The sequence below is a fragment of the Flavobacterium sp. CF136 genome (genome assembly GCF_000282055.1).
Classification (GTDB): Bacteria; Bacteroidota; Bacteroidia; order Flavobacteriales; family Flavobacteriaceae; genus Flavobacterium.
In genome coordinates, this window is sequence record NZ_AKJZ01000102.1 from 57,672 (window position 1) to 115,342 (window position 57,671).

General features: G+C 34.0%; 50 protein-coding genes (2 of these 50 cut by a window edge). 17 read left to right on the top strand and 33 right to left on the bottom strand.

All coding sequences use genetic code 11. The features are described from left to right. From rsgA to PMI10_RS20115, 12 genes are all read right to left on the bottom strand, one after another. A protein-coding gene (rsgA, locus tag PMI10_RS20060; RefSeq protein WP_007811171.1) for a ribosome small subunit-dependent GTPase A crosses the window boundary here: on the bottom strand, nucleotides 1–709 show its 5' portion. It extends 275 nt beyond the left edge of the window; the window shows 709 of its 984 coding nt (coding positions 1–709); it begins with the start codon at nucleotides 707–709; the stop codon falls past the left edge of the window. Between the two features lie 138 nt (nucleotides 710–847). After that, a complete protein-coding gene (locus tag PMI10_RS20065; protein WP_238539492.1) occupies nucleotides 848–4,132 on the bottom strand; it encodes a VIT domain-containing protein in 3,285 nt (1,094 codons plus the stop codon). Nucleotides 4,133–4,395: 263 nt separating this feature from the next. Beyond that, nucleotides 4,396–5,478: a bifunctional 3-deoxy-7-phosphoheptulonate synthase/chorismate mutase type II gene (locus PMI10_RS20070; protein ID WP_007811176.1), complete on the bottom strand. Its 1,083-nt coding sequence runs from the start codon at nucleotides 5,476–5,478 to the stop codon at nucleotides 4,396–4,398. Between the two features lie 11 nt (nucleotides 5,479–5,489). Continuing rightward, a complete protein-coding gene (locus PMI10_RS20075; protein WP_007811178.1) occupies nucleotides 5,490–6,347 on the bottom strand; it encodes a prephenate dehydrogenase in 858 nt (285 codons plus the stop codon). A 196-nt stretch (nucleotides 6,348–6,543) separates the two neighbouring features. Beyond that, nucleotides 6,544–7,689 (bottom strand): pyridoxal phosphate-dependent aminotransferase, encoded by a 1,146-nt coding sequence (locus PMI10_RS20080; protein WP_007811181.1) that lies wholly within the window; start codon nucleotides 7,687–7,689, stop codon nucleotides 6,544–6,546. A gap of 192 nt (nucleotides 7,690–7,881) precedes the next feature. Next, nucleotides 7,882–8,721 carry a prephenate dehydratase gene (locus PMI10_RS20085; protein ID WP_007811183.1) on the bottom strand — a complete coding sequence of 280 codons (840 nt, stop codon included), beginning with the start codon at nucleotides 8,719–8,721 and terminating at the stop codon, nucleotides 7,882–7,884. A gap of 662 nt (nucleotides 8,722–9,383) precedes the next feature. Beyond that, entirely contained in the window at nucleotides 9,384–10,550 is a 1,167-nt protein-coding gene (locus PMI10_RS20090) for a DUF1501 domain-containing protein (RefSeq protein ID WP_007811185.1), read from the bottom strand. Nucleotides 10,551–10,562: 12 nt separating this feature from the next. Then, nucleotides 10,563–11,963: a DUF1800 domain-containing protein gene (locus tag PMI10_RS20095; protein WP_007811187.1), complete on the bottom strand. Its 1,401-nt coding sequence runs from the start codon at nucleotides 11,961–11,963 to the stop codon at nucleotides 10,563–10,565. Nucleotides 11,964–12,148: 185 nt separating this feature from the next. After that, nucleotides 12,149–12,415, bottom strand: coding sequence for a hypothetical protein (locus PMI10_RS20100; RefSeq protein ID WP_007811189.1), 267 nt, complete (start codon nucleotides 12,413–12,415; stop codon nucleotides 12,149–12,151). 209 nt (nucleotides 12,416–12,624) lie between these two features. Then, nucleotides 12,625–15,015 (bottom strand): ribonucleoside-diphosphate reductase subunit alpha, encoded by a 2,391-nt coding sequence (locus tag PMI10_RS20105; RefSeq protein WP_007811191.1) that lies wholly within the window; start codon nucleotides 15,013–15,015, stop codon nucleotides 12,625–12,627. 285 nt (nucleotides 15,016–15,300) lie between these two features. Continuing rightward, nucleotides 15,301–16,278, bottom strand: coding sequence for a ribonucleotide-diphosphate reductase subunit beta (locus tag PMI10_RS20110; protein ID WP_007811193.1), 978 nt, complete (start codon nucleotides 16,276–16,278; stop codon nucleotides 15,301–15,303). A 332-nt stretch (nucleotides 16,279–16,610) separates the two neighbouring features. Further along, entirely contained in the window at nucleotides 16,611–17,180 is a 570-nt protein-coding gene (locus PMI10_RS20115) for a DUF3109 family protein (protein WP_007811195.1), read from the bottom strand. A gap of 257 nt (nucleotides 17,181–17,437) precedes the next feature. On the opposite strand from PMI10_RS20115, the gene PMI10_RS20120 reads away from it, so the two are divergent. The 3 genes from PMI10_RS20120 (at nucleotide 17,438) to PMI10_RS20130 (ending at nucleotide 18,932) form a co-directional block, all read left to right on the top strand. Next, nucleotides 17,438–18,016 (top strand): MarC family protein, encoded by a 579-nt coding sequence (locus PMI10_RS20120; RefSeq protein WP_007811197.1) that lies wholly within the window; start codon nucleotides 17,438–17,440, stop codon nucleotides 18,014–18,016. A 106-nt stretch (nucleotides 18,017–18,122) separates the two neighbouring features. Beyond that, nucleotides 18,123–18,323, top strand: a complete 201-nt coding sequence (locus PMI10_RS20125) for a hypothetical protein (protein WP_007811199.1) — start codon at nucleotides 18,123–18,125, stop codon at nucleotides 18,321–18,323. A 3-nt stretch (nucleotides 18,324–18,326) separates the two neighbouring features. After that, the gene (locus PMI10_RS20130; RefSeq protein WP_007811201.1) at nucleotides 18,327–18,932 is read left to right on the top strand and encodes an FAD-dependent oxidoreductase; all 606 of its coding nucleotides are present in this window, start codon (nucleotides 18,327–18,329) and stop codon (nucleotides 18,930–18,932) included. A gap of 4 nt (nucleotides 18,933–18,936) precedes the next feature. Here the strand turns inward: PMI10_RS20130 and PMI10_RS20135 are convergent, their stop codons facing one another. The 6 genes from PMI10_RS20135 to PMI10_RS20160 are packed head-to-tail and all read right to left on the bottom strand — an operon-like array spanning nucleotide 18,937 to nucleotide 22,616. Next, the gene (locus tag PMI10_RS20135; protein WP_007811203.1) at nucleotides 18,937–19,251 is read right to left on the bottom strand and encodes a hypothetical protein; all 315 of its coding nucleotides are present in this window, start codon (nucleotides 19,249–19,251) and stop codon (nucleotides 18,937–18,939) included. Nucleotides 19,252–19,261: 10 nt separating this feature from the next. Then, nucleotides 19,262–19,573 carry a hypothetical protein gene (locus PMI10_RS20140; RefSeq protein WP_007811206.1) on the bottom strand — a complete coding sequence of 104 codons (312 nt, stop codon included), beginning with the start codon at nucleotides 19,571–19,573 and terminating at the stop codon, nucleotides 19,262–19,264. A 55-nt stretch (nucleotides 19,574–19,628) separates the two neighbouring features. Further along, the gene (locus PMI10_RS20145) at nucleotides 19,629–19,994 is read right to left on the bottom strand and encodes a nuclear transport factor 2 family protein (RefSeq protein WP_007811208.1); all 366 of its coding nucleotides are present in this window, start codon (nucleotides 19,992–19,994) and stop codon (nucleotides 19,629–19,631) included. A gap of 12 nt (nucleotides 19,995–20,006) precedes the next feature. Then, nucleotides 20,007–21,584, bottom strand: a complete 1,578-nt coding sequence (locus PMI10_RS20150; protein WP_007811211.1) for a S41 family peptidase — start codon at nucleotides 21,582–21,584, stop codon at nucleotides 20,007–20,009. Then, nucleotides 21,574–22,017 (bottom strand): deoxycytidylate deaminase, encoded by a 444-nt coding sequence (locus PMI10_RS20155; RefSeq protein WP_007811213.1) that lies wholly within the window; start codon nucleotides 22,015–22,017, stop codon nucleotides 21,574–21,576. Before PMI10_RS20155 ends, PMI10_RS20150 begins: the two co-directional genes overlap by 11 nt. A gap of 5 nt (nucleotides 22,018–22,022) precedes the next feature. Beyond that, entirely contained in the window at nucleotides 22,023–22,616 is a 594-nt protein-coding gene (locus PMI10_RS20160) for a HupE/UreJ family protein (protein WP_007811215.1), read from the bottom strand. Between the two features lie 171 nt (nucleotides 22,617–22,787). Between PMI10_RS20160 and PMI10_RS20165 the strand changes: the two genes are divergently transcribed. After that, nucleotides 22,788–23,219 carry a tellurite resistance TerB family protein gene (locus PMI10_RS20165; RefSeq protein ID WP_007811217.1) on the top strand — a complete coding sequence of 144 codons (432 nt, stop codon included), beginning with the start codon at nucleotides 22,788–22,790 and terminating at the stop codon, nucleotides 23,217–23,219. Between the two features lie 105 nt (nucleotides 23,220–23,324). On the opposite strand, the gene fbp is transcribed toward PMI10_RS20165, so the two are convergent. Beyond that, entirely contained in the window at nucleotides 23,325–24,332 is a 1,008-nt protein-coding gene (gene fbp, locus PMI10_RS20170) for a class 1 fructose-bisphosphatase (protein ID WP_007811219.1), read from the bottom strand. Nucleotides 24,333–24,504: 172 nt separating this feature from the next. On the opposite strand from fbp, the gene PMI10_RS20175 reads away from it, so the two are divergent. Continuing rightward, complete coding sequence (locus PMI10_RS20175) at nucleotides 24,505–24,981, top strand: GNAT family N-acetyltransferase (protein WP_007811221.1); 477 nt, start codon at nucleotides 24,505–24,507, stop codon at nucleotides 24,979–24,981. Between the two features lie 110 nt (nucleotides 24,982–25,091). After that, nucleotides 25,092–26,351, top strand: coding sequence for an aspartate kinase (locus tag PMI10_RS20180; RefSeq protein WP_007811223.1), 1,260 nt, complete (start codon nucleotides 25,092–25,094; stop codon nucleotides 26,349–26,351). 97 nt (nucleotides 26,352–26,448) lie between these two features. Here the strand turns inward: PMI10_RS20180 and PMI10_RS20185 are convergent, their stop codons facing one another. Next, nucleotides 26,449–28,872, bottom strand: coding sequence for a T9SS type A sorting domain-containing protein (locus PMI10_RS20185; protein ID WP_007811225.1), 2,424 nt, complete (start codon nucleotides 28,870–28,872; stop codon nucleotides 26,449–26,451). Between the two features lie 278 nt (nucleotides 28,873–29,150). On the opposite strand from PMI10_RS20185, the gene PMI10_RS20190 reads away from it, so the two are divergent. From PMI10_RS20190 to PMI10_RS20200, 3 genes are all read left to right on the top strand, one after another. After that, the gene (locus tag PMI10_RS20190) at nucleotides 29,151–32,582 is read left to right on the top strand and encodes a hypothetical protein (protein ID WP_007811227.1); all 3,432 of its coding nucleotides are present in this window, start codon (nucleotides 29,151–29,153) and stop codon (nucleotides 32,580–32,582) included. A gap of 64 nt (nucleotides 32,583–32,646) precedes the next feature. Then, a complete protein-coding gene (locus tag PMI10_RS20195; RefSeq protein WP_007811229.1) occupies nucleotides 32,647–33,204 on the top strand; it encodes a hypothetical protein in 558 nt (185 codons plus the stop codon). A 216-nt stretch (nucleotides 33,205–33,420) separates the two neighbouring features. After that, nucleotides 33,421–34,494: a glycosyltransferase gene (locus tag PMI10_RS20200; RefSeq protein WP_007811232.1), complete on the top strand. Its 1,074-nt coding sequence runs from the start codon at nucleotides 33,421–33,423 to the stop codon at nucleotides 34,492–34,494. 2 nt (nucleotides 34,495–34,496) lie between these two features. Here the strand turns inward: PMI10_RS20200 and PMI10_RS20205 are convergent, their stop codons facing one another. The 3 genes from PMI10_RS20205 to PMI10_RS20215 form a co-directional block, all read right to left on the bottom strand. After that, on the bottom strand, nucleotides 34,497–35,792 hold the full coding sequence (locus tag PMI10_RS20205) for a porin (protein WP_007811233.1): 1,296 nt from the start codon (nucleotides 35,790–35,792) through the stop codon (nucleotides 34,497–34,499). Between the two features lie 167 nt (nucleotides 35,793–35,959). Further along, nucleotides 35,960–37,039: a sensor histidine kinase gene (locus PMI10_RS20210; protein WP_007811235.1), complete on the bottom strand. Its 1,080-nt coding sequence runs from the start codon at nucleotides 37,037–37,039 to the stop codon at nucleotides 35,960–35,962. A gap of 187 nt (nucleotides 37,040–37,226) precedes the next feature. Continuing rightward, complete coding sequence (locus PMI10_RS20215) at nucleotides 37,227–37,910, bottom strand: response regulator transcription factor (RefSeq protein WP_007811237.1); 684 nt, start codon at nucleotides 37,908–37,910, stop codon at nucleotides 37,227–37,229. A 233-nt stretch (nucleotides 37,911–38,143) separates the two neighbouring features. Between PMI10_RS20215 and PMI10_RS20220 the strand changes: the two genes are divergently transcribed. The 4 genes from PMI10_RS20220 to PMI10_RS20235 all read left to right on the top strand — a co-directional run bounded on the left by PMI10_RS20220 (nucleotide 38,144) and on the right by PMI10_RS20235 (nucleotide 44,003). Then, nucleotides 38,144–40,954 (top strand): TonB-dependent receptor, encoded by a 2,811-nt coding sequence (locus PMI10_RS20220; protein ID WP_007811239.1) that lies wholly within the window; start codon nucleotides 38,144–38,146, stop codon nucleotides 40,952–40,954. 198 nt (nucleotides 40,955–41,152) lie between these two features. Continuing rightward, nucleotides 41,153–42,337 carry a hypothetical protein gene (locus tag PMI10_RS20225; RefSeq protein WP_007811241.1) on the top strand — a complete coding sequence of 395 codons (1,185 nt, stop codon included), beginning with the start codon at nucleotides 41,153–41,155 and terminating at the stop codon, nucleotides 42,335–42,337. A gap of 110 nt (nucleotides 42,338–42,447) precedes the next feature. Continuing rightward, complete coding sequence (locus PMI10_RS20230; protein WP_007811243.1) at nucleotides 42,448–42,786, top strand: T9SS type A sorting domain-containing protein; 339 nt, start codon at nucleotides 42,448–42,450, stop codon at nucleotides 42,784–42,786. A gap of 152 nt (nucleotides 42,787–42,938) precedes the next feature. Next, entirely contained in the window at nucleotides 42,939–44,003 is a 1,065-nt protein-coding gene (locus tag PMI10_RS20235) for a LuxE/PaaK family acyltransferase (protein WP_007811245.1), read from the top strand. On the opposite strand, the gene PMI10_RS20240 is transcribed toward PMI10_RS20235, so the two are convergent. Then, on the bottom strand, nucleotides 44,000–44,344 hold the full coding sequence (locus PMI10_RS20240) for a hypothetical protein (RefSeq protein WP_007811247.1): 345 nt from the start codon (nucleotides 44,342–44,344) through the stop codon (nucleotides 44,000–44,002). The genes PMI10_RS20235 and PMI10_RS20240 overlap by 4 nt on opposite strands. Before the next feature lie 40 nt (nucleotides 44,345–44,384). Further along, a complete protein-coding gene (tyrS, locus tag PMI10_RS20245; protein WP_007811249.1) occupies nucleotides 44,385–45,680 on the bottom strand; it encodes a tyrosine--tRNA ligase in 1,296 nt (431 codons plus the stop codon). A gap of 211 nt (nucleotides 45,681–45,891) precedes the next feature. Between tyrS and PMI10_RS20250 the strand changes: the two genes are divergently transcribed. Continuing rightward, a complete protein-coding gene (locus tag PMI10_RS20250; RefSeq protein WP_035632459.1) occupies nucleotides 45,892–46,893 on the top strand; it encodes an NAD-dependent epimerase/dehydratase family protein in 1,002 nt (333 codons plus the stop codon). 1 nt (nucleotide 46,894) lies between these two features. On the opposite strand, the gene PMI10_RS20255 is transcribed toward PMI10_RS20250, so the two are convergent. Genes PMI10_RS20255 through PMI10_RS20265 form a run of 3 tightly spaced genes read right to left on the bottom strand, consistent with a single transcriptional unit; the run spans nucleotide 46,895 to nucleotide 49,465 of the window. Next, nucleotides 46,895–47,353 carry a DUF4296 domain-containing protein gene (locus PMI10_RS20255; RefSeq protein WP_238539493.1) on the bottom strand — a complete coding sequence of 153 codons (459 nt, stop codon included), beginning with the start codon at nucleotides 47,351–47,353 and terminating at the stop codon, nucleotides 46,895–46,897. 36 nt (nucleotides 47,354–47,389) lie between these two features. Continuing rightward, nucleotides 47,390–48,730, bottom strand: a complete 1,341-nt coding sequence (locus PMI10_RS20260) for a dihydroorotase (RefSeq protein ID WP_007811256.1) — start codon at nucleotides 48,728–48,730, stop codon at nucleotides 47,390–47,392. Nucleotides 48,731–48,739: 9 nt separating this feature from the next. Further along, nucleotides 48,740–49,465 carry a polyprenol monophosphomannose synthase gene (locus tag PMI10_RS20265; RefSeq protein WP_007811258.1) on the bottom strand — a complete coding sequence of 242 codons (726 nt, stop codon included), beginning with the start codon at nucleotides 49,463–49,465 and terminating at the stop codon, nucleotides 48,740–48,742. A gap of 106 nt (nucleotides 49,466–49,571) precedes the next feature. Between PMI10_RS20265 and PMI10_RS20270 the strand changes: the two genes are divergently transcribed. From PMI10_RS20270 to PMI10_RS20280, 3 genes are all read left to right on the top strand, one after another. Beyond that, a complete protein-coding gene (locus PMI10_RS20270) occupies nucleotides 49,572–50,282 on the top strand; it encodes a DUF4271 domain-containing protein (protein ID WP_007811260.1) in 711 nt (236 codons plus the stop codon). Nucleotides 50,283–50,296: 14 nt separating this feature from the next. Continuing rightward, entirely contained in the window at nucleotides 50,297–51,046 is a 750-nt protein-coding gene (locus PMI10_RS20275; RefSeq protein ID WP_007811262.1) for a uroporphyrinogen-III synthase, read from the top strand. 141 nt (nucleotides 51,047–51,187) lie between these two features. Beyond that, on the top strand, nucleotides 51,188–51,658 hold the full coding sequence (locus tag PMI10_RS20280) for an Lrp/AsnC family transcriptional regulator (protein ID WP_007811264.1): 471 nt from the start codon (nucleotides 51,188–51,190) through the stop codon (nucleotides 51,656–51,658). A 141-nt stretch (nucleotides 51,659–51,799) separates the two neighbouring features. On the opposite strand, the gene PMI10_RS20285 is transcribed toward PMI10_RS20280, so the two are convergent. From PMI10_RS20285 to PMI10_RS20310, 5 genes are all read right to left on the bottom strand, one after another. Next, entirely contained in the window at nucleotides 51,800–52,486 is a 687-nt protein-coding gene (locus PMI10_RS20285; RefSeq protein WP_007811266.1) for a zinc metallopeptidase, read from the bottom strand. Nucleotides 52,487–52,758: 272 nt separating this feature from the next. Further along, nucleotides 52,759–53,349 (bottom strand): hypothetical protein, encoded by a 591-nt coding sequence (locus tag PMI10_RS20290; protein WP_007811268.1) that lies wholly within the window; start codon nucleotides 53,347–53,349, stop codon nucleotides 52,759–52,761. Then, nucleotides 53,336–53,809 carry an RNA polymerase sigma factor gene (locus PMI10_RS20295; RefSeq protein ID WP_007811270.1) on the bottom strand — a complete coding sequence of 158 codons (474 nt, stop codon included), beginning with the start codon at nucleotides 53,807–53,809 and terminating at the stop codon, nucleotides 53,336–53,338. The genes PMI10_RS20290 and PMI10_RS20295 overlap by 14 nt, the downstream gene beginning before the upstream one ends. 2 nt (nucleotides 53,810–53,811) lie before the next feature. Then, nucleotides 53,812–54,660, bottom strand: coding sequence for an alpha/beta fold hydrolase (locus PMI10_RS20300; protein ID WP_007811272.1), 849 nt, complete (start codon nucleotides 54,658–54,660; stop codon nucleotides 53,812–53,814). A gap of 481 nt (nucleotides 54,661–55,141) precedes the next feature. Next, nucleotides 55,142–57,671: the 3' portion of a leucine--tRNA ligase gene (locus PMI10_RS20310; RefSeq protein ID WP_007811274.1), read on the bottom strand. It continues 515 nt past the right edge of the window; only the last 2,530 of its 3,045 coding nucleotides appear in the window; the start codon falls outside the window, past its right edge; its stop codon occupies nucleotides 55,142–55,144.

Consider the following 57,671-nt stretch of genomic DNA (forward strand, 5'->3'; position numbering starts at 1 on the left):
CGGGAGTATCAATGATTTTTGCATTAAAAGACAAATCATACATTTCTGCAAAAGTGGTAGTATGCTGACCTTGTTTGCTGGCTTCAGAAATGTTTTTGGTTTTAAGATGTAAAGAAGGTTCCATGGCATTTACCAAAGTCGATTTTCCAACTCCGGAATGTCCTGAAAACATACTTACTTTGCCAATCATCATTTCTTTTAATTCGTCAACACCTTTCATTTCTGTCGAAGAAACACGAAGACATTTGTAACCAATTTGCTGATACACATATTGCATATACAATTGGTCATCCAGCGTCGTTTCATCAAAAGTGTCTATTTTATTAAAAACCAATATGGTCTCAATATTGTAAGCTTCGGCAGTTACCAAAAAACGATCTATAAAATTGAAAGTTGTTGGTGGATTGTTTATCGTAATCAATAAAAATACTCTATCGATATTCGATGCAATAATATGCATTTGATGTGATAAATTAACCGATTTACGAACGATGTAATTCTTTCTTTCGTGAATATTATGAATGGTTCCGGTTACAGCATCCGAAGTTTCTTCCAATTCATAATCTACAATATCGCCTACAGCAATAGGATTAGTACTTTTGATACCTTTCATCCTAAATTTCCCTTTCATACGGCATTCTATAAAATCGCCTTGTTCAGATTTTACGGTGTACCAGCTTCCTGTAGATTTATAAACGAGTCCTGTCATTCAAATATGAGATTTTAGATTTTAGATTTTAGATTACTCTTAAAACTAAAAAATATTAAAAGGCAAAATTACGTTTTTAGAATTGAACAACGCAACTTCGCCTTTTAAAATTGAAAACATACTTTGAATCTGGCTACATTACCAAACAATTTCAGCTAAAACTTCATTCTCCTTAATTTTTCCTAATTGAATTGTTTTTAAAACTTTAGTCGTTTTTCCTGCTTTAGTAGTATAAATTTCAACCATAACTGTTGCCGGACCATTTTCGGTCAATTCTCTTTCTCCAAAATAATTGGTTTTAATCAGGTATTTTCCTTTGACTGCATTTCGAATCAAATATTGTTCAGGACCGTAACCCTGTGTAAAATCTTTTGAAAATTTCGCACCTGCTTCAGTTGTTGTATGACTGTAATAACATTCTTCGCCTGTTGGTTCAATAATATGCAAATCCAAATCGACATCCATCAAATTCCAGTTCATAATCACCCTGATATCAACCGGCATTTTTTGAAGATATTTTTTATCTAATTTACCGGGATCCAAACCTGTATGTTCTGTCATCAAACGATTAATATCCATCAAAATAATGTCTTCTACGCCTTCATATTGACCACTCATTTCTCCATAATAATTTACTTCCAAAGCTTTTACCAATTGATCAAAAGCTTTCTGATATTTTCCTGCATCCTCAAAAGCCAAAGCATAATCTCTTAAACTCTGTGGTTCGTGAGCTCTCCATTTTGCAATTTGTTTTGCGGTGAATAAAGCATCATCAAAATCCTGCCATTGACGTAAAGTATAAGTCAATGTTTTATAAAGCTGATGGTTTTCTAATCCTAAATCGGCAATATTGCTGATTACCTGCAATGCCTTTTTCACATCACCCTGATTGTAGAAAAAGTGTGCTACATCAAAATAAAAACTTGGGTTTCTCTCCTGTGATTTTCGCAATTCGAAATACAAATCATATTGCTTTTCTTTTGGAGCTGATGCTAAAGCTTTTAAATACAATCTATCCGGGTTCCAGATTTTGTTTTCGTTTTGAATTGTATTAGCATCACCATTTTTCGTAGTAATCGTAATCACTCCATTTGATGCTCTGCTCCCGTAAATAGCAGTTGAAGAAGCATCTTTCAAAACGTTCATTGAAGCAATATCATCTTTGTTTAGGTCTTCTAGTTTCCCTTCGTAAATTTCACCATCTACTATTATTAAAGGTTTATTTGCATCCGTAATTGTTGTGTTCCCTCTTATTGTGATATTATTATTTGGCGCTTGCTCAACTTGAACTCCGGCAACTTTCCCTGCTAACGCTTGTGATATATCTGTATTTTTTGAAATACTTTCAGCTGAAACAGATTGCACAGCACCAGTAAGATCCGATTTTTTCATTGAGGCATAACCCATCACAACTACTTCTTGCAATTCATCCGGTTTTTTATCAACTTCCATAGCTTCAGCATCAGCCTTTGCCTTTGCAGATGCAATTAATCTTGCATTGTCTACCGTAGATGGAGCATTTTGAGAAATACTGTTCTCTTCCACTACAACACTTGCCGTTCCTCTACCAACTGGTTCACCTACTGTCATAACAGCATCACTGTTACCTCTTATTCTTTCTGCTGATTTTTTCCCTTTGTGTTTTGGCAAAACTTTCGGAGTTACATATTTTATATCCTTTTTCCACCACGAATTTAATCCTGCGAAATAACTGTCTATATTCTCCCAGTTATTTTTTTGCTGAGCCAGATTGCTGTCATGTTCCTGTTTTTTGATTCTGTCAAATTCTGCACGCAATTCGGCTGGCGGAATAATATCGTACATAATATAATCCCGAATATCCTCCAAAACAATCAACGAAGTGTTTTTGGTTATAATGCCGTATTTCTTTCCTAAAAGTTCAATTTCTTCTGCATTTTTGGCATATTGCAAATCAAGCCTGGCGATTTTTTTCTGTGCCCAAAGTTTCTCAATATTCACATCTGTCGTGCTTTGAGTCGAAGCATCCAAAGTTATTTTTCTTTCAAGGACAGCTTCATTATCATAACCAAACAATAGCGTAATTTCATTTTTCGGATTCAGTGAAACGCCTGAAAAACTAAAACTTCCGGAAACCGAGGTTCCTTCCAACGGAAATAAATCCGTTACCGTAAAATTTTCTTTTATTCCTAAAAACTTCAAATTATTATTTACCAATTTATCCAAAGCATTTTCTACATTCAATTGATTCAGATTAATAAAATTTCCGCCAGTTTGCATCGATGAAAAGTTCAGAAAAGCAAAATCCGCAGACACCGAAGAAGTAATCGTGTAAACAGGCTTTTTAGTCTTTGGCAACAAATTTTCACTCAAAGAAGACAATCCATCCGAGAAAAACAAGTATTCATCATGCCCGATAAAATTTATTTGAGAAAAACGTGTTCCTCCATCATACTTTGCGTTTTGCAAAACCGACTTTAATTCAGCCCAGTTTCCATTCGAAATCACATATTCTTTTTGTTTTTCAAAAGTGTAATTCAAAAAGTATAAAGTCACTTTCGTATTCTTTATTTTTTGAAAATAAGCATCCAGCAAATCCAGTTCTTTTTTCAAATCCCTTGTCTGGCAGCTTAGCGAATTATCCCAAATCAATCCAATCGAAGCAGATGGCTTTTTAGCAATCTCATTTCCTTCAATAAAAATATTTCCATAAAAATAATGCTGACCTCCTGTATTCTGCATCACTACACTTGGTATATTCTGCTGAATCGGAATTTTAAAAAGCAATTTCTCAGAAGGCTGGTAATTTTCCTTTTTCAAAGAAGTCTGAAAAGATTGGTTCCAGTTGGTAAAAGCAATCGTTTCCCCTGAATTTTCAGCAACACTAGGAGAAGAAGAAGCTCCCAAAACTGAAACATTTATCTCAAATTTATCCAGCTTTTTAGGATAGCGGCTCACCAATTGATACGCCAGATTATTTTTATCAGAAGCAGAAAGCTCTTCCTCATAGCCAATAATTACAATTCGTTCCCCGTTAGGCATTAACGGATAAATTCGGGTTCTGAAATTATTCCCATCCACTTTTTCCAACAATCCAGGATCAACACGACGATGTTCGACAGCCTCAAAAACCTGTTTCCCTTTATTTTTATTTACAGGAACAGCTTCGCGGATTTTACCATTAATATCAATTGCATACCTTGAAACCGAAACATTTTCCGGCAACGGAAAAATAAGTTCCGCTTCCATCTGACGACTGCCCGAATTAAAAAAATGCATTTCGGCAGTAGTGTAGGCAATATTTCCAACTACCTTAACATTGACAATCAGCTGACTCATTCTGACTTTTTCAGCTTCATCTCCTTTCACAGTCAGTTCAGGACTTTGTGCAAAAGTTTTAACTGCTGAAAACAGTAAAACACAAAACAGTAATTTCAAATTCACTTGAAAAATTTTAGATACAGACGAACACATATTTGATTTCATAACACGAAAGTTAAGGTTGTATAGTGATATAGAGAACAAAAAACATAAAAAGGTTGGGAGGAGTGTAAATTAATTTCATAAAAAAATCCCCAACCCTTTTTGTCAAAGGGATGGAGACTCTATTTTAATTATCTAAATCACATCCGTGACATAACAAACATTAATAACAAGCTTTGTAAAAACCTAAATTAACTTATATCACTTATGTAGTTTAATACAATTTATGCATTCAATACTTTTTCCTGGTGACCAATACTTTCCTGGTGAATTGCTTTGAACATTTTCAAAACAAACTCTTCAGTAAGACCTTTTTTCTCACCTTCCAAAATCATTTTTCCTAAGATTTCATTCCAACGATTGTTTTGAAGAATCGCAACGTTTGCATCTTTTTTCACCTGACCAATTTCGTCAGCAACTTTCATACGTTTTCCTAACAACTCTAATAAGTTAGCATCCAAAACGTCAATGTTAGCTCTCAATTTAGTCATTTTTGAACTGTACTCATCTGTAGTATCATCCGTTTTTCTGATAGTCAAATCTTTAATGATTTGTTTCAAAGCGTCTGGAGTAACTTGTTGAGCAGCATCAGACCAGGCATTGTCCGGATCGTAGTGCGTTTCGATAATCATACCATCGTAATTCAAATCTAAAGCTTCTTGCGTTACTTCAAAAATCATTTTACGATCTCCTGTAATGTGAGATGGATCGATGATTAATGGTAAATCAGGGAATTTATTTTGCAATTCGATAGCAATCTGCCATTCCGGAATGTTTCTGTATTTTGTTTTTTCGTAAGTAGAGAAACCTCTGTGAATAACTCCTAATTTCTCGATTCCAGCCATGTGTAAACGCTCAACACCACCTAACCATAAAGCCAAATCCGGGTTTACAGGGTTTTTAACCAAAACGATTTTATCAGTTCCTTTCAAAGTATCAGCAATTTCCTGAACCGCAAAAGGGTTTGCAGTTGTACGGGCTCCAACCCATAAAACGTCGATATCATGCTCTAAAGCCAGTTTACAATGTGCTGCAGTCGCAACCTCAGTACCCATCAATAAACCAGTTTCAGCTTTTGCTTTTTGCAACCATTTCAAACCAATTTCTCCAACACCTTCAAATCCTCCCGGACGTGTTCTTGGTTTCCATATTCCAGCTCTGAAAACACTAACTTTTGAATCTTTCAATTCGTGAGCAATTTTCAAAACCTGATCTTCCGTTTCTGCACTACAAGGTCCAGCTATCACAAGTGGGTGATCTAAATTGAAATCTTCTAACCACTTTCTCATTTCTTTTTTATTTTCCATCTTTTTTGTGTTTACTTTTTAATAGTTATTCCGTTTAATATTTCTCTAATTTTATTTACACTTTCCATTTCTTCAAAAATGGCATTATAATTATCGTCTGCCAACAAATCTCTAAACTGAGTCAGATTGGCAATATATCCTTCTAATGTTTCAATTACATGTTCTTTGTTTTGCTTAAAAATCGGTGTCCACATTGCGGGTGAACTTTTGGCTAAACGAACGGTACTTTCAAATCCACTTCCCGCCATATCAAAAATATCCTGTTCGTCTTTTTCCTTATTCATCACCGTCTTTCCGAGCATAAACGAACTAATATGCGACAAATGCGAAACGTAAGCAATGTGTTTGTCATGTGAAACCGGATCCATATATCGAATCCTCATTCCAATTTCCACAAAAAGTTTCAAAGCCTTTTCCTGCAATTTAAAAGTGGTCTTTTCCACCTCACAAATAATGTTTGTCTTTCCCTTAAACAAACCTCTTATCGCCGCCGAAGGTCCTGAAAACTCCGTTCCTGCAATTGGATGCGTTGCGATAAAGTTTCTTCTTTTCGGGTGACTTGCCACTGCTTCACAAATTGGTTTTTTAGTTGATCCGACTTCAAAAACGATTGTTTTATCTCCAACCAAATCCAAAACTTTTGGCAAAACCGTCAGTGCCACATCCACAGGAACCGAAACAATTACAAAATCAGCCTCCACCAATTCTTCAAAACTTCCGACCTGATCAATAACACCCAAATCAATTGCTTCCTGCAAATGTTTTTCGTTGCTGTCGATTCCAAAAATAGTAGCATCAGGATGTTTTTCTTTGATGTCCAGCACCATCGAACCACCAATTAATCCTATTCCTATTACGTATACTTTCATATTTATTTTTATTAGAAGCTAATTCCTGCTATCCGTTGCAATCTTTTGTTCCGAACCCCGGCACAAAAGGATTTCCACTTCTATCAGGGCTAGGACTTCTTGTTTTTTCAAGACCTTGCGTCATTGCAAGGAACGAAGCAACCACACTAACAATTGACTCAGCAGCCGAGATTGCTTCGTCCCTCGCAAAGACAATCTAAAATCTATCAATCGCTTCTTGTACTTTTTCTTCTTTTACACACAATGAGAACCTGATATATCCTTCACCATTACTTCCAAAAATTGTTCCCGGTGTAATGAAAATATGTTTCTCGTATAATATTTCGTCAATGAACTTCTCTGCTGATTCGATTCCTTCCGGCAATTTTGCCCAGACAAAAAGCCCAACTCCTTCTTTATAAACTTCGCAGCCTAATTTTTCTGCTAGTTTTTCGGTCAATTCTCTACGGCGTCTGTAAATTTTGTTTTGATCTTCAAACCATGATTTGTCACAATTCAAAGCGGCAATTGCTCCTTTTTGAATTCCGTAGAACATACCGCTGTCCATATTGCTTTTTACTTTCAGGACTGCATCGATAATTTCAGGATTTCCTAAAACCATTCCAACTCTCCAGCCTGCCATGTTGAATGTTTTACTAAGTGAATTCAATTCCAGAGCCACTTCTTTTGCGCCTTCAACCTGCAATAAACTCATCGGGTTATCATTCAAAACAAAACTATACGGATTATCGTTAACCAATAATATGTTGTGTTTTTTAGCAAAAGCAACCAGTTTTTCAAATAACGCTAAACTTCCTCTCGCTCCTGTCGGCATGTGTGGATATCCCAGCCACATAATTTTTACTTTCGAAAGATCTAATTTTTCCAAAGCTTCAAAATCCGGTTCCCAGGCATTCACTTCTTTCAAATCATAATAAACCGGTACAGCACCAACCAAATTCGTTACCGAAGTATAAGTCGGATAACCCGGATTCGGAATCAAAACATGATCGCCTTCATTCAAAAATGCCAGCGAAATATGCATAATTCCTTCTTTCGAACCCATCAAAGGCAAAATCTCATTATTTGGATTCAACTCAACACCAAACTGATTCTGATAAAAATCTGCCATTCCTTTTCTCAATTCCGGCAATCCCTGATAACTCTGATAACCGTGCCCATTTTCATCCAGAATGGCGGAGGCAACCGCTTCAATAACTGCTTTTGACGGACTCAAATCAGGGCTTCCAATTCCCATATTGATGATAGATTTTCCTTCAGACATTAGTTGTCGAACTTCTCTCAATTTTGATGAGAAGTAGTATTCTTCAACTGTATCTAATCTTTTTGCTGTTGTAATCATTTCTATTTTTTATTAAAAATGCTTTAGGCTTTAGGCCGTAAGCTTATGCTTTAAAACTTCTGTCACCCTGAGCGGAGTCGAAGGCTTTTGAAAACTGAAGGGCTTCGACTAAGTTTATACTGAGAGAAGTCGAATGGACTCAGCCTTACAATCTGAAATCTAAATTCGTTAATCTTCAATCTAAAATCAACTTTAAGACTGACTCAAAGGCTTTGTATTTTTATACTCTCCCAACACTTTAAAATATTCTGCCATAATATTTAGTAATGTTTTGGCTTTTGCATAATCTTCGTAATTTTCGAATGTCACATCTACGAAAAACGAATATTTCCAGGGTGTTTCAATTTTTGGCAACGACTGAATTTTTGTCAAATTCAGTTTGCAGTCGCTCATTACATTCAAAACTGCTGCTAGGCTTCCTCTTTTATGATCCAGTTCAAATTTGATGGAAGCTCTGTTGATTTCGCTTTCCGGTAAAAATGAATTCTGTTTTTTAATAATCACAAAACGTGTCATATTGTTTTTGATAGTCTGAATTTCCGGTGCAATAATTTCCAAATTATACATCTCCGAAGCTGTTTTACTCCCAATTGCTGCAATTCCGGTTAATTGTTTTTCCTGAATTCTTCTGGCAGTTTCAGCAGTATCTTTATCCTCAACCAATTTGATGTTAGGATATTGTTTTAAAAAATCCATACATTGCAATAATGCCATTGGGTGCGAATGAACCTCTTTTATATCTTCTATTTTCTGACCTTTTAAAGCCATTAAATTTTGGTGAATGCTTAAATAATGTTCTCCAATAATGTGTAAATTATTCTTGTCAATCAAAGCATAATTTGGGATAATTGGACCCGCAATCGAATTTTCAATTGCCATAACCGCCTGGTCTGTTTTGCCCGAAAGCAGGCTGTCAATCAATTCATCAAAAGATAAACATTCGTCAATTTCAACATTCTCAGGAAAATATTCTTTTACTACCTGATGATGAAAAGATCCTTTGATACCTTGTATTGCAATTTTAGTTGTCATATAGTCAAAAAAAAATCCTGATTTTCATCAGGATTGTATATTAGTTTTATTTGTCTTTTAATTTTTCTCAAATAACCATAGCACAATCCTAACTTCTACTAAAGAAGAAATAAAAGTTGTTGCTAAAATAAAAACGGTTATTTGCCATTTTGTTTGTGTTATTTTTTAAATTCTCTGCGAATGTATAAATTATTTTAACCGCACCAAAAAAAATAATGCATTTTCTGAAACAAAAAAGGATTTCTTAACAAAATCGGTTTGTTTTGTATGATATTTTAATAAATTAGGCTTAAAATGAGATTTATACAATTGGGTTTGAGGAAGATTCTGTAATTCTTTTTAATCTATTACATATTTAATGAATCAATATACTTTCGATTCTTTTTGTATTTACTCAACATTGTCATTTCTGACAAAAAATCAAAAGAATTTATTTAGAAAGTCTCAAATGGCTTTTAACCTCATCCCAAGTGTACAACTCTGTTTTTCCTTCTCCTAAGTTTTTGATTCGAATATCCAATTCATTTTTCACATCATCGGAAATTTCTATTTTTTTTTGGAAACGAGAATATTTTTTAGCCCCGATGGAAGTGGAAATCCTTTTGTGCCGGGGTTCGGCACAAAAGATTGAAACGTACAGCGGGAAATAGCTCCTAAAAAAACTAAAACAATCCTGAAACCGGATTATTCTTAATTCCGATTTTTGAATAATCGAAACCCATTTTTTGCTGTAACAATGAAGCATAAACAGACCTGAAATCAATTTGGTGTTTTAAATCGCCATTGTCCAGGTCTGCTAGATTTGGATTATTGCCCAGAATTGTTCCTTTATTACTTCCTCCAATTACAAACATTGGGGCTGCAGTTCCGTGATCGGTTCCGTTTCCGTTATCTTTTACACGTCTTCCAAATTCTGAAAATACAACAATCGTTACGTTTTGAAGCAATTGTGCCTGCTTTAAATCCTGATAAAAACTAAATATCGCATCATTGAGTTCAGTTAATTTTCTTTCGTGGATAGAAAGCTGGTTATCATGTGTGTCAAATCCGCCAAGCGATGTATAATAGACTTTCGAATTTAAATTTCCTTTTACCAATCTTGCAATCCATTCCAAATTTTTGGATAATCCGGTTTTAGGATAACTTATTTCTGTTTTGGATTGTTTCAGGGCATTCTGGATATCATCTGAGCCTTCCACAACTGAATTGGCTATTTTTCGAACAAAATCCAATTGCGGATTTTCTGATAATTTTACATTTTCATCCTTACCCTGTTTTATCTTAAAGCGATCGGGGTCTTTTACCGTAATCGAATTGGGCTCCATACCTTTCAATGCCAGATTATCTATCGAATCCAGATTGATGCCGGCTGTAGGCTGGTGATCGTGACATTGCAGATCCAAATATCTGCCTAACCAGCCTTCGTTTATATATTTATTGGAATCTGCTGCAGTTTGCCAAATTTCCTGACTGCGGAAATGTGAGCGAACCGGTTCCGGATAACCTACATTCTGAATTACCGTTAAATCTCCGTTTTGCTGCATCTGGGCAAAATCTTTTAATGCAGGATGAAAGGCCATCCCTTTGTTTTTACCTACAACTGCATCTTTATTCAGAGCAATTTTGGTTCTTAAATCATAATACAATGGATCTTCGTATGGAATAAAAGTATTCAATCCGTCATTTCCTCCGTTGAGCTGTATAAATACCAAACACTGTTCGCCAACAACCAAACTATTTTGCGAACCAAAAGCATGTAAAAATTCAGGAAGCACGAGCATTCCACCCGTAAATGTTCCTGTTAGCGTTAAAAAATTTCTTCTGTTCATAATAATAGATTTTTATATCAACTGATATTCCGGCAACTTTGTGATATAATTAAACAAACGAACAACTGCATAATTGGCATTAGGATTTTTTGGGTCAAAATCATATTTAAGCAAATTTTCCATGTCTTTCTGCATCGATTCATTTACAGTAAATAATAACCTGTTGGATAGTTCGGTAATGATGGTTTTATTATTTCCGTCAGAATCATATTTTACCTTGACCTCTCTTTTTTCTAATTCCCTTTTCGGCTTCGGATTATCTTCACTCATCATATTATTGATTATTTTTTTTGAAAGACTCCGCCCGCTGCACAATAAATCTGAAGTGTTATTTCGCTGCAAATAGACCTGCGAAGTCAGCCATGAATTACCTCCATCCCAGCCTTTCACATTAACCTGATTATACAAATCCATTCCTTGCTGCTTTAGAAAGGCAACAATCATTGTTTCATCATAATCTTTCAATTGCAATTCATCAATAAGCTGTGAGATATAAACCAAAGGGTCTTTGATTTTATTGCCCGAAATATCCTTAGCATATTCTTCGGTAAAAATTTTAGTAAGCAACGGTTCGATTTCAAAATTTACTTTTCTGAAATAATCGCCATAATATTTAACCAATTCTTCTGATGGATTATCATAAAGAAACCACTTCAGGATTTTTCGGGTAATCAAATAGGGAATGTTTTTTTGTTCGAAAATAATATCAACCAAATCATCGGCTTTCCAGTTTCCTGTTCTTCCGAAATAGGTTTTATTGCTGTTATCTTCTGAATTTTTTCTGTAAACTGCACCTTCATCACCATAATTTAGTCCTGCAAGAGCTCTTGCTCCATTTTTAATATCGTCTTCGGTATAATTCCCGATTCCGATGGTGAACAGTTCCAGTAATTCACGGCTTAGGTTTTCGTTGATTTTGCCTTTTTTATTATCGACATTATCCAGATATTTGACCATAGCATTCGATTTTACGATCTTTTTGGTCAGTTCCTTGAAATTTCCAAAGGCATTTTCACGTAAAATCATGTTGTGCTGGTAAATCCAGTAATTGATTTTTACTTTTTGTGAAGTCGAAACAAAATGATTGTGCCAAAAACAAACCATTTTTTCACGTAACGGAAATTCGTCGGTTTGCATTTTTGCAATCCACCATTTTTTTAATTCGATTGTGGAATAAAGTTCTTTTTTTAAGATTTTCTTTTTCTCTTCTGAATCTAAATTTTTTATTGATTCCCGTAAAACTTTAAGTTCAGCAACCGTTTTGGGATCATCTTGTAAAAAAGCAGGAAGTTCTTTATCAAACTTTGAATCATAAGATCGCTTTAGAAATTTTTCTAATCCTATTTTTTCAATTTTAGCGGCTTCCTTTCCGGAGAAGCCTAATCGTAACGACCAAAGATTACTTTTTTTCATAAAATTAAGAATTATTTAAGAATAAGACTTTGGATTTTTGAAAAGGTTTAATTGAAGGAAGGTTCTGAGGTTCTTAGTTGCTAAGATTCTAAGATTTTAAAAGTCTTTGATAATCGTTAAAACGAAAACTTCTTATGAAATATTGTCATTTCGAAGAATCTAGAATTTTCACAAATAGAATCTGTTTAAGTTAGAAACTCATCTATAAAATGCTTTGCCATATCTAAATAAAGATAATAATTACCAGTTTTCTTTTGCTGGTCTTGTGAATAAAGCTCTAATTTTATTTTAATACAAGGAGTTGGAATGAATTCATGATCAACTACTATTGAAATTGATTTTGGAATAATTGAATCTGCTTCTTTAAATTCATCTTCAATGTTATTATAATATTGGATAGCAAGATTATAAAACTCTTCTTTGTTTTCAACAATGTTTTTATGTAAATCCATTTAATTATTTTATAAGTTTCTTTGAAAAATGAATCTCACTAGCCCCGATTGAAGTAGAAATCCTTTTTATTTTTTCTTTAAAAATAAAAAGATTGCAACAGAAAGCGGGAAATAGCTCCTAAAAAAAAGCAGCTATCATTACAATAACTGCTTTATATACTAAGAATAAATCTTTTCTCTTTATTCTATCTTCTTTTCTCTAAAAAAAATTAAGACCCACACATCTCACAATCCTCAGGATCTGCAGCTTGTGCTTTTAGCAACATCGCTTTGTAATCCTCAACACTGATTTCTTCAGTTTCTGCGACTAATGATGGAACTTCTTCTTTTTTATCGTTGTTTAATGTGAACTTAATCGCATCAACTGCTGATTTCGTTCTCAAGTAATACATCCCTGTTTTTAAACCGGATTGCCAGGCGTAGAAATGCATTGACGTTAGTTTAGAATAGTTGGCATCCTGCATGAACAAGTTCAATGATTGCGATTGGTCAATGAAATATCCTCTTTGACGAGACATATCGATAATATCCTTCATTGACATTTCCCAAACTGTTTTATATAGTTCTTTCAAGTCTTGCGGAATCACATCAATGTTTTGAACTGATCCGTTATGACGCATGATTTCCTGTTTCAAAGTCTCGTTCCATAAACCTCTTTCTACCAAGTCATGAAGTAAATGTTTGTTTACTACGATGAATTCTCCGGACAATACACGACGTGTGTAAATGTTTGATGTATACGGCTCAAAAGCTTCGTTGTTTCCTAAAATTTGTGAAGTCGAAGCAGTTGGCATTGGCGCCACTAATAATGAGTTACGAACTCCGTGCTCTACAACCTCTTTTCTTAATGAAGCCCAGTCCCAACGACCGGATAATTCTTCATCTTTCATTCCCCACATATTGTATTGGAATTCTCCTTTAGACATTGGAGAACCTTCAAATGTAGAATATGGTCCTTCTTCTTTTGCCATTTCCATAGAAGCGGTTACAGCTGCGAAGTATAAAGTTTCGAAAATTTCCTGGTTTAATGCTTTAGCTTCGTCGCTTGTAAACGGTAAACGCAACATGATGAAAGCATCTGCCAAACCTTGTACTCCCAATCCTACCGGACGGTGACGCATGTTAGAGTTTTCAGCTTCTTTTACCGGATAATAGTTTCTGTCGATTACTTTGTTCAGATTACGTGTTACACGTTTAGTAACATTGTAAAGTGCCTGATGATCAAATTTTCCGTTTTCGATAAACATTGGTAACGAAATAGAAGCCAGGTTACAAACTGCGATTTCATCTTTAGAAGTGTACTCCATAATCTCAGTACACAAGTTAGAAGAACGAATTGTTCCTAAATTCTTGTGGTTCGATTTACGGTTTGCTGCATCTTTGTACAACATGTATGGCGTTCCGGTTTCGATTTGTGATTCAAGGATTTTCTCCCATAATTCACGTGCACGAATAGTTTTTCTACCTTTTCCTCTAAATTCATAATCCATATATAATGCTTCGAATTCCTCTCCGTATACATCATATAATCCAGGACATTCGTTCGGACACATTAAGGTCCACGTTGTATCTTCCTGTACACGTTTCATAAATAAATCTGAAGTCCACATCGCGAAGAATAAATCTCTCGCACGCATTTCTTCCTTACCTGTATTTTTCTTCAAATCCAAAAATTCAAAGATATCAGCATGCCAGGTTTCGATATAAATCGCAAAACTTCCTTTACGTTTTCCACCACCCTGATCTACGTAACGAGCCGTATCGTTGAATACCCTCAACATCGGAACGATTCCGTTTGAAGTTCCGTTTGTACCGCGGATATAAGATCCTGTTGCACGCACGTTATGAATAGAAAGGCCTATTCCTCCCGCTGATTGTGAGATTTTAGCCGTTTGTTTTAAAGTATCGTAAATTCCGTCAATACTGTCATCCTGCATTGCCAAAAGGAAACAAGAAGACATTTGAGGTTTTGGGGTTCCCGCATTGAACAACGTTGGTGTTGCATGCGTGAAATACTTTTTAGACATTAAATCGTAAGTTTCAATTACCGATTTTAAATCATCTAAGTGAATCCCAACCGAAACACGCATCAACATATGTTGTGGTCTTTCGACGATTTTACCGTTTATTTTGAGTAAATACGAACGCTCCAAGGTTTTAAATCCGAAGTAATCGTAATTGAAATCTCTTGTATAAATGATATGAGAATCTAAGAAAGCTGCATTTTCCTGAATCACTTTGAATACCTCATCCGAAAGCAATGGTGCATCCTGACCATTTCTTGGATTTACGTAATGATACATATCTTTCATCGTTTCTGAAAACGACTTTTTAGTATTAGAGTGTAGGTTTGAAATTGCCACACGAGCTGCCAATTGCGCATAATCAGGATGTGCAATAGTCATCGATGCCGCCGTTTCTGCCGCAAGATTATCTAATTCAGATGTAGAAACTCCGTCATACAATCCTTCGATAACACGCATGGCTACCTTAACAGGATCTACGAGCTCATTAAGCCCGTAACACAATTTTTTGATTCTTTCTGTAATCTTATCAAACATTACCGGCTCTTTATGGCCATCTCTTTTTACTACATACATAAGCTTACTTTTTTAGTGTTATTGATAAATGAAAGACACTGGGAAAACGAATTCCAGCACTTAAACATTGTGTGTTTTTAAATTATTTTTTGAGAATAGTAGGATTCCCATAGTTATTTGCTCTTCAATCTAAAAAACAGATGAAAATTAATTGTAAAAATGTAACCGGATCTACGATTTGGGAAAGAGATCCAATCTAAAAATTGTCTAGTATAAAAACTTTCGTTTCTTAATTTTATTGTCTTTTTAGTGTTTCGTGGTAGACACTAAAAATTGCTGTGCAATCTAAAAATCTGCATCAAATGAAATTTTCTGAGCATCACTGTCAGTATTCATTACTCCTGATTTTTGATACTCGGCAACACGTTTTTCAAAGAAATTGGTTTTTCCCTGAAGAGAAATCATATCCATAAAATCAAACGGATTCGCTGATCCATAGACACGATCACAACCTAATTCTACTAATAATCTATCAGCAACAAATTCCAAATACTGAGTCATTAAACCAGCGTTCATCCCTATTAAACTTACCGGAAGAGATTCTGTAACAAATTCTCTTTCAATATCTAACGCATCAACGATGATTTCTTTGATTCTTTCTTTTGAAACTTTATTTACCAAGTGATGATTATGCAGGTGTACTGCAAAATCACAGTGTACACCTTCATCGCGTGAGATCAATTCATTAGAGAATGTCAAACCTGGCATTAATCCACGTTTTTTCAACCAATAAATAGAACAAAAAGCACCTGAGAAGAAAATTCCTTCTACAGCAGCAAAAGCAATAAGCCTTTCAGCAAACGAATCAGATTCAATCCATTTCAAAGCCCATTCCGCTTTTTTCTTAATCGCAGGAAAAACTTCTAAAGCATTAAATAATTCTGCTTTCTCCGCTTCATCTTTCACATAAGTATCGATCAACAGAGAATATGTTTCGCTGTGAATATTTTCCATCATGATTTGAAAACCATAGAAAAATTTAGCTTCAGCATATTGCACTTCGTTTACAAAATTCTCTGCAAGGTTTTCATTTACGATTCCGTCAGAAGCTGCAAAGAATGCCAAAATATGTTTAATAAAATATCTTTCTTCGTCACTTAGTTTATTGTTCCAATCTGTCAAATCCTGATGTAAATCGATTTCTTCGGCAGTCCAAAAACTAGCTTCCATTTTTTTATACCATTCCCAAATATCATGATGTTTGATTGGAAAAATGACGAAACGGTTCTTGTTTTCTTGCAATATTGGTTCAACTTGTGACATTACTGTTTTGTTTAATTTTACTATTGAATCCCCCTGATTCAGTAGACTACAAAGATTGTCATTTGTTGCCAAAAATAAAAGGCAAACTTATTCACAATCGGGTGTAGTTTTTAACAAAGAGCCAAAAAAAGAATATTTTTCACACAATTATTAAATATCTGTAAATGAGATAATTAAAATTAATAAAATCGCTTTAAGCACCGTAAAATATAGGATTATTAAAATAAAAAGCAAGAATTATTTATTTATTTTTTAAAATTTAAAAACCTCTTATCTGGAATTATTCTTCGCAAATCCCAATGATTTATTACCATCAAAAACAAATACTTTTTTTAAGATTTTTTTAGTTCATCCGCTACTTTCTCAAGTTCCAAATACCAATCTTCGCCAAAGCGGCGGATCAAAGCTTCTTTGACAAATTTGTAAACCGGAACCTCTAATTCTTTACCTAAAGAACAGGCATCATCGCAAATATCCCATTTATCATAATTCACCGCAGCAAACTCAGTAAAATCTTTTACACGTATAGGATATAAATGACACGAAACCGGTTTTTTCCAGCTTACGATTCCCTGATTGTAAGCCTGCTCGATTCCACAAAGTGCTGTTTTCCCATCAAAAATAACATATGCGCAATCTTTATTGTCAATTAATGGCGTTTCAAGATCGCCATCGGTTCCTTTTACCCAGGTTCCTTGCGCTTCAATGGCTGCAATTCCTTCTTTTCGTAAAAACGGTTTCACTTTCGGGTAAATTTCTTCAAGTATTTTAGTTTCTGCTTCACTCAAAGGTGCACCGGCATCTCCGTCAACACAGCAGGCTCCTTTACAAGCTGACAAATTGCACACAAATTCTTTTTCAAGAATATCTTCTGAAATAATGGTTTTTCCTAATTGAAACATGATAATTAAAATACTGAATTTATAAAGTACAAAGATAGTTAATCTATCTCAGATGTCTGTGAGATAAATTCAGCACAGACAATCTTCCTATTCTGCTTACGAATTAATAAAAGAAATTACCAAATGTTACAAATAGTATTTTTTTAATCAAAAAAACATGTTTTTATAACAAAAATACTTGGTAAGATTCAAAACAATAAAAAGCCCTAACTTTATTATTTACCTTTACACATCTTTAACCTCTAAATAAAAAAAGCATGTTAGAAATTGATTTTAAGGAGATTATCACTGTCGGGATGGTACTTTTTGCAGTAATAGATATCGTAGGATCTATTCCGATTATCGTAAACCTGAGAGCAAAAGTAGGCCACATCGAATCGGAGAAAGCTTCTATTGTTGCCGGAGTGATTATGATTGTTTTTCTTTTTGTCGGAGAAGGTTTATTGAATATTATAGGCATCGATGTACATTCGTTTGCTGTTGCAGGTTCCTTTGTACTTTTTTTCCTTGCTTTGGAAATGATTTTAGGAATCCGGATTTACCGTGACGAAGAGCCCGGATCGGCTTCTATCGTTCCATTAGCTTTTCCTTTAATTGCAGGAGCTGGAACAATGACTACTTTACTTTCTTTACGTTCTCAATTTCACACCATCAATATCATTATTGCCATTTTATTGAATATTATCTTAGTTTATATCGTTTTAAAATCATCAAAAAAAATTGAAACATTATTAGGAGAAAATGGACTTGGTGTGGTTCGCAAGACATTTGGAGTAATACTTTTGGCAATTGCTGTTAAATTATTCGCTGCTAATGTTAAAGGTTTGTTCGTCTAACAGATATTTTTATAAATTTACAGCCATAAAATTTCTAAAATACAGTTGAGCAACGATTTATACTGATCAACTTTACTTTATTATTTTAGACAAAATAAACAACCTTATGAAAATCTTTACTTCCATCTTAGTGCTTTTGGCATTAGCTTTAATTGTTTTCAACATCACTTTACTTGATTTCAAAAACCCTTTTCAGGGAGACAGTATTGTTGCTTTTATTGGAATAGCAGCTTCATTCTGTGCCGTTTTAATTCTTTTGATTTTTAGAATTTCCAAAAAAATTGAAGAAAAAACAAATGGCAGATAATTTATGTTTGATGTTTTAGTAATTGGAGGAGGCGTTTCAGGCATGTCTTGTGCTCTCGTTTTAGGATCTGCCAAAAACAAAGCTTTTGTTACCGATAAAAAAATCGGAATTTTTACCCACCAAAAAAATTCTTCTTTACAGGAAGCTATTTTTTACAATACCTATGGTATAACTCCAGGTAAATTAGGTTCAGAATTACTGACTGAAAGCACACAGCATTTAGCCGAAAGTTATCCGCATATTTCTCAGATTCCAAATGAGAAAGTAATTAAAGTGGAAGGAACCTATCCTGAATTTACTGTAATTACCAACAAAAATTCATACAAAACGAAAAGTATCGTCATCGGAATTGGTTCTGCCAATACTTTTGACATCGAAGGTTTAATGCAATATGTTGAACCGCATAAAAAAGCGCTTCCTGAAAAACAACGTATTCAACTCAAAAACGATGACCATAAAGTAGCTGATGGCATTTATGTTGTTGGAACTTTGGCGGGCTGGAGAAGTCAATTGGCTATTGCTGCCGGAAGTGGTGCTGCAGTTGCCACGGATATTTTGACTTTATGGAACAATGGTGTGCAGACTCATGTACACGATAGTATTCGATAGATTATCACAAAAAGAAAAACACAAATACTCCAAATAAAGCCACTAAAATTACTGGAACTGACGCCTTAACCGCCAATTCCCTTAGCGTGCTTACATTTATATCTTTCAATATTATTTTATCAACAAGAAAATTAATAATCAGCAATATGATTACTCCAATTAGCCCGATAATTGAAACACTTAAAAAGCGATATATAAGTGAAAAAGGCAGCTCATTAATTAATTGCATTTTTTGCTCATAACTACCAAGAGAGAAAATACTCAAAAAACCAGTAATTACTGTTATAATAAAAATAAAAAAAGTATTTACTATTCTCAAAACTTCCTGTTTATTTGACCGAAATAATCTCTTTTACCTTAATATGTTTCTCTGTATCTGTTTTCCAGATTTCTCCTTTTAAAGTTACTTCTTCACCTTCTTTCAATTGTTTGTAGTTTTGAGGTCCGCCTACATTAACAATACTGATTGTTGCAAAATAAACTTCCTTGTTATCAGTAGCAATTTTAGCTGTATAACCGTCTTTTCCTGATTCTATCGATTCAACTTTTCCTGAAACTGTATTTTTATCTTTCATACAAGCGCATGAAACTACAAAAACCATTAAAATGAACAGTAAACTTATTTTTTTTAGATTTTTCATGTTTTGACTTATTATTAACAACCTTTAAGCATTCTTTTAAATTATAATTAGTTGCTTAATGTAACTGGACACAACTTCCTCCAATCACTTTTAAATTTTCTTCAAATCGTTTCCAGACTCTAACGTAACGAAAAGTTCCTTCTAACGGATTATCATCATATTTCCCCTTCAGTAAAACCGTTACACAAACTACAGCGGAATCTCCAATTACTTTTATTATTTGATCAAAAGCTTCGAGTGCATGAATATTCATTTTACCGGAACGATATGCTTTTAAATCAAACTCTTTGGTAATGGTTTGTCCATCCGGTAAATTGAAAAGCAAATCATCGTGCAATAGCTTTTCTAAAACGAAAACATCTGAATTTTTAATTGCAGTTAAAAGTTCAATTTCTGCATTTACAACGGTTTCTATCTTCATTTTTAAAAAAAATTATTTCTTTGGATTCAGAACCATTTTAATCATGGCATCATCTTTTAAAATCACATCATAATAATACAACTCGCCATATAATTGTCTGGCAAATTCAGCAGTGATATAGCGATTTACCAATGCTTTGGTTTTATCTAATTTCAAATCTAATCCTGTCATCAGGAGGTAGTTTTTAAATTCTTTAAAATACAGATCTGATTTCTTCATCTTAGTCAAAAACTCATTAAAATGAAGTCCGGCAAAAGCATTTCGGTTTTTATCCAACTCTTCAAAAACAAAATGTCCCACGATTCCGGTTTGCAGCAAATAAGCGACATTTTCGTTTCCATGTTCTGCTTCCATTGGCACAAAAATATCCGGAACGATTCCGCCGCCACCGTAGACTATTTTGCCTTTTGGAGTTTTAAACTTTAAAGAATCAGCTACTTTTATACTGTCTTTAGTGTACAGCTCTCCTGTTTTTATTCTTGCTTCCGATTCTTTATAATATTCTTCGTTTCCTTTAACATAAGGTTTTTGAATTGATCTTCCGGTTGGTGTGTAATATCTGGCTACTGTTAATCGAACAGCCGATCCATCATTAAAATCCATTTCACGCTGCACTAATCCTTTTCCAAAAGAACGGCGGCCAACAATGGTTCCTCGATCATTATCCTGAATTGCACCAGCCAGAATTTCGCTTGCCGAAGCACTGTTTTCATTAATCAGGACAAATACTTTCCCTGTTTCAAAGCTTCCGCTTTTTGTTGCGTATGTTTTTTCGGTAGTACCATTTTTATTTTTGGTAAAAACGATTAGTTGTTTGTCTTTCAGAAACTCATCGGCAATAGCAACGGCTTCTTCCATATAACCTCCTCCGTTATCACGAAGATCAATTACCAGTGAATGAATCCCTTTTTGTTTTAATCTTGTCAGACCTGCCTTAAATTCATCATAAGTCGTTTCGGCAAAACGATTGATTTTGATATAACCGGTGTTATTTCCAAGCAATAAAGAAGCATCAACACTTTTTAACGGAATAACATCTCTTTTAATCTTAAACTTTAGCTTCTTTTGTTCCGATTTCCTAAAAACTGTCAATTCAATTTCAGAACCTTTTATTCCTTTTAATTTAGAAAACAAACTATCAGAAGGCAACTTTCTTCCAAACAATTTAGTCTTTCCTGCAAATAATATTCGGTCACCGGATTTTAATCCGGCTTTCGCCGAAGGACCGTTTTCTACAGGTTTTATAATAGCCACGGAATCTTTGTACATATAAAAATTAATTCCTATGCCTACAAAATCACCTTTCATGCTTTCTGCAACCTCAGCTTGTTCGCTTGGTGGAATGTAAACAGAATGCGGATCTAATTTAGATAAAATATTATCTACCGTCAGGTTTACAATCGAATCAGTATTAACATTATCAACATATTCATTATTAATAAAATCGATCAGTTTGTTGAGTTTTGTCTTAGAGTTATTTTTAGCCAAAAGGCTATCCTCAACAGGAGCATTCATCATGCTTCCGAGAACAGTTCCAAGAGCAAAAGTTGCTCCTATAACAATGGGTAAATATTTTGGGTTAAATTTCATTTAATTCTTCTAAAACAGGAAGATGTTCAACTTCGACACCAGCTTTCAGCAAAAACTGAATTCCGGAATCATCACGATATCCATTTTGATACACCACTCTTTTTATTCCGGCCTGATGTATTAATTTACTGCATTCTTTGCAAGGTGACAGTGTAATATACAAAGTCGCTCCTTCGCAGGATTGTGTTGACCGGGCTACTTTTAAAATAGCATTCGCTTCGGCATGCAAAACATCCCAACGCGTTAGTCCGTTTTCATCTTCACAGCAGTTTTCAAATCCGGTCGGTGTTCCGTTGTATCCATCAGAAATGATCATTCTGTCTTTTACTATTATTGCACCTACCTGCTTACGTTTACAGTACGATAACGAGCCCCATTCTTTGGCAATTCTCAAATAAGCTTTATCGTATCTATTTAATTTTTTTATGTCCATTTTATTTATCTGTTCCAAATTGGGCTTTCCACAATCATCGGAATTACGACTCCAATTATAAAGGCCGACATTACAAGTGCCCAGTCGCGTTTTGAAAAACGAAATATTGTCTGTACGATATATGAAATAATCAGCACTACAAAAACCACTATCAATTGTGCCGTTTCTATCCCTAATGCAAATTCCCCTAAAGGTAATAATTTTGACGTAGGTGACCCTCCTAAAATAGTTTTAAAATAATTTGAAAATCCAAGACCATGAATAATTCCAAAAAATAATGTCACAAAGAATATCAGGTTAATACTTTCGTTTTTAGATGCTTTTCCAGCTGTAAAAAGATGGAAAAAAGCGGTTATTAAAATCGTAATCGGAATTAAAAACTCCACAATATTTACTTTTATCGCTATAATCCCAAAAACTGAAAGCAACAAGGCTAATGTGTGTCCAATGGTAAACACAGAGATAAGCAATAAAATACGTTTCCAGTCCTTAAAAGCATATGGAATCGTTAAGGCTATTAAAAACAACACATGGTCATAAGCATGAATATCCAAAACATGCTTTAAACCTATCTGAAAATAAATCCAAAATTCTGACATGAGGTTATCTATATTAATTGATTAAGGGGCTGTAAACATACGATTTATTTTGAAAATTAAAGAAAGCCCTCCTATTAAATCAACGGATAAAAATAAGTTAAATTTTATGAGAACTTTAAAATTAATAATTTAAAATAAAATTTATCTTTGTGACATAAAAACACTATAATTATGTCATTTTCAGATTTATTTGATAGCGAATTCAAACAAAGAAATAAAGGTCACTTTTCAGCTATTGTTCGTGTAGCATTAGCAGATGGAGTTGTACATCCTGAAGAAAAAAATTTCTTGGACAAATTAGCTTCACGTTTAGAAATTTCAGAAACTGAGTATGAAGAAATTCTTAACGATCCATTAAAATACCCTATCAACCCTCCTTATTTACATGTTCAGCGTTTAGAGCGTTTATATGATTTAACAAGAATGGTACATGTTGATCATCATTTAGAAGACCAACAGGAAGTAATGTTGAGAAAATTAGGAATTGCTTTAGGGTTTACTCCCAGCAACGTAAATTATATTATTGCCAAGGCATTATCATTAGTTGATAAAAAAGTAGATGCAGATACTTTTGTTTACGAAATGCAGCATATGCATAAATAGTAATCAGTGTTCAGTCTCAGTTTTCAGTTTTACACTGAGACTAAAAACTGAGACTGAGACTAAAAAACAAAACCCGATAATAAAAAATTATCGGGTTTTGTTTTTTTAAAGGGCTTCTGCCATAAATTCTTCGGCTTTTTTGACCATATTATAACTTCCGCAGAAAAACGGAACCCGCTGATGCAATTCAGTTGGCTGGATTTCCATAATTCTTCCAAAACCGTCTGTTGCTTTTCCTCCGGCCTGTTCTGCAATAAATGCCATCGGATTACATTCGTACATCAAACGTAATTTCCCTTTTGGCGCTTTCGAACTTGTCGGATATAAATAAATCCCTCCTTTGATCATATTTCTGTGAAAATCTGATACCAGGCTTCCAATATATCTTGATGTATAAGGCCTGTCTTCTTCTTCGCGCTGACAATATTTAATGTAGTTCTTTACTCCCTGTGGAAAATGCACATAATTCCCTTCGTTTACCGAATAAATATTCCCGTCAACCGGAAATTTCATATTAGGGTGTGACAAATAAAATGTTCCAATCGCCGGATTCAGTGTAAAACCATTTACGCCGTGACCTGTTGTGTAAACCAACATTGTTGAAGTTCCGTAAATTACATATCCAGCGGCAACCTGATTAACCCCGGGCTGTAAAAAATCCTCGCTTGTTACCGGAGTTCCGATTGGTGTGATTCTTCTGAAAACAGAAAAAATAGTTCCCAAAGAAACATTCACTTCAATGTTTGAAGACCCGTCAAGCGGATCCATTAAGATCACGTACTTATTATTATTACTGTTGTCGCTCCCCTTGACAGTAATATATTCGTCGTTTTCTTCAGAAGCTATTCCACAGACAATCTCACGGTTTATTAACGTCTGAATAAATACTTCATTTGCATACACATCTAATTTCTGCTGATCTTCACCCTGAATATTTTGTTCGCCTACGGCCCCAATTATATCCACTAATCCAGCTTTGTTTACTTTATAGTTTACGACTTTTGCCGCCAAACGTATAGAGTTGATAATTCGGGATAACTCCCCTGATGAATACTGAAATGCTTTTTGGTTCTCAATAATAAACTCTCCCAGTGTTTTATTGCGTTCTTCCATTTGCTATATCGTTGTAGTTTTTAGTTATAAGTCACAAATATCGCTTTTTTTGTGAGAATGATTTAAAAATTATTTAGTTAGTTTGCTACTATTGTATATTTGCTAATTAAATGCAAAAAGTTTCGAATAAAAAAATACTTATTTAGCTAATCACTGATTAAAAATATGAATTATGAATATTAGAAAAGGAAAACCTGAAGATATGAAATCAGTTTTAGAACTGATTCAGGAGCTTGCAATATTCGAAAAAGAACCGGATGCAGTTCTGATAACCGAAGATGATTTAGTGCGGGACGGATTTGGTGAAAATCCTTTATTTCATGTTTTTGTAGCTGAAGTTGAAAAAGAAATTGTTGGAATTGCATTATACTATTATCGTTATTCTACCTGGAAAGGAAAAACAATTCATCTGGAAGATTTAATTGTAAAAGATAAAATGCGTGGATCTGGTTTGGGTTTCGCACTTTATTCTGAAATTATGAAACAGGGGAAAAAAGATAATGTTCGACGAATCGATTGGAATGTTCTTGATTGGAATACTCCTGCCGTAAAATTCTACGAGAACTCAGGCGCAAAAGTTCTCGATGAATGGAGAGTAGTTCAAATGGATGAAATAGGAATTAATTCATTTTTAGCAAAAATAAATTAGGCAGACAAAATATGACAGAGGCATTTAGGAGTGTACTTCTGTCATAAATATTAAAATTTTAAAACTGACAGAGATGTACAGCAGTATGTCTCAACAATACAAAATTAAAGATGAGAGTATTTAAATTTGGTGGTGCATCGGTAAAAGATGCTGAAGGAATTAAAAACGTTTATGACGTTTTACAAAAAGTAGGATATGAAGATGTGATTTTAGTAGTTTCGGCTATGGGGAAAACCACAAATGCACTGGAACTTGTTATCAAAAATTATTTCGATAAATCGGCAGAGCTTAATTCATCCGTACAAGAAATAAAAAAATATCACAATCAAATCTTACTGGATTTATTTGAAGATGAAAACCACGAAGTTTTTACAGCCGTAGCATCTCAATTTTCAGAATTAGAATATTTTTTAGCACATAATAAATCACCGAATTACAATTTTGTTTACGACCAGATTGTGAGTTTTGGGGAATTAATTTCGACAAATATCTTAAGTCATTTTATGAATTTCATGGGCATTCAGACACAATGGCTTGATGTTCGTAATTTTATAAAAACAGATTCTAATTACAGAGATGCTGAAGTAGACTGGGAAGCTACCCAACAAAACATCAGCAAAAATGTAAAACGAAAAATATTAAATATCACGCAGGGATTTTTAGGTGCTGACGAAAATAATTTCACTACCACTTTAGGTCGTGAGGGTTCTGATTATACTGCCGGAATTTTTGCCTATTGCCTTAATGCAGAAAGCGTTACAATTTGGAAAGATGTTCCAGGTGTTATGAATGCTGATCCGCGTTATTTTGAAAATGCAAGTCTGCTGAACCAAATATCCTATCGGGAAGCAATTGAACTGGCTTTTTACGGTGCAACGGTTATACACCCAAAAACATTACAGCCATTACAGAAAAAAGAAATTCCATTATATGTAAAATCTTTTATCAACCCATTATTGAAAGGAACCTGTGTTTCTAAAGGAGTTGATTTAGAGCCTTACTTACCTTGTTTTATCGTCAAAAGAAACCAGCTTTTAATCTCGCTTTCATCTATTGATTTTTCATTCATCATGGAAGAAAACATCAGCGAAATTTTTGGATTGTTTCACCAATTCAAACTAAAAGTAAATCTAATTCAGAACTCTGCGATTAGTTTCTCTGTTTGTGTAGAAGATAAATTTGAGAATTTCAATGATTTGAATGCAATCCTTTCGAAAAAATTCAAAGTCGATTATAACGAAAATGTAACCTTATATACAATCCGTCATTTTAATGAACAGGCTGCACAAACTGTTGAGGAAAACAAAGAAGTTTTACTTAAACAGGTAAGCCGTGAAACCATGCAGATTGTTACCAAAGAGCTAAATTAGTTTTAGACAGGTTATATTATTAAATTCAGCATAATAAAAAGGTCTCACCAAAAAGTGAGACCTTTATTTTTTTAATGAACCTATTAAAAAGATATTTTTATTTTACAATTTTTACACTCCCTGATTTTCCGTTGCTGGTTTTTACTTTTACCAATAATACACCATGTTGATTTGATAAATCATCAGAGAATAACGTCACGGTATTATTTGAAACCGTATACATATCTTGCTTTATCAATTTTCCTAATAAATCATAAACCTGAATATTAACCAGGGTTCCGTTTGTGTAATCAGGCAGTTCTAATATCACATAATCTTTCATTGGATTAGGATGAGCTTTTAGAGTGAACGTTTGGGTATCATTCTTAAACTCATTATCAGAAATTCCAAGATTTGCATCACTGTCGGTATAAACAATTCCTCTTCCTACAGTACTCATATAAACCCTGCCATAAGTATTCATATCACCAATTACAAAATTACCATTTCCTGTTCCGCCAAACTCATACGCATCATCATTTACACGAAGCCAGGTAACACCTTCATCAATAGAACGAAATACACCGGTAACTCCGTTTACTGTTCCCCAAATATATATAGAAGGATATGTTTTTCCCGGAGCTGCCTTACCTATACCAACTGACCCCGCAGCTGTGACATTTGCTGAAGGAACTGTAAAAGTCAAACCTCCATCAATTGAACGTTTTAAACCTCCGCCATTCATTGCAATCCAGATGTGTCCTGCATTACCGGGAACTGTTCGAATTAATTTTGAACCCCATGAACCGGGATTACCTGCAGAAGTAAAATTAGCCCCTCCATCAGTACTAATCATCATCGATCCTGTTGGTTGATCATAAACATAAAACTTATTATTGGTTACCTGATCAGAAACCGGGATTGCATCACTAATACTTATACCGTTACAGGTTGTCCATGTAGTTCCGTTATCAACAGAACGATATATACTTGTTGCACCGGAAGGACAATGCAAAATGGTATTGCCATCATAAGACAAGGCTGCTCTGCCTTTTTGTCCCATTAAGGCCGCTGTAGTTTTAGTCCATGTTGCACCTTGATTTCCAGAATAGTACATGAACTCCCCTAACCTCACAATTTTGTTTGTGTTCCCTCCAGCATACGAAATAGAAGTTGAAGTACCCATAGTAGGAGCATGTTGCGGAGCAAAAACAGTTACATCTGTATGTTTAAATCCGTCAAAGTCGCCAATTACACTCATTAACGGACCAGATGGAATACTTATTAAATCTAAAGGAACTGATTCTTCAATACCGATTGCATCAAATTTCCAGGTAGTTTTAACTGCATTAATATCATCGCAAGTAAAAAGTCCGTTTCCTGAAACAACACTTACCTGAGCTGTATTGCCCGGGTTAAATTTAAAATCTGTTGCCCAGTGTATTGACTGGCCGGTAACCCATGTACAGCCATTAGTTTCAAAAGAAAATCCGGAATTACCAACTAAATCTCTCCAGGTAGTTCCTCCGTCTGTACTTAAATAAAAATGATCACCATATACAGCTGTCCCTCCAGGAGTAGTATATTGGTACCACCATGTACTTGTCGTTGAAGCGATTAATCGTTGTGGATTTGTCGGATCTACATCAATACCTGCAAACGGCCTTGTAATACCAGCTGGTGTAATGTCTGTAAAAATTCCTGTACTGCTTAATTTTGATATTTTTCCTTCGGTTCCGTTCCAGGGTCCTTCCAGGTCAGCATAAGCAATCAATAAAGACCGATTTGAATCTAAAACAGCACGCTGTGGCATATAAGATGTTGTGGCTCCTGAAACAGCAGTCCAGCTAATTCCGCCATCAACACTTTTGTATAAATTAGAGCCTCCAACTTGTGAAACTCCGGCATAAATAATCTGTGTTTTACCTCCTGAAACCGAAGCCGGATCCAAAACAATAAAACATACCCCATTATCATTTGAAGTTGTCGTAACAGGAAAACCTGATAATTTACTCCATGTCAAACCGGCATCAATACTTTGAAAAAGACCATTCCTTCTGGTTCCGCAATAAAGAATGTTCGAATTATTTGGATCAACAGCCAAACGTTCACCATTTGAACGCCCCATACCATTACCGTGTGCTTTAAATTGCGAAGTCACTTCAATTTCAGTAAATGTATTTCCTTTATTTGTCGATTTTAAAATAGCCGTTTTTCCATTATTAAAATAACTCGTTCCAACTAATAAATACACCACATTATTATTTTGTGGATCTATTGCCAACGATTCAACCCCAAAATAACTAGTCTGATCTGTACTTAGCCAATCCAGCAAAGAGATCCATTTTTTGTTAGCAGCATCCCATCTGTAAGCACCGCCAACATCGGTTCTGGCATATTTTAAATCTGCGTCATTTTTACTGGTAATAATTCCAGATACAAAACCCCCTCCTCCAATTTGAACATTCTTCCATGCGTTTTGTGCTTTTCCTGACAAAGAAGCCAGAAGCAATAAAAAAAGTAAAAAGTAGTTTTTCTTCATTTTAGTAATCATTTAAAATTTGTGGTTTATGTTATAATCTTTAATCAACAATATTATCAATTAGCACATCAAAAATATTTATTTTTGCTTATGGTTAAATTGACTACAAGTATACGTTTTTATTTTTTAAATAAAAAGAATATTCAAAAACGTAACAATTAAAAAATATAATCATTAAATACTGTTAGCATCCCTAAAAAGAGCTATAGCTAAAAAATTTATAGAAGCATATTTCAAATATTAAATATTACTTTTGATCTTTCGAGTTTAAAGTCCTTATGTTGAAAAAATTACTGTTTTTATTTGTGCTTATTTGTTATTCCGGACTATGGGCCCAGGAAACGGATTCGTCTTATAAAACCAAAAAAATAATTGCCACCCGCGATACTATTCATCTGGAAAATGTCAGTATTAATTCGGGGTTTTTTCAGCTTTTAAATTCCAGGAATGAACCCATTGATTCAACATTTTACAAAATTGATTTTAAAAAAGGAAATCTTCTTTTAAACGAAAAATTTACTTCAGATTCAGATACTTTAATCGTAAATTATTTAACCTATCCTGATTTTTTAACCAAAGAGTACAGCCTTTACAAGTCGAGTCAGGTGGTCAGCAATGATGTCGGTTCTGAAAAATTGTACAAAATAGACAATAACAATTCTAAAAAAACAACTCCTTTTGACGGACTGAATACTTCCGGAAGCATCACGCGTGGCATTACAATTGGAAATAATCAAAATACGGTTTTAAATTCGAATCTGGACCTTCAGATTACAGGTAAAATTTCGGATAAAATTAGTTTGAGAGCATCACTTCAGGACAGCAATATTCCATTACAGAATGGAGGCTATTCACAAAAACTGGATCAGTTCGATAATATCTTTATGGAATTATTCAGTGATGACTGGAATATTCGTGCGGGTGATGTTTTTTTAGAAAACAGAAAAACTCAATTTTTAAGTTTCAACAAAAAGGTTCAGGGACTTTCTACCAGTTTTAATTTTGGAGAAGAAGATAATAAAACCAATGTCTTTGCATCGGTTGCTTTTGCAAAAGGACAATATGCAAAAAGCACTTTTACCGGTCAGGAAGGCAATCAGGGCCCTTATAAACTAAAAGGGCAAAATGGCGAATTGTATGTTTTGGTTATTTCCGGCTCAGAACGTGTTTATGTAAATGGTGTTTTGCTTAAAAGAGGTGAAAACAATGATTATGTAATTGACTATAATGCAGGCGAAATTGTTTTTACGTCACTTTTTACAATTACCTCTGAAATGCGAATTAACATTGAATACCAATATTCAGACAGAAATTACAACCGATTAGTGACCTATGCGGGTGTTACGCATGAAAATAAAAAATGGAGTTTTGGCGGTTATCTGTATTCTGAAAATGATTTGAAAAACCAGCCTTTACAGCAAAATCTCTCTACAGAACAAGTTCAGATTTTAAGTCAGGCAGGAGACGACACCTCTTTAATGACAGCACCATCAGCTTATGAAGATACTTATTCAGATACTAAGATTTTATATAAAAAAGTAATTGAAAATTCAATTGAATTTTACGAATATTCAAACAACTCAACGGATGTTTTATACAATGTAAAGTTTAGTCTGGTTGGAGCAAATTCCGGAAACTATGTGATACAAAACGCCAATTCGGTTGAACGCATTTATGAATATGTTTCTCCGGTAAATGGAATTCTTCAGGGAAATTATGAACCCATCGTAAAATTGGTAGCTCCAATGAAAATTCAGGTAGCAACATTTTTAGGAAAGTACAATCCTGATGAAAAAACATTGGTTGATTTTGAAATTGGAATCAGTAATAATGACCAAAATTTATTTTCGGATATTGATGATGGAAACAATAGTGGGGTTGCATTAAAATTAAACTCCAAAAAACGTCTTTTTTCCAAAAACTGGACATTGGATACTTTCGCTAATTATCAGTTTGTAGAAAAAGATTTTAAATCAGTAGAACGTTTATATAACATTGAGTTTAATCGTGATTGGAATTTAAATGCAACTCTTTTGGGCAGTCAAAGTCTGTTGGTGACAGGTTTTAACCTTGATTTATTTTCAAAGAAAAAAACAGCCAACATTGGTTTATTTACCTATCAGTTTGAAAAATTAGATTTTACCGAAAGTTATTCGGGATCCAGACATACCTCAAGTGCTTTCTTCAAATTAAAAAGATGGACTATTGAAAATCAAGGCAGTTTTTTGAATAGTGATGCTACCGCTTCAACTTCAAAATTCATTAGAAACCTGACCAAAACCAAATATCATTTTGGCAAAAACTGGATCGGCGGCAATATTCAGATCGAGGATAATCAGGAAAAAGACAAAACTACCAATCAGTTTTCAGCCATCAGCCAGCGCTTTTCAGAATATGGTATTTTTGTTGGTCGTGGCGACAGCACCAAAGTTTTTGTAGAATTGGGTTATTTAAGACGAAAAAATGATAGTTTGCAGAATGGTTTATTACAGCATGTAAGCAATTCTCAAATGTATATTTTAAAATCGAAACTGATTCAGAACAAAAAAACAGATCTTGCTGTTTATGCAAGTTATCGAAATTTAGATTTTACAGATGCTGACCGAAAAAAAGAGCCTTCTCTGAACTCAAGAATCTTATACAATGACCGTTTCTTTAATCAATTTATTCAGGCAGGAACCGTTTACGAAACCAGTTCGGGAACCATTGCACAACAAGAATATACTTATGTGGAAGTTGCTGCCGGCCAGGGAGTTTATACCTGGAATGATTATAATGGAAACGGTATTCAGGAAGTAGAAGAATTTGAAATTGCGCCTTTTCCTGACCAGGCAAAATTCGTCCGGGTCTTTTTACCGAATCAGGTTTACATCAAAACAAATCAAAATAAATTCTCTCAATCAGTCATTATTAATCCATTGCAATGGCAGAATAAAACGGGTTTCAGAAAAATAGCCTCTTATTTTTACAATCAGACTTCGTTTATTATGGACAGGAAAGTGAAAAGCGATGGTGATAATTTCGAATTGAATCCGTTTAGCTCTTCTAAAGAAAATGTCTTAGGATTAAATTCGAGTTTCAGAAACAGTTTATTCTATAACCGGGGAAAACAAAAACATTCCATAACTTATTCATACCTAATTAATAACGGAAAAAACTTACTTTCTATTGGTTCTCAGTTAGTGAAAAACAATTCGCATCAATTACAATACACACATTTATATCAAAAAAGCTGGTTATTTAATTTGTTTACCAAAACGATTCAGACTTCCTTAACTTCAGAAGATTTTGCTGAGAAAAATTATGAATTAAAAGGGTACCAGATTGCACCAAAAATCAGTTATTTATTTTCTAAAAACACAAGTTTAGATTTCTTTTATGAAGTTCAAAACAAAGAAAATCAAATTGGAAATCTTGAAACATTAATTCAAAACCGACTCGGAACTTCGTTTTCATATGCCGGAGATAAAAAAATCACTATAAATGGAGAGTTCTCTTTTTATGAAAATAAATTCACAGGAGATGAATTTTCATCCGTAGGATATCAGATGCTCGAAGGTCTTCAGGCTGGACAAAATTTAGTCTGGAAACTATTACTACAGAAAAACATTACGCAATTTTTAGATGTTAATTTAAACTATCAGGGCCGTAAAAGTGAAACCGGAAATACTATTCATACAGGAAATATTCAGCTTCGCGCTTATTTTTAACACTTTACAGAAAAATATTACCATAAATTGATTAATTTTAATTGAAATTTTAACACCTCTAACTATGAAAAAATTATTGTTATTATGTTTGATGTTGATTTTGTCCGGTAATTTTTATGCTCAGGAGACAGCAAAAACTACTAAAGCCAAAACTGAAGCTAAGGCTAAAGCTAAAAAAGAAGCAAAAGAAAAAGCTGCTGAGGCTAAAAAAACAGCAGACAAGGCTGCGAAAACCAAAGAGAAAGCAGATAAAACCAAAGAAAAGGCAGATAAAGTAAGTGCCGCCGCTAAAAAAACTAAAGAGAAAGCCGAAAAAACTAAAGAAAAAGCTGAAAAAGTAACTGCTGACTCAAAAAACACTAAAGAAAAAGCAGCAGCAAAAACTAAAGAGAAAGCGGACAAGACCAAAGAAAAAGTAAGTACAACTGCAGAAAAAGCAAAAGCCGACAGTAAAACTGCATCAAAAGCTTCTGTGAAAAAATTAAAAGAAACGAACGAGAAAGCACCAAAAGTTGCTGATAAAATTACCGGAGAATATAACGGTAAAAAAGTTTATACCGGGCCAAGAGGCGGAAAATACTATATTAATTCAAACGGAAACAAAACTTACATTCAGGAGTAAAAAAAGCAGTATACTTTTTAAAGAGGCTAAATTTCAAAATAGAAATTTGGCCTTTTTTATTGGAATCTGAATTTTGAAGTTGCCCGCGATGTCACCCTAAGCGGACTCAGCCTAACATCGAAATTAACATTCCATGATCAGAGTTAATGATTTAGTAATATCTGCGAAGTAACAAAAAAAGAGTAATTCTTTATCTTCGTTTGAAAAACGCCAAATATGAGCATCGAATACACTACTGCTAATAAAACTATTTTAATAACTCCGCTAAATTGGGGTTTAGGTCACGCAACAAGATGTATTCCTATAATTAAGGCGCTACAAGAAAACAATTACATTCCTATTATTGCGTCTGATGGAATTGCTTTGGCATTATTGCAAAAAGAATTTCCTTATCTCCAGACACTTGAATTGCCTTCGTATCATATTGAGTATGCAAAAAACGGTAAAAACTTCAAATGGAAACTGATTAAGAACTTACCAAAAATGATTACCGCTATTTTAGATGAAAAAAAAATAGTAAACTCCTGGATAAAAAAACATGATATTGATGGTATTATCTCAGATAACAGATTAGGTGTTTTCAGTAAAAAAATCCCTTCTGTCTTTATTACTCATCAATTGAATGTAATGACCGGAAACACAACAAAGTTCACCAGTAAATGTCATCAACATTTTATAAAAAAATATAATGAATGCTGGATTCCCGACACTAATGAAGCACCAAATTTAACGGGCGAACTAGGGCATCTGAAAAGCAGCAAACTAAATCTTAAATACATTGGGCCTTTGAGCAGAATGCGCAAGAAGGAAACTGCAAAACAATACGATTTAATGATTATTCTGTCAGGTCCGGAGCCTCAACGCACTTTTTTAGAAGAAAAACTGCAACAGGAAATTGTTCGCTACACAGGTAATGTTGTTTTTGTAAAAGGTGTTGTCGAAAAAACACAGACCAAACAACAAATCAAAAATGTGACCCATTATAACTTCATGAATACCAAACAGCTGGAGCAAACTTTTAACGAAAGTGATTTGGTTTTATGCCGATCGGGTTATACAACCGTTATGGATTTGGCGAAGCTTGGAAAAAAAGCTTTTTTTATACCTACCCCCGGACAATATGAACAGGAATATCTGGCAGAAAAACTTCAGGATGAGCAATTAGTACCTTATGCAACACAAAACGACTTTACGATTGAAGATCTTTCAAAAGTAAAATCGTTTAAAGGATTGTCTCAATTTGAAAACAATATCAGCTGGAATTCTTTATTTTCTATTTTTGAGAAGTAAAATTAGAAATTAAACTGCGCCTGTAGACGTAATAAATTCCCTTTTTGTCTGTTAACCGGAAGTGCGCTGTCTTCAAAGGTTCTGTCAGCAATAACATATTCGGCTGTTAGTTCGAATGCTTTTATTGGCTGCCATTCCACACCAAGCTGATAATCTCTTACAACATAACTTCTGGCATCTTTTTCATATTTTTTCCCTCCGTCATAATACTGAAATTTGGCAAAAGGATAAATATGCTGCTTTTTAATGTCCCATTTGTAATTCAATAAAACATAACCTCCATTCAAATCTGTTACGTCAATATTTTTGGTTACTGTATTATAACGCGGTCCTGTACCAATGTTATATTCTGTTTGGATTCCGAAAGGTTTTGGATACAAAACAAAGGTTGCACCTATTCTCTGGTCCTTTATGTATTGCGGATCATTAACCGTAACTCCGGACGAAACTTCTCCGGTAAAAGCCCATTTTCCTGTGTAGGCCTGAATTCCCGGTTCGATAATCTGGTTTCCAATAACAAACGGATAAGTAACCCTTGCCACTACATTCAAATCTCTGTTTCCGTCTATTTTGTTTGCTATCTGCCCATTGTAAACCCCAAAAGCAAAAACTCCAAAATCGCCCGAACCTTTATAACCATCTTTTACCAGCATGGCAAAACGTTCTCTGATTTCTGCTGGTGCCCAATAAAAAAACATTCCTAAATCACGTTCATTTGCTATTGAACTGTTTATTCCATCGGCACGGTCTAAAGTCAAACGCTGTGAACTCGATTGCATGTTTTCAAATCCATATGGAATTTTACTCTGCCCAACACGAAGACGATATTCTCTTTTTTTATCAAATGAAAGATCAAAATACAAGTCACGAATCTGAACAAAATTTTGAATTCCGCTACTTGGTGAACTGGCAAAATCCGGTTGAAAATAGAAAAATACGTTTGGATGAACCTGACCAGAAAACACTAAACGTGCACGGCGAATAAAAAGTCCATTATTTGATTTTGCATCCGGAGCGGTTGAAGTTGTTCCCCAGGATTTATCACATTGGTCGCAGGAAACTTTGTCGTTTGTAGAAAACAAACCATTGTATCGTATTTGTGCATAACCTCTCAACGAAATTTTGTCATACCAATGTTCTTCGACTCCACCTCCAGATTTAGTATCAGGAAGTTTCGCTTTATTTATAGAATCTAAAATACGCATTACCTCGTTTTTTACATCCTGTTTATTCAATTCCTGTGCATTTGCAGCACAAGTAAGCAGTAATAAAACTGCAATTATTTTTCTTTTTATCATTTTTTCTAACACCCTTAATTTCAGGATGCAAAGATGTATCATCAATGTTAAGAAATCATTAACAAGATGTTACCATAATAAGAAGAATTGTTTCGAAATAGTTACGCAATTATTATTTGAGCCTGTACATCATATTTTATAGTACCTGACAACAAATAAGCTTACAATTATTTAACTTCAGTTTTTATTATTTTATGTGCTTTTTCGAGTGTAAATGAAAATTCAGAACCAATCCCGAATTCACTTTCTACATATACTTTTTCCTTGTGGGCTTCGATAATGTGTTTTACTATAGCTAATCCTAAACCGGAACCGCCTTCTGAACGGGTTCCGCTTTTATCAACTCTGTAAAAACGTTCAAAAAGTCTTGGAATATTTTGTTTTTCTACTCCTTCCCCATTATCACTAATCCTGATCAGAACTTTTCTCTTGGTCAAATTAACAACGCCAACTTCTGTAGTTCCTTTTTCTTTCCCGTATTTGATAGAATTTACAATAAGGTTTTCTAAAACTTGCTGTATCCTGTCCTGATCTCCTCTTACCAATAAAGATTGTACATTCTTACTTTCAAATGTCAATTTGATTTTCTTCTTATCGGCTTTCATTTCCAATAAATCAAAAACATTCTGAATCAATTCAACAATGTTAAACTCGGTAATATTCAAATCTAAATCCCCTGATTCCAGCTTGGTAATCATATCCAGATCTTCGACGATATAAATCAATCGCTCTACTCCTTTTTCTGCACGTTTTAGATATTTCTTTCGGATCGTTTTGTCATCCATCGCACCATCCAGTAAAGTCGAAACATAACCCTGAACGGTAAACAATGGTGTTTTAAGCTCGTGCGAAACGTTTCCCAGAAACTCTCTTCGGTACTGCTCGCGAATTTCCAGCATTTCGATTTCGAGTTTTTTATCTGTAGCAAATTTTTTCACTTCACGCGAAAGTGTTTCCATATCCGTCGTTATGGGCTGATTGATAAGTGTTGTTGATTGTAATAACGAAACCTCATCATAGATTTTTTTTACTCTTCTGTAAATAAATCGTTCGACACGATATTGCAGAACCAGAAAAGAAAAAATATAAACCGAAAAAAGAAAAATTATTCCAAACCCAACTTGATATTTTAATTGGTTTTTATAAAACAAATTCATCAATATCAATACAAATCCTGTTGCAAAAAGACTTATGTACAACGCAGATTTTATAGCAAATTTGTAGGTTTTCTTGAAATTGATTTTCATTTAAATTTAAAAATAATAAATAATTAAAGGGATTATTTTTTCACCATATAAGTGATATAAGTTTATTTAAAAAAGCCAATCTTTTTCAAATTTTTTAAACTTTGAGAAAGATTGACTCCGATAACAAAAGTACAAATACTATAATTTAAATGAACTTATATCACTGGTTCAAATTTTTATTGAATGTTTAAACTTCAAATTTATAGCCAACTCCTTTTATGGTCTTAAAAAGGTCTTCACCTATTTTCTCACGTAATTTTCGAATATGAACATCAATTGTTCTTCCTCCTACTACTACTTCATTCCCCCAAACTTTATCCAGGATCTCGTCTCTTTTAAATACTTTCCCGGGTTTTGATGCGAGTAAATAAAACAATTCGAATTCTTTTCGTGGTAACGAAATTTCGATATTATCCTTGATGATTTTATACTCTTCACGATTAATTTCGATTCCGCCAACATTTAGTGTGTCACTTACCACTTCTTGTTCTTTTAACCTTCTTAACAAAGCCTTTACTTTACTAACAAGTAATTTCGGTTTTATTGGTTTTGTAATATAATCATCAGCACCAGCGTCAAAACCAGCAACTTGCGAATAATCTTCACTTCTGGCTGTTAAAAATGTTATGATAACATTATTTAATTCCGGAATTTTCCTGATATGTTCACAAGCTTCCATACCGTCCATTTCAGCCATCATGACATCCATTATAATCAAGTCCGGTAATTCTTTCTGAGCTTTTGCGATTGCATCTTTTCCATTTGAAGCTGTTACAATCTGGTAGCCTTCCTGAGCAAGGTTATAGCCTACAATTTCCAGGATATCCGGTTCATCGTCGACTAATAAAATCTTGGTTTGTGTTTTTTTCATAAATAGCAAAAATTGAGATTTTCACATCAAATTTTCTTTATTATATATTCGATGATATTTAATTGCGATGGTAAATATAACAATAAAACAACGGTTAAAAATTGGTGTTAACGGTAATTTAATCTGGTAACAATTTGATAATCTTCACAACACAAAAACATAACAAGTAGCTAACATGAACTTTACAATGTGTTTATTTCTTTGCACAAAAATAAATCAAACACAACACTGAAATGAAATTCAATTTAAAATTTCTATTTATTACATTATTTATTTGCGGCATTTCACTTGCACAAAACAAAGGTACGATTTCTGGAGTTTTAACCGACAAAGAAACAAACAATGAAGCTTTGCCTTTTGCAAATGTCCTGATTAAAGGAACAAATATTAGTACCAATACTGAAATTGACGGGAAATATTCTTTAAATGTTAATCCGGGAAATTATATCATTATTTTTAGCTTTGTAGGTTATGAGTCTGTAGAAAAACCCGTAACCGTTAAAGCAAATGAAACTACAACAGTAAGCCTGTCACTTTCATCGGGAGGTTATACATTAAAAGATGTAGTAGTTAAATCAACAACTGCTAACAAAGAAAAAGAAACTGCTTTATTATTAGACCAAAAAAATGCCGTTGTAATCAAACAAAGTATCGGCGCACAGGAAATGTCCAGAAAAGGCGTTAGTGATGTTGAAGAAGGCTTGACAAAAATTACAGGGATTTCTAAAGTTGGCTCAAGAGGTTTATTTGTACGTGGTCTTGAAGATCGTTACAATAACTTATTGATTAATGATCTTGCTGCCCCATCAAATAGCCCATTCTCAAAAATTGTCCCTCTTGATTTGTTTCCAACAAACATAGTTGGCGTTATTGATGTTTACAAAACATTTAACCCAAATATTTATGGAGATTTTGCCGGTGGAACTTTTAATATTCAAACTTCTAAAGTTTCTAAAAATGTTACAAAAATAAATCTTGGTGCAGGATATACAACTGGAAACAGTTTTAAAGATTTTTTACTTTCAGGTGATGCAGATACTGCAGCAGGATTTTTCGGATTCAACGGAAAAGACAGAGAGTTACCAGGGTTTTTAGGATCAACTGCCGGTAGAACAACTTTTACAACTGATCAGGCATTAAATTCTTTGAGTGGAGATAAAGGTTTTAACGTAAACAAAAGCAAGAGTCCATTAAACTCCAGCATCAATTTTCTTCATGCAGAAAAGTTTGACTTAAGTAACGATCGTAACATTTCATACTTATTCTCTCTTAATTTTGATAATAGTTATGCTGTTAGAGAAGGTGTCAGCAGAACACTGCAAACGCTTGGTGATAAATATAACAATGATTTTATTAACACTGAATATCGTTTTAAAACTAGTACATCAGCTTTAGTGGGAGTAAATTACACTACTCAAAGATTTAAATTGGCTTTTAACACTTTGTATTTAAAAACAACATTAAACTCTATATTAGATCAATACGGAGTTTTAAGTAACAATGGGGTTGACAATAACTTCATTCGTACTAATCAATTGGATAAAACTGATTACTTAAATGCTCAATTATTAGGAGAATATAATTTGACAGAAGATAAAAACCAAACTTTAAAAGCTGGTGTATCATATGCTAATACAAAATATGGCCAGCCAGATAGAAAATTCTTCTCAGGAACTCAGGAAAGTGACAATCAAATCAATACTTCTTATGGTGGTAACAATTTCTTACGTCAGTATTTAACTGTTGATGGAAACGTATTTGTTTCTGGATTATTAGAATACAACCTGAAATTTGGAAAAGATGCAAAACAGAACAAATTAACAGTCGGTTATAACGGAAATGCCTCTAAAATGGAATCTTCTTATCGATTTGTTGCAAGTAATGGCGGTACTTTTTCATCATCAGACATAAACAATATCGATACTAAAATCACAACTGACATTAACAATAATGCTGTTTTTTTTAACGAAAGTTCAAACACAACTTATAAAGTAAAACTTAACGAAAGTGCAAATGCAGGATATGCAAACTTATTATTGAAATTTGCTGAGAAATTCGAGTTAAATGGAGGTGTTAGAGTTGAAAGCACTATCAAAGAAACATTTTACAGAACTTTAGGTTCTTTTGATGATCCGTTCAAATTAAAGAGATACAACAATTTTTATGTTTTACCATCGTTGAATGTGAAATATCTTTTAACTGAAACATCTAACATTCGTTTCGCTGCAAGTAAAACGTATACGAAACCAGTTGTAATGGAATCTTTCCCAATCTCATACATTAATGCAGATAATACTTCTACACAAGGAAATGCATTATTGAAAAATAGTGATAACTATAATGTTGATTTGAAATATGAATTATTCCCTACTTCTAAAGAAATGTTGACTTTTGGTTTATTTGGAAAACATATTGATAATCCTATCGAAAGAACTTTTATTGCCAATGCAACATCTGGAACAGTAACTACTTTCCTGAACTCTGATAGTGCAAACTTATACGGAGCTGAAGTTGAATTCCTTTTAGGTTTAAACAGAATCAGCGAAAATTTAGAGCATTTTTCTTTTGGATTAAATGCTTCATTGATGTCTACCAAAGTAAATGTTGCTCCAACTTACGAATCTCAGGATGAGGATGGTGTTGTTACTGTAAAAAACTCAATCGAAACGCACCAAACAAGATCATTGCAAGGTGCTTCTGACTGGCTAGTAAACTCTGATTTAAAATATGAATTTGAGTTAGGTAAAGACTGGACAAATACAATGTCACTTGTTTATGGTGTATTCGGAAAAAGAATTTATGCAGTAGGGACAAACGGTCAGGACAATACTTATGAATTACCTGTACAGCAATTAGATTTTGTTTGGGGAAGTAAGATTTCAGAACATTTTGATATAAAATTTACTGCCGACAACTTATTAAACCCAGAAAGAAAATTAGAATTCGGAAACAACGGAACTTACAAAGTTCAAGAATCATCATTGTTGGCAAACAGCTACAAAAAAGGAGTTGGATTCTCTGTTAAAGTAGGATACACTTTCTAATATCTATATAAAAATAACAACTAAAAGTTCCAGAGATTCTGGGACTTTTTTTATTTACTGATACATTAAATCTACTTAACATTCTCTTCACATTTTAGTTTTCTTTTAATAACCGTAATGTAATATTGAGATAACACTCTGAAAGGATTTACATTATAATTTTGACAAAAAATAAAACGAATAATACAACACATAACTATGAAAACTAAATTTTTTGCTTTAGCACTTGCTACAAGTTTATTTTTAAACTCTTGCTCTAGTGATGACCCAACTCCTGTTGTTCAACCTGTAACAGGCGAAATCACAGGTCCAATAACCGCAAACAAAACATTTGCTTACGGAAACTATACTTTAAAAGGAATCGTAAAAATCAACTCAGGTGTAACAGTAACTTTCGATGCTGGTTCTACAATCACTATCGATAAAGCTACCGGAGACAACGCATTAGTTGTTTTAAACGGAGCTAAATTAATTACTAACGGTACAGCTGACAAACCAATTGTATTTACAGAAAAATCTAAACTTCCAGGTTCTTGGGGAGGAATCATCATGTATGGTGATGCTCCTGCAAAAGTAGCTGGTGGTGGAACTTCTTCTACATCAGAAGATGGTAACAACATTACTTACGGTGGAACAAATGCAACTCACAATGGTGGTTCATTAAATTATACAAGAGTAGAATATGCCGGAGCGAAATTAGCTGACGGACAAAAAGAAAACAATGGTTTTACTTTTTACTCAGTAGGTTCAGGAACAACTTTAGATCACTTAGTATCTTATAAAGGTGCTGACGACGGATTCGAATTCTTTGGAGGGACTGTAAGTATGACAAATGCTATTTCTTACGGAAACTATGATGATGCTTTCGACTGGCAAGATGGATGGCAAGGTACGGTTAACACCAACTGGTATGCTTACCAAACTGGAAAAGGTAACTACGGAATGGAAATCGAAGCTTCTGCAAATGATAATGCTTTTGGACCAAAAGTTTCTAACATTACTTTAAAAAGAGAAGCCGGTAACGTTCCTGAAGTTGGAGATAATCAAGTTGATGCTTTCCAATTCAAAAGAGAAGGAAACGGAGAATACAGCAACATCATTATCGATGGTTACGGTAACTTCACAACTGGAGCAACTACTTACTATGGTAGTGCTGTGAGAATTCAGGATGATGCTACTAACACTCACCAGGTAAACACATCTAAAATAAAAATTTTAAATGTAAAAATTACTAATACAACTAATGTATTGCCAATTGGCGCTACTGATGCTATTGTTGTTGCTTTCCCAACCGGAACTTTCGTTCAAAGTTCTACAGCTACAGGAGCTATATTAACTACTGGAGCATGGGCAACTGTTGACGGAGTTAGCTTAATCAAATAATACAACTTTTAAATATTATTGTTAAAAACATCCTAAAATTTTAGGATGTTTTTTTTTGGCGTAATTTTTGAAAACTTTTTTTCGTATATTTACATATCTAAAACAAAGCGATGGCAAAAAATTACTTTTATATTACTTTCTTACTGGCTTTTTTCTTTACTGTAAGTGTCTCCGCACAAGACAGCAAAACATCGCCAAAAACTCAAGATGGAACTACCATAGAGGGGCTAAGTTTATATCCTAACCCTGTCATAAACGGAAAAGTATATATTTCTTCTAAAAATGATTTAGAAAAAGAAATTATTATTTTTGATGTTTTAGGAAAAAAAGTACTTCAAACACATTTAACCACAAAAGAATTAAACATTCCTGATTTAACTCCCGGAGTTTATATCATAAAAATAAGCGAACAAAACAATTCGGCAACACGAAAATTAATTGTTCGATAAAACAATATAAAAAAAGCTCCTTGTGGAGCTTTTTTAGTTTTCAGTCTCAGTCACGTTTTCAATTTTGTAAAACTGTTAAAAAGATGACTTGAAAACCGTGGCTGAAAACCGTGACTAAAAACTAAAAACAATATCTTTGCACAAAAAAAGTCTTGATTACAGCCAGCGATATATTTACAATTTCGAGTCAGAAACAATTTGAAAAAACAGCATTAAAAGTGTTTCGTTTTCAGCACGAGAACAATAAGGTATATCGTGATTTCTGTGATTTCTTAAAAGTAAATCCACAACAGGTAAAATCATTACAGCAGATTCCTTTCTTACCAATTCAGTTTTTTAAAAGCCATAACGTAGTTTCGAATACAAGTCCCGCCGAAGTAACTTTTACCAGCAGTGGAACAACGGGTATGGTTACCAGTAAACATTTGGTTACCGATGTTTCGCTTTATGAAGAAAGTTACCGAAAAGGATTTTCAGAATTTTATGGCAATATCGAAGATTACGTTATTTTAGCTCTTTTGCCGTCTTATCTCGAACGCGAAGGCTCTTCGTTAATCTATATGGTCGAAGACTTAATAAAACTGTCCAATCAGCCTGATAGCGGGTTTTATTTACACAATCATGATGACTTAATCAAAAAACTGACTGATTTAGATGAATCCGGGCAAAATGTTATTTTAATTGGCGTTACTTATGCTTTATTAGATTTGATTGAAACCTTCAATAATAAACAATCTTCCGTTGAAAACGAAAAGAAGGTTCTTGACAACTTTGGGCAAAAAACTGAAAACTTGTCAAAAAAACATCAATTTCAGCTTAAAAATACCATTATTATGGAAACCGGGGGTATGAAAGGCAAACGTAAAGAAATGATTCGCGAAGAATTGCACGAACAGCTTTGCAAAGGCTTTGGTGTTAATGCAATTCATTCTGAATACGGAATGACTGAACTTTTAGGACAGGCATATTCATTAGGCGAAGGCGTATTCGAATGTCCATCATGGATGCATATTTTAGTTCGTGACCCTGAAGATGCTCTCACTTATGTGAAAGACGGAAAAACCGGTGGTATCAACGTTATCGATCTCGCCAATATCAATTCATGTTCTTTTATCGCGACACAGGATTTAGGCAAAAAAAATCCCAACAACTCTTTCGAGGTATTGGGACGTTTTGATAATTCTGATATTCGTGGTTGTAATTTGATGGTACTTTAATTTTCTTCCATCAAACCAATGCTTTCTATTCCTTCTTTTTCAATTAATTCTTTTTCCTTTTCACCTTTATTCTCCAGGAATTTATAAACGCCATAGCAGCCTACACCTCCAAAAACTGCAAAAATTAAATTTAATCCCGCATTATCATAATCACCTTCACTTAGAGTATCAAAGCCATTTATAATTCCCATTATAACAACATAAATAATAGCCGTAATAAATGTGATTCCATAATACGCTAATAATCCGATAAAGAAATATTTCCATTTATTTCTATTGAATTTGATAGCCAAATTACTGAACGCTTTCCAGATCCAATAAATAAATAAAAATCCAAACATATATTTTAATTTAGATGATAAACATAGTTAAAATAAAATACTATTTGATTCTCAACACAAAATAATTTTTCTTTCCGCTTTGCAATAAAACAAATTGATTATTAATTAAATCATTCGCTGTCAACACAAAATCTTCTTTGATTTTTTCTCTGTTTACCGAAATTGAATTCGCTGTTAAAGCGCGTCTTGCTTCTCCGTTTGATTTAAAGAATCCTGTTTTTTCGTTTAAAACAGTTATAATATCCAATCCGTTTTCTAAGTCTGCTTTTGCGATTTCTGCTTGTGGAACTCCGTCAAATACCTCTAAAAAAGTTGCTTCATCTAACTGCTTCAAATCTTCTGCAGTAGAATTTCCAAACAAAATATTCGAAGCCTGAATCGCTTTTTCCAATTCCTCTTTACTATGAACAAAAACGGTAATTTCTTCAGCTAATTTTCTTTGTAAAACTCTTAAATGAGGAGCCGTTTTGTGCTCTTCGATCAAAGCATCAATTGTTTCTTTATCTAAAAAAGTAAATATTTTGATATATTTTTCAGCATCAACATCTGTAGCATTTACCCAAAACTGGTAAAATTTATATACCGAAGTTTTATCGGCGTCCAGCCAAACATTTCCTCCTTCGGATTTTCCGAATTTAGACCCGTCTGCTTTTGTAATTAATGGCGTTGTTAAGGCGAATGCTTTTGCACTTTCTCCTCCCATTCTGCGCACTAATTCTGTTCCTGTGGTAATATTTCCCCATTGGTCAGAACCTCCCATTTGCAAAACGCAATTGTTGTTTTTATATAAATGATAAAAATCGTAACCCTGAATTAATTGATATGTAAACTCCGTAAAAGACATTCCTTCTCCTTCTCCACTCAATCTCTTTTTAACAGAATCTTTCGCCATCATATAGTTTACCGTGATACGTTTTCCAACTTCACGCGCAAAATCAATAAACGAGAATTCTTTCATCCAGTCGTAGTTGTTCACCATAACCGGAGCATTTTTATCAGAGGAATTAAAATCTAAAAAGCGGGATAAAACACTTTTGATTCCGGCAACATTTTTAGCCAAAGTTTCTTCGTTCAATAAATTTCTTTCGTCCGATTTTCCGGATGGATCACCAATCATTCCTGTTGCACCACCAACTAAAGCTATAGGCTGATGACCAAAATTCTTTAAATGAACCAGTAAAATAATCTGAACCATGCTTCCAATATGAAGTGAATCTGCCGTTGGATCAAAACCAATATAAGCCGTTGTTACTTCTTTCAGTAATTGTTCTTCCGTTCCGGGCATACTGTCATGATATAAACCGCGCCACTTTAATTCTTCAACTAGATTCTTCATTTTTTAAATAATTTGGTGCAAATGTAATCAATGTCAATATCAATATCAAAAAACAATTGCAATGTCAATATCAATTAAAAAGTAATCTCAATAACAATTTCAAAAAGCAATTTCAGTGGCAATAGTAAAAAGTAATACTAAAATCAAAAACCTTTGCAACTTTGACCCTCTGCAACTTTGTCTCTTTCGAGCAAAAACTTATCTTTACAAAATGGTATTAGTAACAGGAGGAACAGGTTTAGTGGGTGCACATTTATTGCTTCATTTAATTGAAAATGGAGAAACTGTCCGGGCGATTTACAGAAACCAAAATAAAGTCCAGAAAACGAAATCTATTTTTGAATTATATAAAAAAGGTGATTTATTCGAAAAAATTGAATGGATTGAAGCTGACATTCTCGACGTTCCTTCATTAGAAATCGCTTTTATTGGTATTGAATACATTTATCATTGTGCTGCATTTATTTCACTTGATCCAAAAGATGAAAATTTACTGCGAAAAACCAATATCGAAGGAACAGCCAACATAGTTAACTTTTCTATTGCAAAACAAATAAAAAAATTCTGTTTTGTGAGCTCGATAGCTGCTTTAGGAGATTTAGCTGCCCATGAAACTATTATTACCGAAGAAACCGAATGGAATCCGGAGAAACCTCATAGTGATTATGCAATTTCTAAATATGGTGCCGAAATGGAAGTCTGGCGAGGACTTCAGGAAGGTTTGGATGTAATTATTATAAATCCGGGTGTAATTTTAGGCCCAATTCCAAAAACAAAAACCTGTGAACAGGGAAGTGCTGAATTTTACGTAAAAGTAGCCAACGGACTTTCATTTTATACGCTCGGAAGTACCGGCTTTATTACGGTAAATGATGTAGTAAAAATTGCAGTTGAGTTAATGAAAAGCGATATAAAAAACGAACGTTTTACACTAATTGCAGAAAATATTGTGTTTCGGGATATTCTCAATACAATTGCCGATGCATTAAAAGTCAAAAGACCAGGTATTCATGCAAAGCCATTTTTACTGAATTTTGCATGGATAGCAGACGGAATATTTTCGGCTTTATTTTTCCAAAAAAGGAGAATTACAAAAGCAACTGCAAAAGCATCTTATTCTAAGAGTTTATATTCTAATGAAAAAATAAAAACCGCTCTTGGAACGGTTTTTTCAGATGTGCATCACTATATAAAAGAAGTTTCGCAGTTATAAACTATTGTTTAAGTCTTGACATTCTTTTTATAGAATCAATTTTTTCTCTTATCAAAACCCTCTGTGCTGAATCGTTAGGAATCTTTTTAGGTTCGGGTTTATTTTTAGATTTATTTTTTATCGCCTTAGCTGCTTTTTTTTCTTCAGCTTTCAGCTTTAATTCATTATTTTTTTTCTCTTTTTCCAGACGGGCATTTATTACATCATACATCTCCTTATAGCCGTCGTAATCAGATGCATAATATATATTGCTTTTAGCAAACTGAAGACTGTCTACTTTATATTTTTTAAAAATAAATTTTTTAGGACTTGATTCAACTGAATCTAAAGACAAAGGTTGTTGATATTTTATTGCTTCCAAAAGAGTTAAATCATATATAATATTCATCATCTTTTCTTTTTCAATAAGTTTTGCAGGTTTTTTAACCAACTCTTTTTTACAACTTACAGAAAGAAACAAAACCAATATTATAAATACGAAATTCTTCATTGCAATTTATCTATCAAATAATAATCGTTTTCCGGCGCGAACATCTTTTACTTTAAAATTATTGTAAACCATTTCACCATTTACAAAAGTATGTGTAATTCTTGATTTAAAAGTAAAATTTTCAAATGGGGACCATCCACATTTATATAAAATGTTCTCTGGCTTCACACTCCATGGCAAACTTGGATTCACAATAACCAAATCAGCATAATAACCTTCTTTTATAAAACCTCTTTTTTCAATTTTAAAAATCTTAGCAGGATTATGGCACATTTTCTCCACAATTTTCTCCACACTGATTTTTCCCTGATGATGCGCTTCAAACATAGCAACAACAGCATGCTGAACTAAAGGGCCTCCGGAAGGCGCATTTAAATACGATTGGTTTTTCTCTTCCTTCGTATGAGGCGCATGATCTGTTGCAATAACGTCAATACGTCCATCATTTAAGGCTTTCCAAAGCTCTTTTCTATCCTCGGCAGTTTTTACGGCAGGATTCCATTTTATAAAATTCCCTTTCGTTTTATAATCTTCATCTGTAAACCAAAGATGATGAACACAAACCTCAGCAGTAATTTTTTTATCTTCTAATGGAATTTTATTGGTAAACAATTCCATTTCTTTCGCTGTAGAAAGATGAAAAATATGCAAACGCGCTCCCGTTTTCTTTGCTAAAGCAACTGCTTTTGAAGAGGAAATATAACACGCTTCTGCACTTCGGATTAAATGATGTGCAGTAACCGGGACATCATCACCATATTGCTCTTTATAAATTGCAAGATTATTTTGAATTGTAGTTTCATCTTCACAATGAACAGCAATCAACATTGGTGTGCTGGAAAATATTTTCTCTAAAACAGCTTCATTATCTACCAGCATATTACCAGTCGAAGAACCCAGAAAAATCTTAATTCCGGCAACATTTTTAGGATTTGTTTTTAAAACTTCTTCTAAATTATCATTGGTTGCTCCCATCATAAACGAGTAATTCGCAAATGATTTTGCGGCAGCAATTTGATACTTATCCTCTAAAATTTCCTGAGTAACGGCATTAGGAACTGTATTGGGCTGCTCTATAAAAGAAGTAATACCTCCTGCAACTGCAGCTCTTGATTCTGATTCTATATCTCCTTTATGAGTTAACCCAGGCTCTCTAAAATGTACCTGATCGTCTATTGCTCCGGGAATCAAATAATTCCCTTCGGCATCAATTACTATGCAATCGGAAGTTTTCAGGCTGATACTATCCGCAACCTCAACAATTAAGTCATTTTCTATCAGGACATCTCCATCAAAAACAGACCCTTCGTTGACAATCTTAGCATTTTTTATTAAGATTCTATTCATTGTTATCTTTTATAATGAATTGACTAATTTTTTTAATCGAAGTGAAATTACACCCAGAATAGCTTCTTTAATAATGGCATTGCTCATTTTTGAAACACCTTTAGTCCTGTCCGTAAAAATAATTGGAACTTCGGTAATTTCAAATTTAGCACAATATGTCCTGTATTTCATTTCTATCTGAAAAGCATACCCAACAAATTTAATTTTGTCAATATTAATCTTTTCTAAAACTTTTCTTTTATAACAAACAAAACCTGCTGTAGCATCATGAATTTTCATTCCGGTAATAAATTTCACATAAACCGAGGCAAAATAAGACATTAATACCCTGCTTAAAGGCCAGTTTACCACATTAACACCGGTTACATAACGCGATCCAATGGCTAAATCCGCTCCTCCAAAATGGCAGGCATCAAACAATTTTTCAAGATCATTCGGGTTATGTGAAAAATCAGCATCCATTTCAAAAATGAAATCATATTGGCGTTCCAAAGCCCATTTAAAACCATGCACGTAAGCTGTTCCGAGACCAGATTTTTTGGCTCTTTTTTCAAGAAACAATCTCTCCGGAAATTCTTCCTGAAGTGCAACAACCTTATTTGCAGTATGATCCGGCGAATTATCATCGATAATCAAAAGATGAAAGGGTTTATGTTGCGAAAGCACAGCACGTATTATACTTTCTATGTTTTCAATCTCGTTATAAGTAGGAATTATGACAATACAATCATTCATTTTTTCTGCGTAATTTCACCGCAAAAGTAAACTTTTTATGGCATTTGATTCATAATAAATCTATAATAAAAGTATTGAGACAAAAAATTACTAATTTTGTATCGTTATGATTGAACAACTTCATCCCAGAATTATCGAAAACAAAGATTGGGCAACATTCCTGTTTATGTTGGCTTTTGCTGCTGTCGCTATTACAAAATCAGCTTATGAAAACAGGTTTAGTGAGTTTACTAAACTTATCTTCTCTGATAAGTACGTCAAAATTTACCGTGACGTTTCTCATTTAAAAAGCAGCTTTACTATAGCACTGTTTTTTGTACAGATTGTTTCGTATTCGTTTTTCATTCTGCTAACGATGCATATTTTCAGTACCACAAAAAGCGATTGGACACATATTTTCAGATCTGCCACAACAATCGAAAAAACCGACTGGATGCTTTTTATACAAATCGCTACTTTTCTGACCTACTTTATTTTAGCGAAGTATTTAATTGAAAAAATAATCGGGACATGTTTCAATATTGATGAATTTGTAGATCTTTTTAATCTTCAAAAGGCAACATATCGAACTTATATTGGTATTTTAATCCTTCCTGTCAATGCTGTTTTATTTTATCGGGATGATATATCTGAAAGTTTACCACTAGCAATAATAGGGGTTTCGCTATGTATAAGTATGTTTTCTTACTTTATTTCAATTAAAACCTATCAAAATACAATAATCAGTAAGTTATTTTATTTTATTTTATATCTTTGCACTCTTGAAATAGCGCCCTATTATTTCCTGTATTATTGGATAACTAAAGGGAGCGCTTAGTAAATGTTTATTATATGAAAGTGAAAACAATTTTGGTGTCACAGCCTGAACCTAAAGTGGAAAACTCCCCTTACTTTGAGCTCCAACAAAAACACAAAATAAAAATTGATTTCAGACCTTTTATTCATGTGGAGGGAGTTAATGCAAAAGAGATCCGATTGCAAAAAATCGATCTTAATCATTACACTGCAATTATTTTGACCAGTCGAAATGCTGTGGATCATTTTTTTAGAGTAGCCGATGAAATGCGCTACAAAGTACCTGAAGGATTAAAATATTTTTGTCAATCTGAAGCTGTTGCTTTTTATTTGCAAAAATATGTAGTCTATAGAAAACGTAAAATTTACGTAGGAGCAAAAGATTTTGCTGATTTATCTCCGCTTATCAAAAAATACAAAGACGAAAAATTCCTGCTTCCTGCATCTGATCAGTTAAATGCGGATGCACCGGTAACTTTAAACAATTTAAAAGTAGATTGGACCCAGGCTATTTTTTATAAAACAGTAATGAGTGATTTATCCGACTTAGCTGATGTTTATTACGATATTTTAGCCTTTTTCAGTCCAACGGGAATAAAATCATTGTTTAAAAACTTCCCGGATTTTAAACAAAATGATACCAGGATTGCTGTTTTTGGAAGCACAACTCAAAAAGAAGCTTTAGATTATGGTTTAAGAATCGATATTCTTGCTCCAACTCCTGAAACTCCTTCTATGACAATGGCTCTGGAAAAATACATTAGTGAAGCTAACAAAGGAAAATAATTCCTAAAAAATAATCAAATCTTAAAATTCCAAATTCCAACTCTCAGTTAGGATTTGGAATTTTTCTTTTTAAATCATTTTAAGTACATTTGATTTCTATTCTAAACCAAATCATTAGGATTTAGTTCCAAATCACAAGTTATGAAAATCAACTCTCTTTTAATTGAAATTGACGGTATCGACAAAGAAATCCTTCGTTATTTAATGGATGATGCCAGAAAACCTATTTTACAAATCGCCAATAAAATAGGAATTTCAGGAGCAGCTATTCATCAGAGGTTGAAAAAACTGGAGCAATCCGGAGTGATTTCCGGATCAAAATTTACTGTAAACCCAAAAGTTTTAGGTTATAATACAATGGCATTTATTGGTGTTTATCTTGATAAAGCTTCCAGAAATTCTGAAGCCGTAAAAGACTTAAAAAAAATTCCCGAAGTTTTAGAATGTCATTACACCACCGGAAACTGGTCTGTTTTAATAAAAATTATTTGCCGCGATAACGAACACTTAATGCAACTTTTAAATACTAAAATCCAGGCTATCGAAGGTGTTTCAAGAACAGAAACTTTTATTTCGCTGGATCAGCAGATTGACAGACAGATACAGCTTTAAATAATTAGATAATGTGCCAATTAGATAATTAGATAATTTATAAAACCCGGGTAGATTTTAAAAAATCTACCCGGGTTTTGGTTTTTTAAGCATTCTTGTAATTATCTAATTGACTAATTATCTAATTGCCACATTAAAAAATTAATTCCTCCTGTTTCCAGAATAAATCGAGATATAATACAACAACGTAGCAATAGAACCAATAGCTGCTACAACATACGTTCTTGCCGCCCATTTCAAAGCATCTTTTGCGCCTGCCTGTTCTTGTTGTGTGAGCATGTGTTTATTTTCTAACCAGGCCAAAGCACGATTACTCGCATCATATTCAACCGGCAAAGTTATAATTGTAAATAATGTTGTTGCAGCAAAAATGATGATCCCGATTAACAACAATTGCGGAAAAGTCCTGATCATCAAGATTCCGGCCAACAAAATCCATTGTACATAATTTGACGTTACGCTTACAATAGGCACTAATGCAGAGCGCAAAGTCAGCCATTCATAACCAATAGAATGCTGAACTGCATGACCACATTCATGCGCTGCAACTGCTGCCGCTGCCGCATTACGATGATTGTAAACTGCTTCGCTTAAATTTACTGTTTTATCCGCGGGATTATAATGATCTGTTAATTGTCCCGGAGTCGAAATAACACGAACATCACGAATTCCATTATCGGCCAGCATTTTTTCGGCAATTTCTCTACCGCTCATTCCGTTTTGTAATTGCAATTTCGAATATAGTTCGAATTTGCTCTTTAATCTTGAACTCACCAGCCAGCTAAACAGCATGATCAGTCCTGCAAGAATTAAATATCCACTTCCCATATTTATGTTTTTAAATTGTTTTTTTCTCTAAAAAAATAATCTACAATTTACGAACCATTTTTTTAAAATGCCAAAATGACATTTAGTTTTAGATTTTAATTATGAATTCTTTCGCAAAAAACCAAACACAAACTTGTCATTCCGCAGGAATCTATGCGTAAAGCCAATTGGATTCTGAGATTCCTGCGGAATGACAAACCGTGCGCTGAAAACAAAAAATCCCAAACCCCAATCGCAAAATTGGAATTTGGAATTTAAAATATTGGAATTTATTAATCCAATTGCTTATTTATATCTTCAAACCTTGTAATCAGTTCATTAATTTTCGATTGTTGTTTTTTAATTTGTTTCGGACGGATATAAAACCAGTTAAATCCAATCCATATCAAAGTTATTGCATAGGTAAAAATAGCCCAGAAAATAGTCATTCGGCTTGCGTATTCATACATATACAAAGATATTCCGGCTCCCAACAAAACAAAATACAAACTCAATATTGTAGATTGCATAAATTGCTGTTTTTTCCGAATTAAAATCAGCTTCTGTAAATATTCCTGATTGGTTTGTGTAGTATCTATATTTTTAAAACTACCCAATAGCCGATTGTAAACCACTACATAAATAACCATTGCCAAAATAGTTAAAACAATTCCGATCTTAGTCGAAATAAACTGTGGCTGATAATAATACCAGACAAAAAGAATAAAAGCACTTGTTGCAAAAAGCAGAATATTGGTTATCCATAAACTTCTCAAACCTGCTTTTTTAAATTGTTTTAGCCTTGCCATCAAATCCTCGATATTGGGCTGACTTACGGTTTGTTTTTTCCATAAATCTTTGAAGTCTATATTATTGTTGTCCATTTTCTTTAAATTTTTGAGTCAGTTTTTCTTTTATCCTGTGAATTTTCACTCGTGTATTGGCTTCAGAAAGTCCGACAATTTTGGCGATTTCTGCTTGTTTTACATCTTCAAGTTCCAGCGAAATAATGATACGCTCCGTTTCAGGCAATTCGGCTATACATTTATATAAAAACTGAATCTGTGGTTCAATCGAAGTTTGTTTTTCCTCGCTCAGATGAATTGGCAAATCTGATTTCGGGAAACGCTTGTCTTTTTCAATCTGCCTTAAACAGTTATTAGAGGCAATCCTGAAAATCCAGGTTCCTATCGCCGATTCGTTCCTAAAAGTATCCCGTTTTTGCCAGACAATAATAAACGTTTCCTGAGCCAGATCCTGTGCAACGTCATAATCATTGACAAAACCCATACAAAGCCTGAATATTCTGTCCCAATATGTTTTATAGATTTGTTCAAATTCCATTATTACGATTTTAGAAAATTGCTCAACTGTCCCAAATACCAATCTTTGTCATCATACATAATAAAATGCATTCCTTTATTGGCATACTGAAAATTCGCTGTTTTTAAGCTTTTATACTGATTTTCGATTGCCGGTTTTAAATTTACAAAATAAGATTCCAGTAAAATTAAGGATGGACATTTTACAGACGAAATTTTCTCTCTTAAATCAACATTGAAAAAATCACAATACATTTGAGCAAATGTTTTTCGGTCTGATTTCACGCTCCAATCCACCACCATTTCTAATTTTGAAGCATCTGCCAAAAGTCTGGGCATGGTTTGTTTTTGCATTTCATAAAACTGAATATCTGTCATTGCCGTCATTTGAGTTACCATCGCAGAACAATCATTATTTTCTTTTGATTTAAAAGAAGGATCACTCAAAGCCGCCAGACACGGAAGTGCATCGACCACAACGATTTTCCCAATTAATTCCGGATAATCAGCTGCAATAGCAAGTGCTAATCCACCGCCCATACTGTGGCCGATTAAGATTGGTTTTTCTATTTTATTGGTTATGATATAATTAGCGATTTCATTTTTCCAATTTTCAAATGAAGGATTTGGCTGTGGTTTTACTCCTGCAAAACCGGCCATTGTCAAAGTGTAGCAGGTAAAATCTTTTTCGAAAACTGTTTTAGTTTCGTTCCATACGTCTCCGGAAGAAGCAAATCCAGGAATGAATATAATAGCTTGTTTTCCTTTTCCGATTTTAGAAACTTCGAACGGATATGATTTGGTTTGTGCAAAAACATTTAGACATAATGCAGAAAATAAAAGGGCGATAATCAGGTAAATATACTTTTTCATTTTAATAGATTTAAGTTGTTAATTAATCGGATCCGCCCTTTGGATACGAGAAAAATTAAAATGTTACAACTGAAATTAAAATTTCAATAAAAAAATTCCAAATCCCAATTTGAGAATAATTTTTTCGCCACAAATTGCACAAATTTTCACAAATTCAATTCGGGCAATTTGTGGCGAAAAAGTCAATATTGGAAAGGAAATTCTGGTGTGATTTGCGTGCGGAGATTCCTCGTTCCTCGAAATGATAAAACACACGAAGTTCTTGCATTAAACCCCAACTAAACACACAGTTTGTCATTCCGAGGAACGAGGAATCTCCGCAAGTAGCTCGCCAAAGATTGAACCTTTTGTTTGCGGAATTTCTAGTGTGATTTCTCCTTTCTTGAAATGACAAACTTTGCGCAAAAACCATAAAAAAAATCCCAAACCCCAATCATAAAATTGGAATTTGGAATTTAAAATATTGAAATTTATATTTCGGTTAACCAACCAAATTAATAATCTTCCCGGGAACAATAATCACTTTATTTGGCGTTCTTCCATCTAATTGTCTTAACGTTCTTTCATCTTTCATGATGATTTCCTCGATTTGTGCTGCGGTTAAATCCAAAGGCAATTCAATTGTGAAACGCATTTTTCCGTTGAAAGAAACCGGATATTCTTTATTGGTCTCCACTAAATGTTTAGCATCAAAAATTGGAAAGGTAACTTCAGAAATTGATTCTGCATTCCCTAACTGTGACCATAATTCTTCTGCAATATGAGGCGCGTATGGCGAAACTAAAATAGCCAAAGGTTCTAAAATCGCTCTTGAATGACAGTTTTGAGTCGACAATTCGTTTACACAAATCATAAACTGGGAAACGGATGTATTAAAAGAGAAGTTCTCGATATCTTCTGCCACTTTTTTGATGGTTTTGTGTAATGATTTCAAATTGTCTTTTGTTGGTTCGTCGTTGTTTACGATTAAACCATTATCATCAAAATACAATCTCCATAATTTTTTAAGGAAACCAAAAACTCCTGAGATTCCGGCAGTATTCCAGGGTTTTGCCTGCTCTAACGGACCTAAAAACATTTCGTACAAACGTAAGGTATCTGCTCCATATTCATTACAAATATCATCTGGAGTTACAACATTGTATTTCGATTTTGACATTTTTTCAACTTCACGACCAACAATGTATTTCCCGTTTTCTTCGGTTATAAAAATTGCATTTGCAAAATCTTTTCTCCATGCTTTGAATTTTTCAACATCTAATTCATCAGAAGAATTAACCATTGATACATCAGCATGAATTTGATTAATAACCAAATCATCGTTTAAAGCTTTAAATTGAATAGATGGGTTCTTTAAATTTAATTGAACCAAAATTTCTGCTATTAGCAAATTTTTATCTTGCGATAGTTTATTTTTTGAAACAAAGATTGGAAAATCCTTTCTAACATTTTCCGAAGCAGATCCACTTCTAAACAAACTTAAAGAAACTCTATAAACAAAAGCACTAGTTCCCAAAATCATTCCCTGATTAATCAGTTTTTTGAATGGTTCTTCGGTTGGAGCAAAACCTTTGTCTTTTAAGAATTTGTTCCAGAAACGTGAATATAATAAATGTCCGGTTGCGTGTTCGCTTCCGCCAATGTACAAATCAACGCTTTCCCAATATGCTAACGCTTCTTTGCTCGCAAATTCGGTTTCGTTGTGTGCATCCATATAACGCATCCAATACCAGGAACTTCCCGCCCAACCTGGCATCGTGTTCAATTCCAATGGAAAAATAGTGATATTGTCAATCAACTGGGTACTGACAACTGAACTCTTAACACTGTCCCAAGCCCAAACTGCTGCGTTTCCTAATGGAGGCAGACCGTCTTCGGTTGGTAAATATTTCTCAACTTCAGGTAAAATGATTGGCAAATGTTGTGCATCGATCATTTTTGGAAGTCCATTCACATAATAAACCGGGAAAGGCTCTCCCCAATAACGCTGGCGGGAAAAAACAGCATCACGCAAACGGTAATTTGTTTTTCCGGTTCCCTGACCAATTTCTTCTAATTTTGCGATCGCTTTTTTAGTCGCGTCTTTATAATTTAATCCGTTTAGGAAATCAGAATTGGCGATTTCAACATTGTCTTTTGAGCCGTAAGCCACTTCAGAAATATCAACATTAGCAAAGATATTTTTGATTTCCTGCATTCCGTTCTCGCCTTTAAAGAAATTTGCAAAAGCGTAATCTCTTTCGTCGCCACAAGGAACCGCCATTACAGCACCTGTTCCATAGCCAGCCAAAACATAATCTCCAATCCAAACCGGAATTGCTTCTTTCGTAAAAGGATGTTCCGCATAAGCACCGGTAAATACTCCGGAAATCGTTTTCACATCGGCCATACGCTCACGCTCGGAACGTTTTGCTGTTTTTTCGATATAAGCCTCAACTGCTGCTTTTTGTTCCGGACTTGTAATTTTAGCAACCAAATCATGTTCCGGCGCCAAAGTCATAAAAGTTACTCCGAAGATTGTATCGGGACGGGTTGTGAAAACTTCGATAAAATTTGTTTCAGGTTTCACGTTTAAAGTTGCTCCACTTTGCTCGTCATCCTGAGACTTGAAACTTGAAACTTGAAACTTTACTAACGCTCCAACCGATTTTCCGATCCAGTTTCTTTGTGATTCTTTTATAGATTCACTCCAGTCGATATCATTTAGACCCTGAAGCAGGCGTTCGGCATAAGCAGAAATTCGCATACTCCATTGTGTCATTTTTTTTCTTATAACAGGATATCCTCCACGCTCAGAAACTCCGTTTACAATTTCGTCATTTGCCAAAACAGTTCCTAAACCGGGACACCAGTTTACTTCGGTTTCTGCCAGGTACGTTAATCTGTATTGCAAAAGGATTTTCTCCTGCTCATCTGCTGAAAATGCGTTCCATTCACCTGACGAAAAACTTTGAATATTATCATCACAAACAGCATTTACATTCGCATTCCCTTCTTTTTCGAAAATCGCT

Excerpts from the sequence above, each read along its gene's own strand:
- PMI10_RS20280 (WP_007811264.1), top strand. The coding sequence starts at position 51,188 with ATGAAAATCAACTCTCTTTTAATTGAAATTGACGGTATCGACAAAGAA.
- PMI10_RS20075 (WP_007811178.1), bottom strand. The coding sequence starts at position 6,347 with ATGAAAGTATACGTAATAGGAATAGGATTAATTGGTGGTTCGATGGTG.
- fbp (WP_007811219.1), bottom strand. The coding sequence starts at position 24,332 with ATGGAAGAACGCAATAAAACACTGGGAGAGTTTATTATTGAGAACCAA.
- PMI10_RS20220 (WP_007811239.1), top strand. The coding sequence starts at position 38,144 with ATGAAATTCAATTTAAAATTTCTATTTATTACATTATTTATTTGCGGC.
- PMI10_RS20110 (WP_007811193.1), bottom strand. The coding sequence starts at position 16,278 with ATGTCACAAGTTGAACCAATATTGCAAGAAAACAAGAACCGTTTCGTC.
- PMI10_RS20095 (WP_007811187.1), bottom strand. The coding sequence starts at position 11,963 with ATGAAAAAAAGTAATCTTTGGTCGTTACGATTAGGCTTCTCCGGAAAG.
- PMI10_RS20215 (WP_007811237.1), bottom strand. The coding sequence starts at position 37,910 with ATGAAAAAAACACAAACCAAGATTTTATTAGTCGACGATGAACCGGAT.
- PMI10_RS20295 (WP_007811270.1), bottom strand. The coding sequence starts at position 53,809 with ATGGAATTTGAACAAATCTATAAAACATATTGGGACAGAATATTCAGG.
- PMI10_RS20250 (WP_035632459.1), top strand. The coding sequence starts at position 45,892 with ATGGTATTAGTAACAGGAGGAACAGGTTTAGTGGGTGCACATTTATTG.
- PMI10_RS20155 (WP_007811213.1), bottom strand. The coding sequence starts at position 22,017 with ATGGACATAAAAAAATTAAATAGATACGATAAAGCTTATTTGAGAATT.
- PMI10_RS20080 (WP_007811181.1), bottom strand. The coding sequence starts at position 7,689 with ATGATTACAACAGCAAAAAGATTAGATACAGTTGAAGAATACTACTTC.
- PMI10_RS20140 (WP_007811206.1), bottom strand. The coding sequence starts at position 19,573 with ATGAAAAATCTAAAAAAAATAAGTTTACTGTTCATTTTAATGGTTTTT.
- PMI10_RS20160 (WP_007811215.1), bottom strand. The coding sequence starts at position 22,616 with ATGTCAGAATTTTGGATTTATTTTCAGATAGGTTTAAAGCATGTTTTG.
- PMI10_RS20190 (WP_007811227.1), top strand. The coding sequence starts at position 29,151 with ATGTTGAAAAAATTACTGTTTTTATTTGTGCTTATTTGTTATTCCGGA.
- PMI10_RS20150 (WP_007811211.1), bottom strand. The coding sequence starts at position 21,584 with ATGAAATTTAACCCAAAATATTTACCCATTGTTATAGGAGCAACTTTT.
- PMI10_RS20180 (WP_007811223.1), top strand. The coding sequence starts at position 25,092 with ATGAGAGTATTTAAATTTGGTGGTGCATCGGTAAAAGATGCTGAAGGA.
- PMI10_RS20225 (WP_007811241.1), top strand. The coding sequence starts at position 41,153 with ATGAAAACTAAATTTTTTGCTTTAGCACTTGCTACAAGTTTATTTTTA.
- PMI10_RS20265 (WP_007811258.1), bottom strand. The coding sequence starts at position 49,465 with ATGAATGATTGTATTGTCATAATTCCTACTTATAACGAGATTGAAAAC.
- PMI10_RS20105 (WP_007811191.1), bottom strand. The coding sequence starts at position 15,015 with ATGTATGTAGTAAAAAGAGATGGCCATAAAGAGCCGGTAATGTTTGAT.
- PMI10_RS20200 (WP_007811232.1), top strand. The coding sequence starts at position 33,421 with ATGAGCATCGAATACACTACTGCTAATAAAACTATTTTAATAACTCCG.
- tyrS (WP_007811249.1), bottom strand. The coding sequence starts at position 45,680 with ATGAAGAATCTAGTTGAAGAATTAAAGTGGCGCGGTTTATATCATGAC.
- PMI10_RS20090 (WP_007811185.1), bottom strand. The coding sequence starts at position 10,550 with ATGAACAGAAGAAATTTTTTAACGCTAACAGGAACATTTACGGGTGGA.
- PMI10_RS20120 (WP_007811197.1), top strand. The coding sequence starts at position 17,438 with ATGTTAGAAATTGATTTTAAGGAGATTATCACTGTCGGGATGGTACTT.
- PMI10_RS20130 (WP_007811201.1), top strand. The coding sequence starts at position 18,327 with ATGTTTGATGTTTTAGTAATTGGAGGAGGCGTTTCAGGCATGTCTTGT.
- PMI10_RS20260 (WP_007811256.1), bottom strand. The coding sequence starts at position 48,730 with ATGAATAGAATCTTAATAAAAAATGCTAAGATTGTCAACGAAGGGTCT.
- PMI10_RS20115 (WP_007811195.1), bottom strand. The coding sequence starts at position 17,180 with ATGTTTCAATTAGGAAAAACCATTATTTCAGAAGATATTCTTGAAAAA.
- PMI10_RS20070 (WP_007811176.1), bottom strand. The coding sequence starts at position 5,478 with ATGGAAAATAAAAAAGAAATGAGAAAGTGGTTAGAAGATTTCAATTTA.
- PMI10_RS20195 (WP_007811229.1), top strand. The coding sequence starts at position 32,647 with ATGAAAAAATTATTGTTATTATGTTTGATGTTGATTTTGTCCGGTAAT.
- PMI10_RS20275 (WP_007811262.1), top strand. The coding sequence starts at position 50,297 with ATGAAAGTGAAAACAATTTTGGTGTCACAGCCTGAACCTAAAGTGGAA.
- PMI10_RS20125 (WP_007811199.1), top strand. The coding sequence starts at position 18,123 with ATGAAAATCTTTACTTCCATCTTAGTGCTTTTGGCATTAGCTTTAATT.
- PMI10_RS20290 (WP_007811268.1), bottom strand. The coding sequence starts at position 53,349 with ATGGACAACAATAATATAGACTTCAAAGATTTATGGAAAAAACAAACC.
- PMI10_RS20145 (WP_007811208.1), bottom strand. The coding sequence starts at position 19,994 with ATGAAGATAGAAACCGTTGTAAATGCAGAAATTGAACTTTTAACTGCA.
- PMI10_RS20165 (WP_007811217.1), top strand. The coding sequence starts at position 22,788 with ATGTCATTTTCAGATTTATTTGATAGCGAATTCAAACAAAGAAATAAA.
- PMI10_RS20240 (WP_007811247.1), bottom strand. The coding sequence starts at position 44,344 with ATGTTTGGATTTTTATTTATTTATTGGATCTGGAAAGCGTTCAGTAAT.
- PMI10_RS20300 (WP_007811272.1), bottom strand. The coding sequence starts at position 54,660 with ATGAAAAAGTATATTTACCTGATTATCGCCCTTTTATTTTCTGCATTA.
- PMI10_RS20175 (WP_007811221.1), top strand. The coding sequence starts at position 24,505 with ATGAATATTAGAAAAGGAAAACCTGAAGATATGAAATCAGTTTTAGAA.
- PMI10_RS20285 (WP_007811266.1), bottom strand. The coding sequence starts at position 52,486 with ATGGGAAGTGGATATTTAATTCTTGCAGGACTGATCATGCTGTTTAGC.
- PMI10_RS20205 (WP_007811233.1), bottom strand. The coding sequence starts at position 35,792 with ATGATAAAAAGAAAAATAATTGCAGTTTTATTACTGCTTACTTGTGCT.
- PMI10_RS20210 (WP_007811235.1), bottom strand. The coding sequence starts at position 37,039 with ATGAAAATCAATTTCAAGAAAACCTACAAATTTGCTATAAAATCTGCG.
- PMI10_RS20085 (WP_007811183.1), bottom strand. The coding sequence starts at position 8,721 with ATGACAACTAAAATTGCAATACAAGGTATCAAAGGATCTTTTCATCAT.
- PMI10_RS20185 (WP_007811225.1), bottom strand. The coding sequence starts at position 28,872 with ATGAAGAAAAACTACTTTTTACTTTTTTTATTGCTTCTGGCTTCTTTG.
- PMI10_RS20100 (WP_007811189.1), bottom strand. The coding sequence starts at position 12,415 with ATGGATTTACATAAAAACATTGTTGAAAACAAAGAAGAGTTTTATAAT.
- PMI10_RS20270 (WP_007811260.1), top strand. The coding sequence starts at position 49,572 with ATGATTGAACAACTTCATCCCAGAATTATCGAAAACAAAGATTGGGCA.
- PMI10_RS20230 (WP_007811243.1), top strand. The coding sequence starts at position 42,448 with ATGGCAAAAAATTACTTTTATATTACTTTCTTACTGGCTTTTTTCTTT.